The 57,671-nt window shown below is 61.4% G+C and carries 47 protein-coding genes, 2 tRNA genes and 3 rRNA genes (1 of these 52 running past the window's edge); 41 read left to right on the top strand and 11 right to left on the bottom strand.

The window, feature by feature from the left end:
* Window positions 1-244: 244 nt before the first annotated feature.
* Window positions 245-1,297, bottom strand: coding sequence for a PrsW family intramembrane metalloprotease (locus HZR14_RS02520; RefSeq protein WP_181691300.1), 1,053 nt, complete (start codon window positions 1,295-1,297; stop codon window positions 245-247).
* A gap of 176 nt (window positions 1,298-1,473) precedes the next feature.
* On the opposite strand from HZR14_RS02520, the gene HZR14_RS02525 reads away from it, so the two are divergent.
* The 6 genes from HZR14_RS02525 (at window position 1,474) to HZR14_RS02550 (ending at window position 6,562) form a co-directional block, all read left to right on the top strand.
* Entirely contained in the window at window positions 1,474-1,668 is a 195-nt protein-coding gene (locus HZR14_RS02525) for a hypothetical protein (protein ID WP_181691301.1), read from the top strand.
* On the top strand, window positions 1,665-3,068 hold the full coding sequence (locus HZR14_RS02530; RefSeq protein WP_181691302.1) for a ribonuclease FAU-1 family protein: 1,404 nt from the start codon (window positions 1,665-1,667) through the stop codon (window positions 3,066-3,068). The genes HZR14_RS02525 and HZR14_RS02530 overlap by 4 nt, the downstream gene beginning before the upstream one ends.
* Before the next feature lie 104 nt (window positions 3,069-3,172).
* Entirely contained in the window at window positions 3,173-4,180 is a 1,008-nt protein-coding gene (locus tag HZR14_RS02535) for an ABC transporter substrate-binding protein (RefSeq protein ID WP_181691303.1), read from the top strand.
* 77 nt (window positions 4,181-4,257) lie between these two features.
* The gene (locus HZR14_RS02540) at window positions 4,258-5,082 is read left to right on the top strand and encodes an ABC transporter permease (protein ID WP_181691304.1); all 825 of its coding nucleotides are present in this window, start codon (window positions 4,258-4,260) and stop codon (window positions 5,080-5,082) included.
* The gene (locus tag HZR14_RS02545) at window positions 5,079-5,828 is read left to right on the top strand and encodes an ABC transporter ATP-binding protein (RefSeq protein ID WP_181691305.1); all 750 of its coding nucleotides are present in this window, start codon (window positions 5,079-5,081) and stop codon (window positions 5,826-5,828) included. The genes HZR14_RS02540 and HZR14_RS02545 overlap by 4 nt, the downstream gene beginning before the upstream one ends.
* Entirely contained in the window at window positions 5,825-6,562 is a 738-nt protein-coding gene (locus HZR14_RS02550; RefSeq protein WP_181691306.1) for an ABC transporter permease, read from the top strand. Before HZR14_RS02545 ends, HZR14_RS02550 begins: the two co-directional genes overlap by 4 nt.
* Before the next feature lie 25 nt (window positions 6,563-6,587).
* On the opposite strand, the gene larB is transcribed toward HZR14_RS02550, so the two are convergent.
* From larB to HZR14_RS02565, 3 genes are all read right to left on the bottom strand, one after another.
* A complete protein-coding gene (larB, locus tag HZR14_RS02555) occupies window positions 6,588-7,370 on the bottom strand; it encodes a nickel pincer cofactor biosynthesis protein LarB (RefSeq protein ID WP_181691307.1) in 783 nt (260 codons plus the stop codon).
* A gap of 31 nt (window positions 7,371-7,401) precedes the next feature.
* Complete coding sequence (locus HZR14_RS02560; RefSeq protein WP_181691308.1) at window positions 7,402-8,541, bottom strand: nicotinate phosphoribosyltransferase; 1,140 nt, start codon at window positions 8,539-8,541, stop codon at window positions 7,402-7,404.
* A gap of 80 nt (window positions 8,542-8,621) precedes the next feature.
* Complete coding sequence (locus tag HZR14_RS02565; protein ID WP_181691309.1) at window positions 8,622-9,758, bottom strand: SPFH domain-containing protein; 1,137 nt, start codon at window positions 9,756-9,758, stop codon at window positions 8,622-8,624.
* A 135-nt stretch (window positions 9,759-9,893) separates the two neighbouring features.
* Between HZR14_RS02565 and HZR14_RS02570 the strand changes: the two genes are divergently transcribed.
* Window positions 9,894-10,091: a DUF7333 family protein gene (locus HZR14_RS02570; RefSeq protein WP_181691310.1), complete on the top strand. Its 198-nt coding sequence runs from the start codon at window positions 9,894-9,896 to the stop codon at window positions 10,089-10,091.
* Between the two features lie 55 nt (window positions 10,092-10,146).
* Here the strand turns inward: HZR14_RS02570 and HZR14_RS02575 are convergent, their stop codons facing one another.
* The 3 genes from HZR14_RS02575 to HZR14_RS02585 all read right to left on the bottom strand — a co-directional run bounded on the left by HZR14_RS02575 (window position 10,147) and on the right by HZR14_RS02585 (window position 12,897).
* Window positions 10,147-11,511: an MFS transporter gene (locus HZR14_RS02575; protein ID WP_181691311.1), complete on the bottom strand. Its 1,365-nt coding sequence runs from the start codon at window positions 11,509-11,511 to the stop codon at window positions 10,147-10,149.
* Between the two features lie 69 nt (window positions 11,512-11,580).
* A complete protein-coding gene (locus HZR14_RS02580) occupies window positions 11,581-12,630 on the bottom strand; it encodes a quinone-dependent dihydroorotate dehydrogenase (protein ID WP_181691312.1) in 1,050 nt (349 codons plus the stop codon).
* A gap of 69 nt (window positions 12,631-12,699) precedes the next feature.
* Window positions 12,700-12,897 (bottom strand): hypothetical protein, encoded by a 198-nt coding sequence (locus HZR14_RS02585; RefSeq protein ID WP_181691313.1) that lies wholly within the window; start codon window positions 12,895-12,897, stop codon window positions 12,700-12,702.
* Window positions 12,898-13,290: 393 nt separating this feature from the next.
* Between HZR14_RS02585 and HZR14_RS02590 the strand changes: the two genes are divergently transcribed.
* From HZR14_RS02590 to HZR14_RS02640, 11 genes are all read left to right on the top strand, one after another.
* Window positions 13,291-13,599, top strand: coding sequence for a non-histone chromosomal MC1 family protein (locus HZR14_RS02590; protein WP_181691314.1), 309 nt, complete (start codon window positions 13,291-13,293; stop codon window positions 13,597-13,599).
* 1,074 nt (window positions 13,600-14,673) lie between these two features.
* A 16S ribosomal RNA gene (locus tag HZR14_RS02595) occupies window positions 14,674-16,140 on the top strand.
* A gap of 104 nt (window positions 16,141-16,244) precedes the next feature.
* A tRNA-Ala gene (locus tag HZR14_RS02600) sits at window positions 16,245-16,316 on the top strand.
* Window positions 16,317-16,522: 206 nt separating this feature from the next.
* Window positions 16,523-19,439: ribosomal RNA gene (locus HZR14_RS02605) — 23S ribosomal RNA — on the top strand.
* A gap of 125 nt (window positions 19,440-19,564) precedes the next feature.
* Window positions 19,565-19,686: ribosomal RNA gene (rrf, locus tag HZR14_RS02610) — 5S ribosomal RNA — on the top strand.
* Together the 16S, 23S and 5S rRNA genes with 2 tRNA genes alongside form the textbook arrangement of a ribosomal RNA operon.
* Before the next feature lie 182 nt (window positions 19,687-19,868).
* Window positions 19,869-19,944: transfer RNA gene (locus HZR14_RS02615), tRNA-Cys, on the top strand.
* A gap of 99 nt (window positions 19,945-20,043) precedes the next feature.
* Window positions 20,044-20,187, top strand: coding sequence for a hypothetical protein (locus HZR14_RS02620; RefSeq protein ID WP_181691315.1), 144 nt, complete (start codon window positions 20,044-20,046; stop codon window positions 20,185-20,187).
* A complete protein-coding gene (locus tag HZR14_RS02625; protein ID WP_181691316.1) occupies window positions 20,180-20,500 on the top strand; it encodes a hypothetical protein in 321 nt (106 codons plus the stop codon). The genes HZR14_RS02620 and HZR14_RS02625 overlap by 8 nt, the downstream gene beginning before the upstream one ends.
* Entirely contained in the window at window positions 20,490-20,969 is a 480-nt protein-coding gene (locus HZR14_RS02630; protein ID WP_181691317.1) for a hypothetical protein, read from the top strand. The genes HZR14_RS02625 and HZR14_RS02630 overlap by 11 nt, the downstream gene beginning before the upstream one ends.
* 186 nt (window positions 20,970-21,155) lie before the next feature.
* Window positions 21,156-23,291, top strand: a complete 2,136-nt coding sequence (locus HZR14_RS02635) for a minichromosome maintenance protein MCM (RefSeq protein ID WP_181691318.1) — start codon at window positions 21,156-21,158, stop codon at window positions 23,289-23,291.
* 1 nt (window position 23,292) lies between these two features.
* Window positions 23,293-23,721: a hypothetical protein gene (locus tag HZR14_RS02640; RefSeq protein ID WP_181691319.1), complete on the top strand. Its 429-nt coding sequence runs from the start codon at window positions 23,293-23,295 to the stop codon at window positions 23,719-23,721.
* Window positions 23,722-23,862: 141 nt separating this feature from the next.
* On the opposite strand, the gene cobT is transcribed toward HZR14_RS02640, so the two are convergent.
* Window positions 23,863-24,894: a nicotinate mononucleotide-dependent phosphoribosyltransferase CobT gene (gene cobT / locus HZR14_RS02645; protein WP_181691320.1), complete on the bottom strand. Its 1,032-nt coding sequence runs from the start codon at window positions 24,892-24,894 to the stop codon at window positions 23,863-23,865.
* Window positions 24,895-25,258: 364 nt separating this feature from the next.
* Here cobT and HZR14_RS02650 point away from each other — a divergent pair, with 364 nt between their 5' ends.
* The gene (locus HZR14_RS02650; RefSeq protein ID WP_181691321.1) at window positions 25,259-28,882 is read left to right on the top strand and encodes an Eco57I restriction-modification methylase domain-containing protein; all 3,624 of its coding nucleotides are present in this window, start codon (window positions 25,259-25,261) and stop codon (window positions 28,880-28,882) included.
* Window positions 28,883-29,250: 368 nt separating this feature from the next.
* On the top strand, window positions 29,251-30,051 hold the full coding sequence (locus HZR14_RS02655; protein ID WP_181691322.1) for a DUF7847 domain-containing protein: 801 nt from the start codon (window positions 29,251-29,253) through the stop codon (window positions 30,049-30,051).
* A gap of 202 nt (window positions 30,052-30,253) precedes the next feature.
* Here the strand turns inward: HZR14_RS02655 and HZR14_RS02660 are convergent, their stop codons facing one another.
* Together HZR14_RS02660 and HZR14_RS02665 are read right to left on the bottom strand one after the other, a co-directional pair.
* The gene (locus HZR14_RS02660; protein WP_181691323.1) at window positions 30,254-31,069 is read right to left on the bottom strand and encodes an IS5 family transposase; all 816 of its coding nucleotides are present in this window, start codon (window positions 31,067-31,069) and stop codon (window positions 30,254-30,256) included.
* Between the two features lie 113 nt (window positions 31,070-31,182).
* Window positions 31,183-31,464, bottom strand: a complete 282-nt coding sequence (locus HZR14_RS02665; protein WP_181691324.1) for an ArsR family transcriptional regulator — start codon at window positions 31,462-31,464, stop codon at window positions 31,183-31,185.
* A gap of 296 nt (window positions 31,465-31,760) precedes the next feature.
* Between HZR14_RS02665 and HZR14_RS02670 the strand changes: the two genes are divergently transcribed.
* The 5 genes from HZR14_RS02670 (at window position 31,761) to HZR14_RS14715 (ending at window position 38,590) form a co-directional block, all read left to right on the top strand.
* The gene (locus HZR14_RS02670; RefSeq protein ID WP_181691325.1) at window positions 31,761-34,250 is read left to right on the top strand and encodes an ATP-binding protein; all 2,490 of its coding nucleotides are present in this window, start codon (window positions 31,761-31,763) and stop codon (window positions 34,248-34,250) included.
* Between the two features lie 57 nt (window positions 34,251-34,307).
* Window positions 34,308-35,621: a TRM11 family methyltransferase gene (locus HZR14_RS02675; RefSeq protein ID WP_181691326.1), complete on the top strand. Its 1,314-nt coding sequence runs from the start codon at window positions 34,308-34,310 to the stop codon at window positions 35,619-35,621.
* A gap of 734 nt (window positions 35,622-36,355) precedes the next feature.
* Complete coding sequence (locus HZR14_RS02685; protein WP_181691328.1) at window positions 36,356-37,414, top strand: tyrosine-type recombinase/integrase; 1,059 nt, start codon at window positions 36,356-36,358, stop codon at window positions 37,412-37,414.
* Window positions 37,415-37,487: 73 nt separating this feature from the next.
* Window positions 37,488-38,078, top strand: a complete 591-nt coding sequence (locus HZR14_RS02690; RefSeq protein WP_181691329.1) for a winged helix-turn-helix domain-containing protein — start codon at window positions 37,488-37,490, stop codon at window positions 38,076-38,078.
* Between the two features lie 8 nt (window positions 38,079-38,086).
* On the top strand, window positions 38,087-38,590 hold the full coding sequence (locus HZR14_RS14715; protein ID WP_489675074.1) for a toxin-antitoxin system TumE family protein: 504 nt from the start codon (window positions 38,087-38,089) through the stop codon (window positions 38,588-38,590).
* A 337-nt stretch (window positions 38,591-38,927) separates the two neighbouring features.
* Here HZR14_RS14715 and HZR14_RS02700 read toward each other — a convergent pair whose 3' ends face one another.
* The gene (locus HZR14_RS02700) at window positions 38,928-39,242 is read right to left on the bottom strand and encodes a hypothetical protein (protein WP_181691331.1); all 315 of its coding nucleotides are present in this window, start codon (window positions 39,240-39,242) and stop codon (window positions 38,928-38,930) included.
* Between the two features lie 362 nt (window positions 39,243-39,604).
* On the opposite strand from HZR14_RS02700, the gene HZR14_RS02705 reads away from it, so the two are divergent.
* From HZR14_RS02705 to HZR14_RS02780, 16 genes are all read left to right on the top strand, one after another.
* Window positions 39,605-41,440, top strand: a complete 1,836-nt coding sequence (locus tag HZR14_RS02705) for a hypothetical protein (RefSeq protein WP_181691332.1) — start codon at window positions 39,605-39,607, stop codon at window positions 41,438-41,440.
* Between the two features lie 6 nt (window positions 41,441-41,446).
* On the top strand, window positions 41,447-41,836 hold the full coding sequence (locus HZR14_RS02710; RefSeq protein ID WP_181691333.1) for a hypothetical protein: 390 nt from the start codon (window positions 41,447-41,449) through the stop codon (window positions 41,834-41,836).
* Window positions 41,837-41,977: 141 nt separating this feature from the next.
* Entirely contained in the window at window positions 41,978-42,397 is a 420-nt protein-coding gene (locus HZR14_RS02715; RefSeq protein ID WP_181691334.1) for a hypothetical protein, read from the top strand.
* Window positions 42,394-42,978: a hypothetical protein gene (locus HZR14_RS02720; RefSeq protein ID WP_181691335.1), complete on the top strand. Its 585-nt coding sequence runs from the start codon at window positions 42,394-42,396 to the stop codon at window positions 42,976-42,978. The genes HZR14_RS02715 and HZR14_RS02720 overlap by 4 nt, the downstream gene beginning before the upstream one ends.
* Window positions 42,978-43,250: a hypothetical protein gene (locus tag HZR14_RS02725; RefSeq protein WP_181691336.1), complete on the top strand. Its 273-nt coding sequence runs from the start codon at window positions 42,978-42,980 to the stop codon at window positions 43,248-43,250. Before HZR14_RS02720 ends, HZR14_RS02725 begins: the two co-directional genes overlap by 1 nt.
* Before the next feature lie 84 nt (window positions 43,251-43,334).
* On the top strand, window positions 43,335-44,162 hold the full coding sequence (locus HZR14_RS02730) for a hypothetical protein (RefSeq protein ID WP_181691337.1): 828 nt from the start codon (window positions 43,335-43,337) through the stop codon (window positions 44,160-44,162).
* Window positions 44,162-46,072, top strand: coding sequence for a hypothetical protein (locus tag HZR14_RS02735; protein ID WP_181691338.1), 1,911 nt, complete (start codon window positions 44,162-44,164; stop codon window positions 46,070-46,072). The genes HZR14_RS02730 and HZR14_RS02735 overlap by 1 nt, the downstream gene beginning before the upstream one ends.
* Complete coding sequence (locus HZR14_RS02740) at window positions 46,072-46,905, top strand: hypothetical protein (RefSeq protein WP_181691339.1); 834 nt, start codon at window positions 46,072-46,074, stop codon at window positions 46,903-46,905. The genes HZR14_RS02735 and HZR14_RS02740 overlap by 1 nt, the downstream gene beginning before the upstream one ends.
* A gap of 7 nt (window positions 46,906-46,912) precedes the next feature.
* Complete coding sequence (locus HZR14_RS02745; RefSeq protein WP_181691340.1) at window positions 46,913-48,817, top strand: ATP-binding protein; 1,905 nt, start codon at window positions 46,913-46,915, stop codon at window positions 48,815-48,817.
* 7 nt (window positions 48,818-48,824) lie between these two features.
* A complete protein-coding gene (locus HZR14_RS02750; protein WP_181691341.1) occupies window positions 48,825-50,498 on the top strand; it encodes a hypothetical protein in 1,674 nt (557 codons plus the stop codon).
* Entirely contained in the window at window positions 50,495-54,622 is a 4,128-nt protein-coding gene (locus HZR14_RS02755; protein ID WP_181691342.1) for a hypothetical protein, read from the top strand. Before HZR14_RS02750 ends, HZR14_RS02755 begins: the two co-directional genes overlap by 4 nt.
* The gene (locus HZR14_RS02760; protein WP_181691343.1) at window positions 54,619-55,935 is read left to right on the top strand and encodes a M50 family metallopeptidase; all 1,317 of its coding nucleotides are present in this window, start codon (window positions 54,619-54,621) and stop codon (window positions 55,933-55,935) included. Before HZR14_RS02755 ends, HZR14_RS02760 begins: the two co-directional genes overlap by 4 nt.
* Complete coding sequence (locus tag HZR14_RS02765; protein WP_181691344.1) at window positions 55,935-56,312, top strand: hypothetical protein; 378 nt, start codon at window positions 55,935-55,937, stop codon at window positions 56,310-56,312. Before HZR14_RS02760 ends, HZR14_RS02765 begins: the two co-directional genes overlap by 1 nt.
* Window positions 56,312-56,800, top strand: coding sequence for a helix-hairpin-helix domain-containing protein (locus HZR14_RS02770; RefSeq protein WP_181691345.1), 489 nt, complete (start codon window positions 56,312-56,314; stop codon window positions 56,798-56,800). The genes HZR14_RS02765 and HZR14_RS02770 overlap by 1 nt, the downstream gene beginning before the upstream one ends.
* Window positions 56,797-57,159, top strand: coding sequence for a hypothetical protein (locus HZR14_RS02775; protein WP_181691346.1), 363 nt, complete (start codon window positions 56,797-56,799; stop codon window positions 57,157-57,159). Before HZR14_RS02770 ends, HZR14_RS02775 begins: the two co-directional genes overlap by 4 nt.
* 255 nt (window positions 57,160-57,414) lie before the next feature.
* Window positions 57,415-57,671: the 5' portion of a winged helix-turn-helix domain-containing protein gene (locus HZR14_RS02780; protein WP_181691347.1), read on the top strand. Its footprint extends 694 nt past the window's final position; 257 of the gene's 951 nt are visible here — the first part of the coding sequence; the start codon lies at window positions 57,415-57,417; the stop codon falls past the right edge of the window.

A 57,671-nucleotide genomic window follows, 5' to 3' on the forward strand; every position in this document is an offset into this window, starting at 1 on the left:
CGTGCTTTTGAGACTCATATCGTGCTTTTGAGACTCATATCGTGCTTTTGAGACTCATATCGTGCTTTTGAGACTCATATCGTGCTTTTGAGACTCGTGGCCGGGGTCGTTCACACTCTTGATACTCATTTCGTGACTGTCCTTTCGACATAGCGCTGCCCCCGGCCACGTCGCCGGACATCCGTTCGGGGCGTACACCGCATCCACGGAGTGCGGAAATCCCGAGGGGGGACGTCCGACGGTATCACCCGTGTGTTTCGGGATCGAACTCCGTCAGCTCCGACTCGACGCTCTCGGCGGTCCTTCGGACGGCCGTGTTCCGCCGGAACGCGGCCTCGTATCGTTTGAGCTTCCGGTAGAGGATATAAAAGAAGACCCCCTGGTAGACGACGACGAACCCGAGGAACAACACGACGATCGGCACGCCGGGCACGAGCAGGCTGACGATTCCGGGAACGATCCCGACGAGAGTGTTGTACGTCGCGTGGATGAACGCTGCGATGAGCAGTCCCTTCGCGACGATCGGGCCGGCGTTCTCGCGGTTGAACTTCGCCAGCCCGAGATAGTAGCCTGCGAAGGCCGAGTAGACGACGTGGCCCGGCCCCGCCAGTCCGCGAACGGCGGTGATCTGCCCGCCGGCCTCCAGCGTGTCCGCGAACCCGTCGACGAAGCCGATCCCCGTCTGGATCAAAATCGAGGCGGGCGTCTGGAGGTTCTGGGTGATATAGAGGACGTTCTCGATGGCCGCAAAGCCGAGCCCCGCGATAGCCCCATAGACCGCGCCGTCGACGACCGAGTCGAACCGCGAATCACGGTAGGGATACAGCCAGACGGCGAGCAGTTTGACCGACTCCTCGACCGGCCCGACGACGAGATAAAAAAACAGGACGATCCCGAAGAACGGAAGCAACTGCAAAAACCCGAATACGCTGTTGATGACCGCGGCAAAGCCCGCAAACAGTACCGCGAGGATGAACGTCACGACGAGCAACGACGCCGGTTCCTTCGTCGTGATGTCCGTCCGATAGATGTACAACGCCAGGACGGCGGCGGGAATGATCGAGAGCACCGCCAGTGCGAGGATGAACGGATCATCGATGATGAGCCCCCCGGTACCGCCCGCCACGAAGATGACGAGAAATATCAAGACACCGAGACCGACTAGGAGCCGCCGTCCGGCCCGGACGACGCTGCGGTGGGTTCGGATCGCCAGCCGATCGAGCGCCGTTCGCGGCTCCCACGAGGCGATATCGTAGAGGTCCTCGTCGTCGGTCCGTGCATCCACCGGATCCTTCATGCAGGGCTTTCTCACGGCGTGACCCTAACTGTTTGGTCCGCCACATATTCCGCGGCCGGTCCGGGTTCCGGGGTGGCGACGGTTTCGGCTCCCGAGCGCCCCGATGCCGGGACGGTTTCGGCTCCCGAACGCCCCGATGCCGGGACGTTTTCGATCCCCCGCCCCATAGGCCACCCATGTACTTCGATCAACGGACGCGGGCGGCGATTCGAGCGCTCGGCCTCGATACCGCCGAAACCACCCAAACGTCCGAGCCGACCGCCGACGCGGTCGCTGCCGAGAGCACCCTTTCGGAGCCCGCCGTCGGATCGACGTTCGGCGCGATGGCCTACGATCGAGCCTGTCCCGCCCACGGCCGTGAGGAGCCATGAACGTCCGGGTTCGCGGGATTTACACGACGGCACTCACCGAACTGCTTCGCGAGGACCACGACGTCGTCTCGGCCTCGCCGCCGATACGCGAACGGTTCGGGGAGCCCTTCGACGTCGACGTCGCCGGCGCGACCGTCCGGACGACCGACGACCGCGAGGGGATCGCCGTCACCGGGGAGAACGAGGCTGTCTCCGACCTACGCGACCGGCTCGCGGCCATCGGTCGCGACACGCTCGCCTGGGACGCGACCGCACCCCCCGGATCGGTCTTCCTCGCCGAGGTGATCGATACTCTCGGCTCGGGGGCGATCGTGGACCTCGGCTCGGTCGACGGCACGTCGGTCTCGGGGTTTCTCCCCTACGACCGCGTCGACGGATACGTCGAGGAGGGCGACAGCTATCGGCTACAGGTCGCCGAAGCGGAACCGCCCTGGAGCGACGACCGCCCGACGCTCGCCCGTGACCTGCGGATCCCGGGCGGACTCGTCGAACTCCGGCGGGGCGACGGCGGACCGATGAGCGAGACCGCCCGACTGGCCGACATCCTCCCCGTCGACCCGATCGACGGGTGGACACCGCGATGGTCCCACGCCGCCGACGACGCCTCCCTCGACGCGATGGCCGCGGCCCTCGATCGAGCCAACGACCGCGCCGAACGCGTGATGTCGGCGATCGCCTCGGCCGAGGGGGAGGGTCCACGCAGGGTTGTCACCCCCGTCTCGGGCGCGTGGCTGTGGTTCGGCCGCGAGAGCCGCTTCGAACTGGACTCGATCCGCCGCCGGGTCTCGACGACGATGGCCGGCCACCATCGCACGAAGGCCGCGACGGACGCCGCGAGCTCGGCCGTCGACTTCGTCGAGGCGCTCTGTGGTCCCGCCGCCGAGGACGGCAACGACGAGACCGGCTTCCCCTTCGACGTCGTTACCCGCCAGTTTGGCCCACAGACGGGCGATTCGGTCGCCATCCGCCACGGTAAACCCGCCGGCCGAACGATCACCCTCGGACGCGGCGAGGTGACGGAGCGCGACCCCGGAGGCTCGATCACCGTCGAACGCGAGATGTCCGGCGGCGGGACCTACGACGCCATCGGCGTCGAACGAACCGCCGGGGACGTCGCGAGAACCACCTTCGTCGAGGGGCGGTGGTGGTACGCGACGGTTTATGAAAGTGCGGCGGGCGAGCGGCGTGGTACCTACGTCAACGTCTGCACGCCCGTCGAGATCTTTCCGCGGGCGGTCCGCTACGTCGACCTCCATGTCGACGTGGTCAAAGGCCCCGACGGCGACGTCCGACGCGTCGACGACGACGAACTCGATGCCGCCGTGGTCGCGGGGACGGTTCCCGAACCGCTTGCCGCCCGCGCCCGCGAGGTCGCCGCTTCGATCGAGAACGTGTTGTGATCTGGAACCGTTTCGGCCTTCGAAGCGGGGCTTCATAGAGCGTATTCTTTCAAACACCGCCACCGAAGAGATCTTAAGACAGACGGCGGTATACCCGACGTACTGTGCAGCGACGACATCTCCTCGGTACGGCAGGCGGGTTGGTCTGTGCCGGGTCCGCGGGCTGTCTCGGGCGGTTCGATACCGACGACGCGGCGACGTCGGTACGAACGATCGAAGTCGAAAGCAGCATCAGCGCCGCCGTTTTCAGGTGGGGGATTCGGGAGAACGTCTGGAGCGATCGCGGCATCGATCTGTCCTTCGAGACCGCCCCTTACGGGCGGTACAACCGACAGATCGTAGAAGGAGAGGCCGACGTCGGCGCGCCCTCGACGGTCGCACAGCTGCAGCTCATCGACCAGGGGGAGCCGCTGACGTTCGTCGCCCCTCAACAGAACATGTTCAACCGGATGTTCGCGCGGGCCGACGATCCGAGCATCGAGGGCCCGACGGATCTCGCGGAAAAAACGCTCGGGCTTCCGGCAGCGCTGAGTTCGACGACGAGCACCGTCCATCGCGTGCTCATCGAGGACGAGTACGGGTTCGACATCGTCGAGGACACCGCCGACACGCGGGCTGCGGAGCCGCCCGCACTCTGGGAGTTCCTCCAGGACGGTGAACTCGACGCCATCTCACAGTTCTCCGGGTTCACGATCAAGGGCATCGCCGACGACAGCGTCGAGACGATCTTCGACCCCTACGAGCTGTGGCGCCGCCGGACCGACAGCGGGATCCCGACGACTACGTTCACCGTCCGGCCCGAGTGGCTCTCGGCGCACCGGACCGTCGTCGACGATTTCCTCGCCGGCTGGGAGGCGGCTCTCGCATCGTTCGCGGCGAACACGCGAGCGGCGCTCGAGCGGTTCGGCGCCGACGCGGGTATCACGGCGGACGAAGACGCCGACGTCGTCGTCGAACTCATGAACGACGGGATCGTCTTCGGCCCCGCCTACTACGACGAGGAGCTAGCCGCCGCCCACTGGTCGTTCTTCGAGTTGCTCGCCGAGGCCGACGTCGTCGACCTCGGTGATCGAGACGAGACGTTCAGGACCGCCGGGGAACTACGGGAGTGAGATATCGGGACCGATGGGGCCACATCCTCCGACGGTCGGACGGGTAGGGACGACGACCACCGTTTTCGGGTACACACATGAGCACTGACGACGACCGTCGTTTCCGATCGCTGCGGACGATCACGGCCCCCCGGCCGGCGACGGTCGTCTCGGTCCTCACCGTCCTTGCCGGCTGGCAGCTGTTTTCGACGTTCTTTTCGCCCTATCGGTTTCCCGGACTGTGGACGCTCGCCGGAAACGTCACGACGGTCCTCTCGGGCGGGACCCGGTTCGATCCGTTCACCCAGTTCGGGGCGACTGTCGCCCGCGTCGCCGTCGGATTCGGCCTCTCTATGATGTTTTCGACCATCTGGGGCGTCGCGATGGGGGCTCGCTCGACCCTCGGGGAGTACCTGTCCGGACCGCTTTTCGTCCTCTTGACCGTTCCCTCCGTGGTGTGGGCGTTCGTCGGCGTCATCTGGTTCGGTCTGACGGAGTTTCTGGTCCCGGTGTTCGTCGTCACCCTCGTGGTGTTCCCGTATCTGACCGTCGTCGTCTGGGAGGGAATGGGGGACGTCGACGAGTCGCTGGTCGAGATGGCGGAGGCCTTCGGCGCGAGCACGGCCGCGACGTGGCGATACGTCTATCTTCCCCAACTGCGCCCGCACCTCTTCGGGGCCGCCCGCATCGGGCTCGCGGTCTCTTGGAAACTCGCGCTCGTCGCCGAGGTGTTCGGCTCCGCGACCGGCGTCGGCGTCGCGGTCAAACACCACTTCGAGACCTTCGAAAACGGGATGGTCCTCGCGTGGGCAGTCCCGATGATGGCCTTGATTTACGGAGCCGACCGCCTCCTCCGGCGGGTCGAACGCCGCGCGGCCCGCTGGAAGTCCGAGGCGACCGAACGGCAGGGGGCCTTGGAGTGACTCGCCTTCGGATCAACGGCGCAACGAAACGCTTCGAGGGGGTGGACGGACCCCTCACCGTCTTCGAGGGGTTGGATCTCGTCATCGGCGACGGCGAGTTCGTCACCGTCATGGGGCCCTCCGGCTGTGGGAAGACGACGCTTTTGAACGCGGTCGCGGGGGTCGTCGACCTCGACACTGGAACGATCGAGTTCGGCGGTGAGCCGGTCGAACCGGGCGCGTTCCCGTTCGGCTACGTCTTCCAGGAGCCGCGCCTGCTGGAGTGGCGCACCGCCGGACAGAACATCGCGTTCGCCCTCGAGGCAGCCGGCGTCGACGCGTCCGAGCACGACCGTCGGATCCGGACGTGGCTCGAGCGGGTCGGCCTCGCCGACGAACGGGACAGCTACCCCCGGCAGCTCTCGGGCGGCCAACGCCAGCGCGTCGGCCTCGCGCGCGCGCTCGCGGTCGGTCCGGAGCTTCTGTTGATGGACGAGCCGTTCTCCTCGCTGGACGCGGTGACCGCACGGAACGCCCGACGGAACCTGCTCGACCTCTGGGCGGACACCGGCGCGTCGGTGTTTTTCGTCACCCACGACGTCCACGAGGCCGTCGTCCTCTCGGATCGCATCGTGTTCATGAACGGGGACGGCGACGTCTTCGAGGCGGTGACCGTCCCACACGACCGCCCTCGGGAGTTCGATGACCCCGCCCTCCGGGAGACCGAGGCGGAACTGACGCGGACGTTCTTCGAGGAACTAGAATGACCCGCCGTGGCGCCGTCGCGGGCGGGGGATTCCTTCTCCTCTGGACGGTCGCTAGCGCGGCCGCCCCGGCGCTGTTCCCCGGCCCCCTCGCCGTGGCCGGACGGCTCCCCGACCTCATCGGCCCGGGCCCCGGCGGCGAGGTGTTCGGCCACCTGGGCGCGAGCCTCCTCCGGGTAGTGCTTGCGACGGCCGTCGGGCTCGCGACCGCGGTTCCGGTCGGCGTCGTCATGGCCGTCGACGACCGGATCGAGACCGGTGTCTCGCTGTGGCTTCCGTTTTTTATGACGGTTCCGACGCTGGTCGTCGTCCTAGTGGCGATGGTCCTGTTCGGATTCAGCGATCTCTCCGTCGTGGTCGCCGTCGTCGTGGCCGCGACCCCGTTTGCGACTGTCACGGTATACGAGGGCGCAGCGGACGTCGATCCGGCGCTGCTCACGATGGCCGACGCCTTCGGGGCCGACCGCCGTGCCGTCCTGCGGGAGATCTATCTGCCGGCCATCCTCCCGTCGGTGTTCGGGAGCGCCCGATACCTGTTGAGTATGGTCTGGAAAGTGGTGGTGCTCGCCGAGACGTTCGGCATGAATCGGGGGATGGGAGCGCTGTTCCGCTACTGGTTCAATCAGGGAGACCTGACCGCGTTGCTCGCGGCCCTCTCGTGTTTCGTCGCCGTGATGGTCGGCCTACAGACCGGGGTAAGCCGGCTGGAACACCGGCTATTCCACTGGCGGGCGTAGGGGCCGGACCGACCGGATCGACGCCCTACCGCGCGACCAGCGCCGCCTGCCCGCCCGCGACGAACCCCGCATCGACGTTAACCACGGTCAGGTACGTACACGACTGTAACATCCCCATCAGTGCGGCCTCGCCGTCGCCGCCGTACCCCGATCCCGTCCCGACCGGGAGGCCGATGACCGGCGACGACACCAGCCCGGCGACGACCGTCGCGAGCGCCCCCTCCCGCCCCGCGGCGACGACGACGCAGTCACACGCTTCGAGGGTCTCGCGCTCGCCGAGCAGCCGGTGGACGGCCGAGACCCCGACGTCGTAGACGGTTTCGACGGCACAGCCCATCTCACCGGCGATCGCGGCCGCCTGCTCGGCGACGGCAATATCGGACGTCCCCGCGGTGACGACGCCGACCCGTCCCCGCTGTTCGGGCGGTTCGTACCCGTCTGCACGGAGCACGAGCGTCCGGGAGCGCTCGTAAAAATCGTGATCGGCCGCTTCCGTCTCGGCTTCGAGGTCCTCGCGTACGGACGCCGGCACGCCGGTGAGAACGGCCACGCCGGCCGAGGACAACAGCTCGCGTCCGATCCCGAGTAACTCCTCGTCGGTCTTGCGCTCGGCTTCGACGACCTCCGGGATGCCGGTTCGCTCACCCTGTCTCGTGTCGACGCGGGCGAAGTCACCGATCCGATGTACACCACTAAGCCGCTCTTTGGCCTCCGAAACGGAGATCTCGCCGCGGTCGAGCGCCTTCAGGACGGCGTCCGTCCCCGCGTCGGCGTCGGCACGCGTTCTTTCGTTCGAATCGTCGCCCATGCCCCCTGTTCGTTCCCCCCGGGTCCTATGTCTACCGCTCGAAGACACCGCGGCCGGCCAACGGATCGATCGCCGTTCGTGCCCGCTCGCGGGCCGAATCGAGGTCGAACGTCCGGACCACCCGGCCGTTCTCGACGAGCGGCTCCAGTAGGTCGCTTCCCGCCGCCGTTTCCTCACGCGCGACGACCGTATCCTCGTACCCGTCGCGGTAGACCGTCTTCGCGCCCGGCTTGACCCCCCGTTTCGTTCGCGGCTCCCCGTCGACCTCGACGATGTTCAACGAGAAATCGACCGGATCGGCGTTGGCGATCGCTCCGCCGACCCCGAAGCCGTCGGCGACGTCCCGCAGGCGCTCGATCTCCGGGACGCCGATCCCGCCGCTGACCAACACGTCGACGTCCCCACGGCCGCGTTGTCGTAGCGCCCAGCGGACGTCCTCGACGATGGCTCGCATATCCCCCCGTCTGGACGACGTCGTATCGAGGCGGACACCCTCCAGTGCCTCCCCGAGACAGTCCGCGGCCCGGCCCGCCTCGTCGGCCTCGTCGCCGAAGGTATCACAGAGCATCACGCGAGGTACGTCCGGATCGAGCGCGTCGTCGAACGCGCTCCAGGCCGCTTCCGACGATCCCAACGCGATCGCCAGGGCGTGTGGCATCGTTCCGCCGGCCTCGACGCCGATCACCTCTCCCCCGGCCACGTTGCCGATCCCGTCGACGCCGCCGACCAGAGCGCTCTGCTCGATCATCGCGCCCAGTGCCGGATGCTGCCGGCGGGTCCCGAAACTCAACACGGTTCGATCGCGGGCGGCCGCCCGGACCCGCCACGCGGCCGACGCGATTCCGGAGGCGTGGGCGAGAAATCCCAGTATCGAGGACTCATACCGGCCGAACGCCCGATACGGTCCTTCGATGCGTAGGACAGGCCCGCCGGAGATCGCCTCCCCTTCCCGTGGTGCGTACACGTCGATCGGAATCCCTTCGAGGAGCCGTGCGAGATCCCCGAGACCCGCGAGCACGTTCCAGCCGTCGGGTGCCGACAGCTCCGCGACGACGTCCGGGTCGGTGCCGACGTCCTCGAGTACCTCCTCCGTACGGAGGAAGTACGCTGCCGTCGCCCGTCCCTCATCGATCTCGTCCGCAGTGAGTAGGTCGTACGTCCGGTCGGTCATCGGGTCATCGTTTCGGGGGGTCGAATAAGGGTGTTTGGCCCCGCTCTGTGCCCGCCCGCCGTCGGCGACGGTCCCCTCCGTCACTCGATGTCGTCTTCGAGTTCGATGTCGGCGCTGTCGACCTCTAGATCCACGTCGCCGTCCCCCGCCGCGAGCTCCTCGATGCTGTCGATGCCGAGCATCTCGCGGGTCTCTTCGTCGAAGCCCATCGACTCGAGGCTGCTTTCGGTCGATCCGACGTCGCTGCCGGTGAGATGCTTGCCGTAACGGCTCAAAAGCGAGGTCATCTCCTGGGGCAGCACGAACGTCGTCGAATCGCTCGTCCCGATCTCCTCGAGCGCCTCCATGCCGCGCTCGATGATCGCGCGTTCGCCCATCGACTCGGCCGACTTCGCACGCAACACAGTCGAGATGGACTCCCCCTGGGCTTCGAGGACGCTCGCTTGCTTTTCGCCCTGGGCTTCGAGGATGTTCGCCTGCTTGTCGCCTTCGGCCGTCTCGACGGCCGAACGTCGTTCACCCTGGGCTTCGAGGATCATCGCCCGGCGTCTCCGTTCTGCGGAACTCTGTTTTTCCATGGCGCGCTGGACGTCGGGACTCGGGTTGACCTCCCTGACCTCGACGGCCTCGACGCGAACCCCCCACTCGTCGGTCGGCCCCTCGAGCTCGCGTTGGATGCGGCGATTGATTTTCTCGCGCTTCGAGAGCGTTTCGTCCAGCTCCATATCGCCCAAGACGGCCCGAAGCGTCGTCTGAGCGAGGTTCGACGTCGCCCGACGGTAGTCGTCGACCTCCAGGAACGCTCGCTTTGCGTCCATGACTTTGATGTAGACGACCGCGTCGGCGGTCACCGGGGAGTTGTCCTCGGTGATCGCCTCCTGTTTCGGCACGTCGATCGTCTGGGTTCGCATGTCGAACGGATAGGTCTGGGAGACGAACGGCGGAACGAAATGGATCCCCGGCTCGAGGAGTTCACGGAACTCACCGAAGACCGTCAACGCCTCCTTCTCGTAGGCCTCGACGATCTCGACCGCGCTGGAGACGGCGGCAACGGCGACGAAAAGAAGCGCCAACCCGGCGACCACGAGCGGACTGAACTCGATCAGATCGAACGTGACCGCCGCGCCCACGGCGAAGAGCGCCAGGACGGTGACCGACGCGCGTGTGGAGAGCCCCGCGCTCTTTTTTCCGAGCTCGCGGGCAGCGCTGTCTGACATGCTCTACGTTTGTACCCGACGATACTTGAACCCACGCCGCGCGAAACGGGTTTTCATACCACATCCGTCGTCCGATGCCGTCAAGCATGTCGCCGATACCATCAATTATACCGTCGGAGCCCCACGTCAACGTGTATGCAATTTAGCCTCCCCGTCTCGCTCGGTGGGTTGCTCGCCATCGTCGCCGTCGGTACCGCCGCCCTCGTCGGTAGCGGTATGATGGCCCTCGAGACGACGCTGATGATGGTCACACCGTCGATGCTCGCCTTCGGGCTCATCGCCTTCGCCCTCGGGATGAAATACGGCGAGTTCCGCTCCGGCTCCGGGCGGTAGTGTAGGCCGCCCCCGGCGACTACGACCTCTCACGCCGTCGCCGCCTCGAACGGATTCACGACGCCGTCGCCGCCTCGAACTCCCGTCCGAAGACGAGAAACAGCCCGAAACCCACCAGACCGATGGCTGTCGCTCCCAGGAAGGCGGTCTCCGGGGAAACGGCGTATATCCCGCCGCCGATCGCGGCCGAGGGGACGACGACGGCGTTCCTGACGAGGTAGTACGATCCCGTCACCCGGCCCCCGGTTCCCGCCTCGGCCGGGCCGACGATGAGCGCCTTGTGGGCCGGCAGCCCCGCGAACCGAAGCCCCGAAAAAGCGAAAAGCAACGCCAGCGCGGCCGCGCTCTCGGGTGCGTGTATCAACAGCGCCGGAAAGACGGCGTAGACACCGAATCCGAGCGCGACGACCGGCTTCAGCCCGACGCGGCGCGACAGCCGCGAAACCGGGACCATCACGACCAGCGCGACGAGCATTTCGATGGCGAGCAACACGCCGAAGTACGCGTCCGGCGAGAGCCGGCCGACGGCGGGAAGCCGAGCGCCGACCGCGAGAAACTCCGTGACGACGATGACAACGAACACGTAGATCATCCCGTTTGCGAACCGGACGAGCGTATCGGCGGCGAGCAGCGGCCGCAACGCCGGTGGCATCGCCCGGAGGTCCGAAACCACCGTCGAGACGCCCTCGAAGGACGTTCCGAGACGGTCCTCGCCCACGTCATAGAGGACGTGCTGTGCGAGCGTCGCCCCGAGGCCGAACGCCGCTGCGACGGCAAGGAGCAGGCGAAACCCCGTCTCGAAGGCGAAGGCGCTCAACACGCCGGCGGCGAAGAGCGGCCCCAAGAGGAACGCCGTCCGACGGAACGTTTCGGTGCTCGCGAAGCCGATCGCAAGCCGTTCGGGGGCGAGGGCCTGTTTGACGACCGCGAACGTCGCCCCGAGGCCGAAGGACTTCCAGGCCTGTGCGAACACCACTCCGAGAAAGATCCCGACCGGGATCGAGGCGGGTTCGAGCCAGCCGAGGACGAGTTCGCGGCCGAGGAGTTCGACAGTCGTTCCGACGGGCGGGACGGTGACGACCCCGAACCGATCCGCGAACAGCCAGATCACGAACCCGAGCGTCGACGTGAGCCCAAAGAGCGTCAACGCGAGCCGCGATCCGATCCGATCCGAGACGGCACCGCCCGGATAGGGATAGACCGCGCCGATCAGGTTCCCGAACGTGCCGAACAGCCCGATCGCGACCGCCCCCGCGCCGAGGACCGACATGTATCGGGGAACGTATCGGCTCGTCATCTGGAAGCCGAGGCTGAACGCGAACATCGCGACCGAGAGGACCACGACGTCGCGTTCGAGCGCCAGGAACTCCCGGAGTAGCGCCCGAAGGCCGTTCGTACTGCCGTCCTCGCTACCCCTCATATTGGGCCTCCGGCGGCTCGAATAATAAATCTCGGCACTCGGGTGATTCCCGACGGGGGGCGGGCGCGCCTAGACGTCGACGCCGATCGCCTGCTCGATCGAATCGAACCCATCGCGTTCGAGCCGTTCGAGCAGGCCGCGGTTGATGTCCCGTGCGATCGAGGGACCCTCGTAGACGAGCCCCGTGTACAACTGGACGAGACTCGCCCCGGAACGGATCTTCTCGTAGGCACCCGCCGCGTCGGAAACGCCGCCGACCCCGACGATCGGTTTCTCGGTCCGTTCGGCGATAAACCGGATCCGACCGGTCGATTCGTCTTCGATCGGTTCCCCGGAGAGTCCACCCGCCTCGTCGGCGTGTGTTCCCCGAAGCCACGGGGGCCGATCCGTCGTCGTGTTCGTCGCGATGACGCCGGCCAGATCGAGGTCGTCCACGACGCCGAGGGCATCCTCGACGGCTGCCTCCGTGAGATCCGGCGAAAGCTTCACGAGAAGGGGGTCGGCTCCGGCCTCGGAGAGCGTCCGAAGGATCGACGCCAGCCGGTCCCGTTCTTGGAGCGCTCTGAGTCCGGGGGTGTTCGGCGAGGAGACGTTGACGGCGAAGTACTCGCCCGACCCGACGCGTTCGAACGTGTAGAGATAATCCTCCTCGGCGTCCTCGTTGGGGGTCGATTTCGACTTCCCGATGTTGACGCCGACGGGGACGGGACAGTCGGTCCGTTCGAGGCGCTCGCCGATGACGTCAGCACCGTCGTTGTTGAACCCGAGCCGATTTATCAGTGCGCCGTCCTCGGGGAGCCGAAACAGCCGCGGCCTGGGGTTTCCGGCCTGTGGCTCGGCGGTCACACCGCCGACCTCGACGTGTCCGAAGCCGAGTGCGGCGAGCGCGCTCGGAGCCGTCGCGTTCTTATCGAAGCCCGCCGCGACGCCGATCGGGTTCGGGAACGACTGTCCAAGCGTCTCCACGCGCAACCGCGAGTCGACGACGGTGTAGTGGTCGGCGACGACGCGCTCGAGCGGTGTCCCCTGTATAGCCTCGAGGAGTCGGTGTCCGAGTCCGTGGGCCGTCTCGGCGTCGAGCCGGAACGCGAACAGCTTGAGAAGATCGTACAGCGTCATTGTCCGATGGCGTCGGCCGACGTGCTTAAATATCGTGGTCCGCACCTCGATGGGGCGTCCGATTCGGCTCTAGAAGTCGTGTTCGACGTCGTCCGGGTCGGCCTTTTGAATGATGATCTTGCCGTCCCGGACGCGGACGAACACCTCGTCGCCGATACTCATGCCGGCGACGGCCAATTCGTCCTCGTGGATGTTTACGTGGACGTTGTGATACTTGCCGTCGTCGTCTTTTGCGCCACTGGGGCTGAGCTTCTTCTTTCGCACCATCGCGTTGTGTTGGGTCGTTCACCACACGAGATACATAAGTGTACCGTGCGAGCTACGCCCTCCGGCCTAATACTGACGGACAAAAGAATGTACACACGACGCACGAGGATCACGCCGTTCGACGGAGCGAACGGCGGATCACTCGTGAGTCGGTTTCATTCGATTTCGTCCACCAGTATAACGTACGTCGGCCAGCGTGATAGCCTCCGGTGCTCCGGGGTAGTGGCCCTGCCGTGTTCATCGCCGAGTCGAGATCCTGTGGACGACGGACATCACTCGGTGTCCGTCCCGACAATCCCGCCGTGACCTGGAGCGAAAATCGTCTGACGGGGGCGCTATCGGGGGTATATTTATATTGGCGTGTGTGCAGAAATCACACGGAGGAAACAACCCATGCCACGTGACGATGATACGCGGAATTTCGCGCTTCGAGAGAACGGCGGCGAAACCAGTGTCTTTTCCGGGCGGACCCCCAGACAAGCAGCCCTGAAAGCGGCCCGGAGACTCGATCCCGCACCGAGCGAGGACGCCGCCGAGGAGACGGAGCTCCGGCTCCGCGAGAAGGGAACGAAAAAAGTCCACATCTACGAGGGCTGGGCGTGGGAGGAGACGGCCCCCGACGACAGCCCCGACTGGATGCCCGAAGAAATAACCGAAGCAAACGTCTCGAAACAGGGGATACAACACCTCGAAGAGCTGTAATCGGAACGGCTATGACCTCGGCGCGGGTACGCAGACATGCGCGGCAACTCACACGGCCCGACCGCGTACGCACGCGCGTAGGATGACGGGTCCGACTTCTACCCGCGCAACATCCCCTGGGTACGTAGCATCGCCACCGCCCGTTGAACGGCTCTCGGATTTCGCTTCTTCGATCACCCCGCTTGTCACCCGACCGTTCGCCCCTCCGCTTTCCGGCCCGCCACCCCTTTGGCTCGTCCATCCCTTCGCCGTATAAATCATATATCTAACATATCCTCGACCGTCCGCCCCGGCGACCGCGCGCAAACACACGGGGGACAACGGGCGAGATACCTCCCGGCGGCCCCTGGCTGGCGGTTCGGGACACCCTCTCCACCGAGGGGAGGACTCACACGCCCCGAGCGGCATGAAATCGCGTGACGTAGCGGCTCTACTTCGACGGGCTTAATATGCCGACTCCCATCGAATGAAATGCGAAGAACGCGGGGCGCGACGCCCCAACGGGATGGCCCTTGGGGCCGTCTCGTTCCAGTGCTCACACGTGCGGTCGCATCCGAGCGGGACCCACCGACCCCGGAACGCCCGGGCCTTCGGCGGTCCGTTCCGATGCCCTTAAGTGTAACAGGGCATTTGGGTTGAAGTACGAAGGGCGATCCGGAACCGCATTCCGGCGTCGCCTTCACTCCGATGCCCTTAAGTGTAACAGGGCATTTGGGTTGAAGTACGAAGGGCGATCCGGACTCCGTTCGGTTCGCCTCCGATCCGATGCCCTTATACATACGAGGGCACTGGACAAAGACACGACGTGGTCGAAGTCGGCTCGAAACCGTCTTCGCTCACGGATCGACGTAATCCGATGGGTTTATGACCCATCGTGGGTTACTGTTAGATCCGAAGGAAATGAGGATTCCACCCCTGCGGTCCGCCGTATAGATGGGATCTGATGTTAGCCTTGGCAGTTCGGTGACACTCGGTCGGTCCGATGTCATCGATTGCCGATAGTATGGTACACACCTGTTTCAGGTGTGTCCCGCCAAACCCTCCCCGAGCTGGGAATTTAAGCTCGGGGAACGCACTCCGGTTGATCCTGCCGGAGGCCATTGCTATCGGTGTCCGATTTAGCCATGCGAGTTGCACGTTTAACGTAGCAAACTGCTCAGTAACACGTGGCCAAACTGCCCTATGGACTGGGATAACCTCGGGAAACTGAGGCTAATCCCGGATATCACATCCAGCCTGGAACTGGCGGATGTGTGAAACGCTCCGGCGCCATAGGATGTGGCTGCGGCCGATTAGGTAGACGGTGGGGTAACGGCCCACCGTGCCGATAATCGGTACGGGTCATGAGAGTGAGAACCCGGAGACGGACTCTGAGACACGAGTCCGGGCCCTACGGGGCGCAGCAGGCGCGAAACCTTTACACTGCACGACAGTGCGATAGGGGGACACCGAGTGCGAGGGCATAGAGCCCTCGCTTTTGTAGACCGTAAGGAGGTCTACGAATAAGGGCTGGGCAAGACCGGTGCCAGCCGCCGCGGTAACACCGGCAGCCCAAGTGATGGCCGATATTATTGGGCCTAAAGCGTCCGTAGCTGGCCGCGCAAGTTCGTCGGGAAATCCACTCGCTTAACGAGTGGGCGTCCGGCGAAAACTGTGCGGCTTGGGACCGGAAGATCCAAGGGGTACGTCCGGGGTAGGAGTGAAATCCTGTAATCCTGGACGGACCACCGATGGCGAAAGCACCTTGGAAGGACGGATCCGACAGTGAGGGACGAAAGCTAGGGTCTCGAACCGGATTAGATACCCGGGTAGTCCTAGCCGTAAACGATGCTCGCTAGGTGTGGCGCAGGCTACGAGCCTGCGCTGTGCCGTAGGGAAGCCGTGAAGCGAGCCGCCTGGGAAGTACGTCTGCAAGGATGAAACTTAAAGGAATTGGCGGGGGAGCACTACAACCGGAGGAGCCTGCGGTTTAATTGGACTCAACGCCGGACATCTCACCAGCTCCGACAGCAGTAATGACAGTCAGGTTGATGACCTTACTCGACGCTGCTGAGAGGAGGTGCATGGCCGCCGTCAGCTCGTACCGTGAGGCGTCCTGTTAAGTCAGGCAACGAGCGAGACCCGCACCTCTAGTTGCCAGCAGCATCTCGCGATGGCTGGGTACACTAGGGGGACTGCCGTCGCCAAGACGGAGGAAGGAACGGGCAACGGTAGGTCAGTATGCCCCGAATGAGCTGGGCGACACGCGGGCTACAATGGTCGAGACAGTGGGATGCGACACCGAGAGGTGAAGCTAATCTCCTAAACTCGATCGTAGTTCGGATTGCGGGCTGAAACCCGCCCGCATGAAGCTGGATTCGGTAGTAATCGCGTGTCAGAAGCGCGCGGTGAATACGTCCCTGCTCCTTGCACACACCGCCCGTCAAAGCACCCGAGTGGGGTCCGGATGAGGCCTGGTCACCAGGTCGAATCTGGGCTCCGCAAGGGGGCTTAAGTCGTAACAAGGTAGCCGTAGGGGAATCTGCGGCTGGATCACCTCCTAACGTCCGGGACTGAGGCTTCGGCCTCAGCCCACCTTTGGCGATATCTATCGGCGTCGATGCGTGACCGACCGAGCACCTTTGAACTGCCAAGGCTAAATGGTAGGGCCCATAGCTCAGCGGTAGAGTGCCTCCTTTGCAAGGAGGATGCCCTGGGTTCGAATCCCAGTGGGTCCATCTCACGTAGCCGGATCGAACCGTGTCCCTTAAGTGGGAAACACGGTACGGTTCGGGTACGAAGAACCAATGCACCACTCCGTGCAAGCGCGAGTGGGAAGGGTGGACACAGATCCGCAGTCAACGGATGTGTGTATGAGACCGTGTGTACATGCGATCCAGACGCTCACTGGACCCGTTTCATCGGGTTTATGAGCGATCTATCATTACCGTGGCTACTGTGCCACCTGGTGAATAGCTCGGCTCAGGCGCCGACGAAGGACGTGCCAAGCTGCGATAAGCCTAGGGGAGCCGCACGGAGGCAAAGAACCTAGGATCTCCTAATGGGAATCCCCACCGCAATTGCTTCGCGCAATGGGGAACGCCCCGGATTGAAACATCTTAGTAGGGGCAGGAAAAGAAAGCGAATGCGATGTCGTTAGTAACCGCGAGTGAACGCGACACAGTCCAAACCGAAGCCTTCGGGCAATGTGGTGTTCGGACTGGCTATCATCGGGCGAACGGTTTCGAGAAGTCTCCTGGAACGGAGCGCGATACAGGGTGAAAGCCCCGTACCGGAACCAACTAACCCGTGCGTCAGCTCCAGAGTATCGGGGATTGGAAATTCCTCGTGAATCCGGCAGACATCGTCTGCCAAGACTAAATACGTCCTGAGACCGATAGCGAACAAGTAGCGTGAGCGAACGCTGAAAAGCACCCCGAGAAGGGAGGTGCAATAGGGCTTGAAATCAGGTGGTGATAGAGCGACGGAGCGCAAAAGGTCCGCAGCTAAACGACCGAGACGCGAGTCTCCAGTAGAACGCTGTGGAAGCCGGTGTTCCGTCGTACGTTTTGAAAAACGAACCAGGGAGTGTACTTGTCTGGCGAGTCTAACCCGTTCATCGGGGAAGGCATAGGGAAACCGACATGGCCGCAGTCTTACGACCAGGGCCGCCGTGTTCAAGCGCGGGGAGTCAGACGGGTACGACCCGAAACCGGGTGATCTATGCGTAGACAGGACGAAGCGTGGCGAAAGCTACGTGGAGGTCCGCTAGAGTTGGTGTCCTACAATACCCTCTCGTGATCTACGTATAGGGGTGAAAGGCCCATCGAACCCGGAAACAGCTGGTTCCGACCGAAACATGTCGAAGCATGACCTCCGTTGAGGTAGTCCGTGGGGTAGAGAGACTGATTGGGGGCGTGGACTTCGAGAGAAGTTCACCCTCCTGTCAAACTCCGAACTCACGGACGCCGTTGACGCGGGGAGTCCGCTGTGCGGGGTAAGCCTGTGCAGCGTGAGGGAGACAACCCAGAGCTGGGTTAAGGTCCCCAAGTGTAGACTAAGTGCGATTGAAGGTAGTCTCGAGCCCAAGACAGCCGGGAGGTGAGCTTAGAAGCAGCTACCCTCTAAGAATAGCGTAACAGCTTACCGGCCGAGGTTCGAGGCGCCCAAAATAATCGGGGCTCAAGTCTACCACCGAGACCCGGCGGCACGCCTTACAGCGTGCTTCCGTAGGTCGGCACTCCGGTTGGGTGGAAGCTCGGGCGAGAGTTCGAGTGGACCAATTGGTGAAGAAAATCCTGGTTGCAGTAGCAGCGATAGTCGGGTGTGAATCCTGACGGCCAAATGAGCAAGGGTTCCTCGGCAATGTTTGTCAGCCGAGGGTTAGCCGGTCCTAAGACTCACCGCAATTCGAATGAGTCAAATTGGGAAGCTGGTTAATATTCCAGCGCCGTTGTACAATCAACGCCGACGCCTTAGGGTCGACCGAACCGGGCTTTCGCCCGGTCGAACTGTCAAAATCCGTGGAAGCCGTAATGGCACGAAGCGGATGAACGGCAGGACAGCGTAAGTCGGTTCAACCTGGGGCCCGTGAAAAGGCAAGTACAACGTCCGTACCGAGATCCGACACAGGTGCTCATGCCGGCGAAAGGCAAGGCCTGTCGGGAACAACCGACGTTAGGGAATTCGGCAATCTGGCCCCGTAAGTTCGCGATAAGGGGTGCCTGCCTCGGAAAGAGGCAGGTCTCAGTGACTCGGACGCTCCGACTGTCTAGTAACAACATAGGTGACCGCAAATCCGCAAGGACTCGTACGGTCACTGAATCCTGCCCAGTGCGGGTATCTGAACACCTCGTACAAGAGGACGAAGGACCCGTCAACGGCGGGGGTAACTATGACCCTCTTAAGGTAGCGTAGTACCTTGCCGCTTCAGTAGCGGCTTGCATGAATGGATTAACGAGAGCGTCGCTGTCCCAACGTTGGGCCCGGTGAACCATACGTTCCAGTGCGGAGTCTGGAGACACCCAGGGGGAAGCGAAGACCCTATGGAGCTTTACTGCAAGCTGTCGCTGGGACATGGTCGCTGATGTGCAGGATAGGTAGGAGACGTTACACAGGTGCGTGCGCCAGCACGTCGCCGAGTCAACACTGAAATACTACCCGTCAGTGACTGTGACCCTCACTCCGGGAGGAGGACACCGATAGCTGGGCAGTTTGACTGGGGCGGTACGCGCTCGAAAAGATATCGAGCGCGCCCTAAGTCCATCTCAGTCGGGACGGAGACCCGACGGAGAGTGTAAGAGCAAAAGATGGATTGACAGTGATCTTCCCAACGAGGATCGCTGACGCGAAAGCGTGGTCTAGCGAACCAATGAGCCTGCCCGATGCGGGCCATTGATGACAGAAAAGCTACCCTAGGGATAACAGAGTCGTCACCCGCAAGAGCACATATCGACCGGGTGGCTTGCTACCTCGATGTCGGTTCCCTCCATCCTGCCCGTGCAGAAGCGGGCAAGGGTGAGGTTGTTCGCCTATTAAAGGAGGTCGTGAGCTGGGTTTAGACCGTCGTGAGACAGGTCGGCTGCTATCTACTGGGTGTGTTTGACGCTTGACAGGAACGACCGTATAGTACGAGAGGAACTACGGTTGGGTGCCACTGGTTTACCAGTTGTCCGAGAGGGCATTGCTGGGCAGCTACGCACCAAGGGGTAACGGCTGAATGCATCTAAGCCGGAAACCCGCCTGGAAAAGAAGCGTCGCCGAGGTCTCTCCTAGAAGAGGAGTTCGATAGACTCGGGGTGTACGCGTCGAGGCAACGAGACGTTCAGCCCGCGAGCACTAACTGACCGAAGCCACTAATCATTGCTCCGCCCGATGAAGCGGGTCCGGGCGTAAACTGGATCGCATGTACAAACGAAGTCCACCGGCGTTGGACGACACGAGAGGACTGCCTCTCGTACCGTGGTTCGATTCCACGAGCCGGCATTAAGGCGGCCAAAGCGGCGGGGCGACTCCCGTACCCATCCCGAACACGGAAGATAAGCCCGCCAGCGTTCCAACGAGTACTGGAGTGCGAGAGCCTCTGGGAAAGCTGGTTCGCCGCCTACCATTCATTAACCCTCACACAGCACCTGCTGTGTGGGGGTTTTTTTCGTATTTTCAACGGTGAGTGACAACCACTGCCCGACCGGGGGCCTCTCTCGTCCCCCGGACCGACCCCAAGCACTGGAGCGAACCGCTGCGGGCAGTACCGCTACCCTTAAATCGCCGTCGCCGTTACTGTGTGATGCGCCAAGGTGGCAGAGTCTGGCCTTACGCGGTTGCCTGCAGAGCAGCTACACGCCGGTTCAAATCCGGCCCTTGGCTTAATCCTTTAGGTTCAGAGCGTCTACCGGCTGGTTTCGGCAGTTCAGCCGTTCCAGAATCACCCGATATCGGGTTCGAAGCCACGGGGGGTGTTGCGGCATGAGTTCCTACAGCTTCGGGCCGCGGTGTGGCTGTATAGACTGTACGGAACCGAAGGTCGCCGAGGTCGAAATCCCTGGCAAAGGCACGCGGGCGGTCTGTGCAACGCACCGCGAGCAACTGGAGGTGAACGGCGGTGCTTGAAAGCGACGAGGAGCGCGTCCTCCCGAAGGTCGCTGTTCGGAGTGCCTTCACCGAATCATCACTGTCCAGCGGGGCGACGCGACTCGTCTACGACATCGAGTACGCCGAGAAGAGCATCTCGGGGGGCGACAGCTACACCCGAGAGATTATCGGCTACGTCGAGACGGAACCCTACACACTGTTCGATCGGTGTGAGAACTTCCGCGAGTTCGTTGCCCAGGTCGAGGCGAAGAGCCGGTATCACTCGTGGATCCCAGAGCGGCTCACAGATCGGGAGGAGACTGCTGTCGGGGGTGACGCCGATGGGGAGTGATGAGGACCTCCCGGACGTCACACCGCGGGACGCGATCCAGATCGCCCAACGGGCGCTCGCAAAAGCGAACCGTGTCGATGACCTCCAGGAACGCGTCGACGAGCTCGAGGACCAAGTGACCGAGCTCGAACTGCGACAGTCTGGCCGTGACCAAGATCGCGAGTACGCCTCACTGTCGCTTGACGAGAAGATCGGGATGGTGCGGGAACACGCCTTCAGGAAGGCCACCTCGACCAACGGCTACGCGAAAGTCGACTACAACGGCGTCAGATGGGAGGTCTTCGACAGCGACCCCAGCACGAAGCACTGCTACAAGCTGCTGCGACTCGCCGCCGAGGGCGTCGACGGGTTCGAGTACTGTGACCCGGACGGGGAGTCGAAGCACCTGCGGGTCGACGCCACGGCGGCAAAACGGAACGCGGCGTTTTTCCAGGAAAACAAAACCCGAGAGGAGGCACGGGGGCGATGAACCGTCATATAGCCCGCTGGATCCCACCGCCGGTTGTACTCTAGACAAGTGCAGTTGTGTTAGTGCAGTCCGTTAGTGCAGAGTACGCCGAACGAGACGCCGCCGGACGCCTTGTTTGCCCGGGGGAAACGTGAATTTCGGTTTTGTTTCCCGGAAAAAACGGTCCGGCACTTACGACCCCACGAGATGGCCACCACGACTTCCCACGACCCGACCGAATCGAGTCACGCCGAGTTGAGCAAAGACGAGTTCGACGAACTGATCGCGTTCGTCCGGGACTACTACCGCGAGGAGCTGGGCACGTTCGTCCAGCAGTATCCGAAGGACACGACGCATTTCCCGATCGCCTTCGAGGACCTCCAGCGGGGCGTGTCGATCACGACACCTGGTCCCGGCAGTTTCGCCGAGACGTATCTCGAGCACCCGGACGCGTACGACGACCACCTCGTCGACGCGCTCGATCACGTTGACCTCCCCGTTGAGGTGGATCTCTCGCACGCGACCGTCCAGGTGATCGACCTCCCGGAGTGGCACACCTACTACCCCGGCGACTTCAGCCCGAAGGACGAGGCCGGCCACTACCGAGCAGTCACAGGCGAGATCGCGCGCGCCACGGACGTGTACGCGCGCCTCGAAGTAGCGGCCTTCGAGTGCCAGCGCTGCGGGACGCTCTCGAAGATCCCCCAGACCGACTCGTCCTTCCAGGAGCCGCACGAGTGCCAGGGCTGTGAACGGCAGGGCCCCTTCGACGTCAACCTCGACGAGTCCGAGCTGGTCGACGCCCAGATGCTGCGGCTCCAGACACCACCGGAGGTGGCCCAGGGCGCGGGCCAAGAGATCGACGTCTACCTCGAAGGCGAGGAGCTCGTCGACAGCGCCTCCGTTGGCGACCGCGTCACCGTCACCGGGACGGTCCACCTCGAACAGCTATCGTCGGGCAACCAGAAGACGCCGAAGTTCGAACCGTACGTCGATGCCCGCCACGTCGCCCTCGAGGAGTCCGATCACACCGAGATCGACATCTCGCCGGAGGAACGCGAGCGGATCCGAGCGCTCGCGAACGGTGCCGAGGGCGAGCCCCTGGAGGTGGCCGGCCAATCGCTCAAACCCGAGGTGTACGGCCACGAGACGGTCAAGCAGATGCTCGTGCTCGCGATGGTCGGCGGGGCGGGGCCGGGCGACCTCCGCGGGGACTTTCATATTCTCTGTCTCGGCGATCCCGGTACGGCGAAGTCTGAACTGCTGGATCGCGTCGAAGAGATTGCCCCGCGCTCGGTCGGCGTCTCCGGGAAAGGTGCGACCGAAGCCGGTGTCACGGCGAGCGCCGTCCAGGACGACTTCGGCGACGGGAACGCGGCCACTCTCAAGGCGGGTGCGCTCGTGAAAGCCAATGGCGGGGTGGTGTGCATCGACGAACTCGATGACATGCCCACCGACGTCCGCGCCGCCATGCTCGGGCCGATGAGCAAACAGCGGATCCACGTCAACAAGTGGGGCATCAACGCCCGACTGTCGACGGAAACCGCGGTGATCGCCGCCGGCAACCCCAAACACGGGCGCTTCGATCAGTATGAGCCGATCGGTGATCAGTTCGACCTGGCGGCGAACCTCCTCTCACGGTTCGATCTCATCTTCACGTTTCATGACCAGCTCGACGAGGATCGCGACGCGAAGATCGCCGACCGAATTCTCCGAGCAAGGGATGCGAAGAAGCGCTCGGCCGCAGGTGACGACCTCGAGGGCGACGAGAAGACGGTCGAGGGGCCGATCGACGCCGATCTCTTACGGAAGTGGATTGCACTCGCGAAACAACAGCCCGATCCAGTGTTCGCAAACGATGAGGTCCGACAGGCTCTCCAGGAGCGTTTCACCGCACTCCGCGGGATGCACGATTACGCCAGCGACCAGCCGGTCCCAGTGACGTTCCGGAAGCTCCCCGCCACCGTCCGGATCGCCGAGGCCGCGGCAAAGTTCGAGTTCTCCGAGACGATCGAGCCGCGACACGCGAAGATCGCGACCGAGGCCGTTGGGGAATCCATGCAGGACTTTGGCGTCGACGAGGATGGGAACCTCGACGCAGATATCCAGGAGACTGGGGCGAGCATGACACAAAAAGACAAGATCCGCTTCATCGCCGACACGATCGCTGAGATCCAACAGGAGACAGAGAGCGGCCACTGCCTGATCGAGACGCTCGTTGAGCGGGCCACCGAGGAGGATCTCGGCCCGAACCAGGTCGATCATTACGTTGGAAAGCTCAAAGACCAGGGCGTCGTATACGAGCCCGCGACAGATGCTCTGAAATACGTGGGGGGTGCCTGAGATGGCTGGCGACGATCTCGCCGACGCCCTTCTCGCCGGCGTCGGGCTCACGAATACAACCAAAGAGGTCCTCATCCCGGCCGCTGACGCTGCCGGGGAGTGCTATCACGCAGTCGGAGGCTGTGGCGGCCACCTCGTGATACGCGTTGAGGCGACCGCCGCGACCCTCATTGACAATCGTGACCTCCGACCCTGCCAGGCCCGCGGTTGCACTGCAGCCGACATCCCACTTCTAGAGCGCTGCGACGGCTGTGGACTCCCCGTCTTCGAGCCGGAGGAGTTCAACGGCGCGGCCTGCTGCACCGAGTGTGCGATGTATCTGCATATACATCAAAGCGAGCAGGACCACGAGCAGTACACGCTTCGGGAAACTACCTCTGGACCTAATATATCATCTCCATTCTATCTCCAGTCTATCAGGTGGATCTGACTGGTCACTCGTTGTAGTGTATATGGAGGTTGTCGAAATCCTGCTAGTTCTGTAGGAGGTAGTTTTGCATCCGCCAGAATGAGTAGCCGCCTTCGAACTATACCTTTCTTTCCCCATCACTACCGGGTGGTAGCCATACACTCACCCTGAGGGCGAGAACTCCGCCTTATGACTGTCATCAGGTGCGTCCACCAGTAGGTCGTCGTACAGCTGGCTGATTTGGGTGCGAAGTACAGTCATGGAGACGCCAAATCGCTCAGCCAGGGCGAGTCCGCCGCCCATCCCGGCCCCTTCCTTGACTTCCCCTCGTATGTACGCATTCATCCCGGGGTGGTCGATGTGTTCGAACCCCGGGTCAGTAACCGTGAGAGTAAGATCTAAATCCGATGCTAGTCGCCGGACGCTCGCACTCTCGTCGCTTGCGACGAAAGACGTGGTTGCGTGCTCTAGTGATGCATCGATGCCCCAGTGACGAACGAGTGCGCCGACTGCACTCATCTGTGTCCCACCGGCGAGAGTAACATCGGTGCCAGTCCGAAGCGCACCAACGACTAAACCCGCGGCAGTAGCCTGCATTGGGTCGCCAACGGCGGAAACAGCTTCGAGTGGCTTACCAACCAGACTCCCCGGCGCAACGTCACTTGCGCTTAACCCTTCGTCTACGACAGTTCGTTTGAGGGTGATCGGATTATCGGGTAACGAAGACGATACCTGACTCCGTTCACCCAGGGCCGTTAGTACACCGAGCGCAGTCGTCGTACCACCCGGAACGACTTCTCCGACCACGAGCTCGTCATCTGGGAGCGCCTCTCCGAGTTCACGAGCGGCTTCGAACTTGGCAGTTGGCTCGGCGACAGCAGTTGGGGTACGTATATCGTCGCCGGTCGTCCCAGGCATTGTTACTGTCGGCGTAACGGTTCCCTTCGTTACACCAGCATCGACAACGAGGGTCTCAAATCCACATAGTTCCCGCACTGCACGCGTGACGATTGCGGGTGTCGGTGCTCCCGTGGGTGTAACGGGAACGACAGGTGCTCGAATCGGGTGCCCAAATTCAACGATTTCAGCGTCGCCTGCGGGCGTATGTAGCATTACCTGCGAATTCGAACCAGCTGCACTGATGCCATCTATCCGTGCCGTCTCTGTGGTCGCAATCACGAGTACAAATCTCATAGGCATACACTGCCTCCCACAACGCGATGGAGACAATTGGACTTGTATTTATGCAAGTATACCTTATCTTTTTTGATGAACATGTGACCACGCCAGACAGATCAGAGAGGAGACCGACCTATTAGCGGTCAAAGAGAAGTTACAAGCGTTCGATCTCTAGTTAGGGTTCCAGTGAAGTACCGGGGGTCATTTTGCGCCTCGCGGAAGACAATACAATAGATGAAATGATAGATGTCTAATAGTAAGGCCCATACTGAACAAACACCCTCTACTTAATAACCTACGCCAGGATACGTTAGCTGCCGAGGATTTCAACAGAGCCGATTTTAAATAACGGTGGTGGGTATGCAGTCACAACTGACGAATGAATGACCCTCCGACCACCCCTGCTGCTGGAAAAGACGAGTTCGTCGAGGACGTCATCATCGAGTACCTCGACCTCTACACAGAGATTCAAGAAGGAGAACGCGCTGAACACGATTTAATGCCTCGGCTCGTAGATCACCTCTTCATTAACGCCCTCGGCTGGGAGAAATCCGACTACACCCAAGAAGACGACTGGAACGATGTCCGATTTTACGATGACGACAGAAACCCAGCCATCATCGTCGAAGGGAAGCGCCGCGACGTGGATGTCGAAGAAGGAATTCAGCAAGTCTTCAGATATGCCTCAGAAACTCCCTACGCTCGCTATCTCATCTCTACCAACGTAGACAAATTCATCGTCTACAAGCGATGCGACGACACCTACGAAAACGCGGTCACCCACCACGGAGTATCCGCTCGCAAAGTCGCTGACGTGCCCTTCCAAGGGATCTGTAACCGCGCAAGCGGAAACGCCATCAGCAGCGACCTCACGCTCCAAGAACGACAAGCAATCAAGCAACTCTTCCAACTCCGTCGCGAAGAAGTCACAAACGCGGAACGCTACGGAGACTTCACTCTTACCAGTAGACAAGATGTCGATACCGACACTGGGTTCGACAACCTCATTGACTCTCTCAGGCTCTGCCTCGAAGACTATCTCTTACCGTACACGCTCTCCGCGTTCGACGAGTTCACCGAACGTTACAAAGAATTCGAGAGAGAACGCCGCGACCTCAAGAATCAAATCGAACAACTCGAAGAAATCGGACACGACGACTCCGAAATCGCGACCCTCCGTAACAAACTCAGCGAACTCGAAGACGAATACGAAGTCTACCAGCGCTTCCATTCTGACTACGGAACCTGGGTACAGCTCTCGAATCGCCAAGACAATGACGAAGAGGAGAACAAGGAGGTCTTTTGCCGGGAATCAGTGTATGTCCAACTCAACAAAATCCTCCTCATCCGCATCGCCGAAGACAAAGACCTCGTTAATACAATGGTCTCCAACGGCGGGGTGCATCGGTACTTCGACTTCTGGGAAGACTACACCCGTTATGTCTCTCGCGACTATATCGACCTATTCGAAACCGCGTCTGAGGAGCTCAGTGAGGTCTACGACTACCTGTACTCCCGGCGACTCTTCGACTGGGAGATCCAGCCCGATAGCGACCTGAACGATGTCCTACAACGCACACTCTGGCATCTAAACCACTTCGACTTTGAGAACGTTGATAGGGATGTTCTCGGCCACCTATACCAAGAACACCTCCCGCCAGAGGAACGCAAAGCCCTCGGTGAATTCTACACACCAACAGCCGTCGTAGACCTGATCCTCGACAGTGTTGGGTACACCTCAGACAAACAGCTCGAACGGCAAGAATACGACCTCATCGACCCTGCGTGCGGATCCGGTACATTCCTTGTCCGTGCGGCAGGGCGGCTCCTCGACAGACTCGACAAGAAGGGTGTACCGCCACGTGATGCCATCGAAATCGTTCAACAACGCATCCACGGGCTCGACCTGAACCCCTTTGCGTGCCACATCGCCGAACTCAACCTGCTGTTCCAGGTCATCGACCTGTACAAAAATGTCAAAGATGAAAATCCCGAGTACACGCTTGATAGGTTCCAAATCTATCGAACTGACAGTCTTCGGAATGAGGCGAAAGAGAGTTTAGCAACGCTCCAGAGCTCAGCGATACAGCGACAATACCGTGAAGAACGCCGGCGTGCCTCTCAAATCAAGGAACGCGAAGACTACGGTTTCGTAGTCGGGAACCCACCGTACGTCCGTATTCAAAACCTCGCGAAAGGTCAGGCACGAGAGGAATACGACGATTACGACACCGCGCACTACAACTACGACATTTACATCCTGTTCATCGAACGAGCCGCCAAATGGCTCGCAGAAGACGGCCAGCTTGGATACATAATTTCCAACAAGTTCACCGAAAACCGCTACGGAGAGAAAATCCAGGACTACATCTTACAACACTACCATCTGCAGGAAATCATCAACTTCGGCGACGTGAGTGTGTTCGAAGGCGTACAGTCCTATCCGATGATCATCACCGGTAAACGCATCAACAAAGACCAGGGCTCTAGCCTGAGGGGCGATTATCGACTTCCTGAGGACTACGCGTTCACGTACGCTGAGGTTACTGAACGTCTCCCGGAGATCACGCAAACTGCGCTCACAAGTGGTGACGAAGAACTAACTAGCGCTGAAGAGCGCGAACAGGAAGGTGGGAAGATTGCCGAGATTATTCGAGCCAGTGTTCCTAGCAAACATGGAGAGGAGCCACCGAGCGAAGAAAAGGTACTGAGCCGTCTCGAGGACATCGCCCCCAGCGTCGAACTGGAGAAACCTCCGCTCAAAACGTACCCGATGAACGCGTCCGGGCTGCTAGACGCGGATGAATGGCAGTTCGTTCCGAAAGACGAATATGACGTGCTTGAAGCCATGGAGGCCGGCGGGCGTGAGTTCGACGAGTACGAGGGATCTATCGCTAAGAACGGGATACAGACGGGGTCAAACGATGTATTCGTCCTCGACCAAGCAACGATCAATGAGTACGATATCGAGGGCGAGGTCGTGTTTCCCACAATTGGTGGACGCGACATCACTCGCTGGTACACCCCTCGGCAGGACAAGTACATCTTGTATATGACTCCAGATGCTGACCTCGACGAAACTCTTGGAGCGAAAGCATATCTCGAAGCAAACCGCGAAGAGCTGGAGTCTCGTTACTGCGTTGAGCAGGGGAAACACTGGTACCAACTAGCGCGCCATCGCCCAGGAATCTTCGCACGGGAAAAAGTGATTACGCCCGACATCTGCTACTACAACAACTTCTTCCACGACAAGGATACAGAGTTCCACGCTCTCAACAGCGCCTACGTCCTCTATGCCGATAATCTCGCGAACAACTACCTCGTAGGTGTTCTGAACAGCGACGCCGTTCAATTCTACATGAGGAGAACGGCACCGCAGTACGGAAACGACTACCTCCGCTACGTGACGAGCTACCTCTTCGAGATCCCGATCCCCGACCCAGAAAACAACGAGGGGGATCTCGTTGAAACGGTCAAAGAGGCTTCGGACTCGCTGAGAGAATTGGCGAAGGACTACCGGGAAGCCAAAGGCCTCCTCGAAGCACCCGAAAAAGTGTACGAGCGAACTTCAGGCGTCGAGATATCGACCCTCTCCTTCGCAGGATACATCGATGCGATGAATATCAGTGGTGAAGGTGGGGACGTGTCCGCCACGGTCGATGGGGACACCGTTCGACTGAACGTACAGGATGAGATCTCGTTCGTGTCTGAACGTGAAGCGGCGGCGTTTGAGTCACTTCTTCAAGCGTTCGAGGTTGACTCGGTTGATGTGCTTGAGGATCTTGAGGTTCCGAAGTCTACTGAGGGGTTGTTACAGGTTGTAGATGCGTTTGAGGAGGCGGACCGACTGCGTAAAGAAGCGGTGAGCGACGCCGCAGAACTCGAAAAGACACTGAACGATGCGGTATACAAGCTCTATGGGTTCGACGACGAGCACCGAGAGTTGATTGAGGAACGCATTGATAAGCCAGAAGATCTACTGGAGGCAAAGGTAAGGACGTAGATGCGGCAGTACTCCCTCGGTGAGTCGGTACGTATCGATATTCCGGATCCGACGACTGCTGGATCCCCGTCTCTGAACCCCTTCGTTTCCCCTCGAACGAGCGCTTCAAACTCCGCAGATTCGTACTGCTCGCGATGAGCCAGCACTCGCTGCCCTGACACGAGCCTGTCATAGAAAGCGTCGCGTACGAAGCAGCAGGGTGCGGGAACTGTTGCATGACACTCTCATAGAACACATCCAGTAAAATCAAAGAGCAATCAGTAGAGATGAGATGAATCACGTTAATATTGAATAACCTGGCGGAACACACGAGCTGCGAAGGCCATAGTATATCAATACTTATCGGCGTCCTCTATGACCACATCAACATGGCTGCCCTGAACTCCCTCCACCCAGCCGTCCGTGCCCTCATCCGTAATCCGATCCTCATCGTCATTGTCGGCCTCTACGGCCTTGTACAACTCCCACAACTAGCCCTGCAACCGACACAGCCAATTGTGGCCGCGATCATCTCACTCGGGATAACCGGCCTCATGCTCGTCGTCATGCCGTTCTTCCAAGGTGGCTTACTCGGGATGGCTGATGAAGCACTCAACGGACAAACCAGCCTCGGAACACTTGTTTCCGAAGGAAAAACGAACTACATCCGTCTGCTCCTCGCATATCTCGCACTCTTCGCAGTAAATCTCATCTTCGGATTCATTGCATTTATCGTGGTGCTACTCGGTGGGGTCGGGTTATTCGCAGGCGATAGTCGCCCCGGCCTTGCGGCTCTTGGTGCCATTGCAGTAGTCGGGATTCTGTTTGCGCTTGCGTATCTGCTTGTCATTTTCTTCATCCAGTTTTACGCCCACGCAATCGTCTTGACCGATACCACTCTCGTTGACGGGTTCAAACGGAGTGTCAGCCTGGTTCGGCAAAATATAGTGAGTACGCTTGGATATACGCTGATCCTCTTGGTAGGCAGTCTCGTCTTCGGCGGTATCGGTAGTATCGCCTCATTGCTACTGTCACCCCAAGCAACAGAATTGCCGCTGCCCGATGTCTCAATGCCCGTGTTGGCTGGAGCAGCAATCGTCTACGTGGTTGCGCTTGCCATTCTTGGAGCCTTCTATGCGACGTACTCCGTCGCGTTCTACCGATCAATTGAACAGAAGATGCCTTGTTGAACGCAAGACAGCGTCGGGGTAGGGTCGATAACTAACGGCTTTACGGCGTCAAAGAGCGGTTCTTGCGCTCAGAAGATGCAGTAGCTGCCACTATCGGTGTTCATCAAAGGGGCAAAACTATGGTATCTTACTCCCTTGGTCAGGTGACGACGGCGATGCCTCTCCTGGATACGTCCAGAGAAGGGGGAGCAGGCGGCGAGCCTTAACTCGCCGCCTGCGTCAGGTTATGGATGATGCACTTCCGCGTGAGCTCCCGGAACTGGCCGTGCCAGCTCCGGGAGCGAAGCTTCTCGCCGTCGTCTTCCTTCAACTGCGAGAAACCTGTTTCACTCATCCACTGCTGGTTGTAATCCTCGTTCATCCGTGCGTTGTGCGCCTTCTGCAACGGCGTTTGCTCCCTGTGCTTGATCAGCGGTCTCGTTGATTCGGAGCGACACTCCTCACGGAGCTCACCCCACGAGTAGTTCGCATCAGCGGAGAGGACACGCAGGTCTTCCGCGTTCCGGCGGAAGACCTGCATCCCGATGTGCCCGTCCCACGCCTTCTGCGTCGTGAAATGAACATCTTTGATCGCCAGCGAGTTCACGTCGATCAAGATCGTTGTCTTCATCGACTGGAACGAGTAGTTCGCGCGGTCGCGGTAGTGGTAGCTGGTTTGATCGCGTTGAAAGCCGCTTGCGTCAATTGCAGCTTCACCACTCCAGCCCGCCTGCTCCGCGCTTCGGCGGAGCAGGCGGCGGAGTTCACGCATCCGGTATTCGCTTTCCCACCGACAAAACGAACTGTAGTGCGGTGCCTCGTTGAGATCAAACACAGCGAGAATGCCGGGCATCTCGTTAAGATAGTCTTCCGTCTCGCGGAGACTCTTTTCGAGCTCAACGCGGTACAGAATCAACGCGATCTGCGTCCACTCGGCGTACCCGTCCGCGCCGTCCGGCGCGGCGGGTACGTCGGGGTCGTCAACGTGCTGTTTGGCAAGGTCTCGACACATCCAGGCAAGCCGTCTGAGCGATGCCATATCGCCAGACGGCGTCCAATTCCCGGTTAGCTTGACGGAATCCTTCCGTGAGAGCGTCTGAGATAGCCGTCAGTCGGCGGCAAAACAAGGCAACAGAAGACCTACTGAGACGGTTACCACTCCGTTTCCCCTCGAACGAGCGCTTCGAACTCCGCGGATCCGTACTGTTCGCGATGAGCCAGCGCTCGTTCCCCCGAGGCAGTAATCTCGTAGAGTCCGGACCTGTCGCCCGGCCCGATTCGTACGACGAGCCCATAGTCCAGCAGCGCCGGCAGCCGCGTATTGATATAGGCACGATCGCGATCGAGACGCTCGGCGATGTTCACCGCCACGTCACGTTTTCCACCGGAGAGTGCAGCTAGGATATCGAAGTCGGTCGGCCGTGTGAGTCGCATACGCGTCCGTATTCACCGATAGTATATGTTGGCTTGCCGACTTTCAAACGATGAACCACAGCGACAGCGGGGTATCGCGCCTTCCTCTTTGGGCCGTCCCGTCCAGTAGTTCCGAACGACAGAATCTGTGCATGGTTTGGGGTAGTCGTAAGAATGACTGATTGAAAACTGGATATCCTCTTCAACTATCCCCTGTTACGTCGGCCAGCTTCGATTAATCTGGATACCTTTCAGTGGGGATGATTTATTAATCAGCGGAATACTATCCATTCTAAGGCAAACCACTATGACCCAATATGTCTACCGATAATACAACTCAAAAGGTTCTTGACGCCTTCCAAGCTGAAGCACGAGATGATACAGAGATCACGATCGAAATAAACGGAAATATTCTGAGGGAGGTCTCTTCACAATTATACGACAATCCTCGAAGGGCCATAGAAGAACTCGTTTGTAATAGCTACGATGCCTACGCTACCGAATGTTATGTCTCTACTCCGAATGATGAAGACGATGTTCTGCAGGTCCTTGATAACGGGAAATCGATGGACGAAGATGAGCTGGGTGATATGTGGGAGGTTGCTGGAGGTCCGAAACAAAAGCTTGCAGAGAAGGGTGTGGAACGAGAGATAGAGGGTAGGAAGCAGATTGGCCGTTTCGGTGTAGGAAAATTAGCTGCTTTCGCTATCGGCAGTGAATTAACTCACGTAGCCACTGTTGATGGTACAACGAGAATTATTTCAGTTTCTCAGGGAGCTATCCGGAATCAGAGCTTTACTGACCCACCAACTACGAAAATATGGGAGGTAGAGGAAGATCGGGCACGTGAGCTCCTTGGCTCATATTTAGATGGGATTCCCGACCCTTGGGAAAAAGATTGGGAGAGCTGGACTCTTGCTGTCGTTGACGACGTTGATGAAGAGAATACAGGACGGAGGCTGAAGCCGGAGCATCTAAATCGTATGATTCGGACGGCTATTCCGTTAGAAGCGGATTTTGAGGTGGCAAGGAATGGAGATAAAATCCAGCCCAGAAACCTCACAGAGTCCGTTGACGTTAAATTGGACATTTCCCAGGATGAAGAGTACCAAACGAAATTAAAGAAAGAGCTTCAGAAATTTTGGTCTGAGTACCGGGAGGATATTGATGATGAAGATGATGTTCCGGATAGGTTACTAAATCTTGACCCCGTATATGATGATTCTCACTACGCTGTGGACTCGGAAGAGTTGGAGGACTCAAACGGGACTCCCGAGCCGAATGCTCTTAAGATTCCTAAACTAGGCGTTGTACATGGCGAAGCTGCAATATATTCGGAAACTCTCACCCCAAGAAAATTGGCAAGTAGAGACATATACGACCACGGTCACAAGGTGCGCGTACGTGGGAAGTTACTCAACCGGACTGACCCTCTCTTTGGAACTTCCCCAAAATCACACAAGTTCTGGAATAGGTTCCGATCTGAGTTCGAAATGCCGGTTCTGGACGATGATCTTCTTGTTCAGAGAGATACACTCCAAGATGGTGTCCACAAAGAGGTTAGCAAGAAAGTTCTAGATAGCGTATTTAATATTCTTCGCACCCGCGCAGATGAAGAAGAAGAAACGGATCCTGGGCGGTTTGGACACCATCTACATACCTTATCACCTGGGAAAGCAGGAGAGGCCCTCGCAGGACTCACAGGAGAAGATGCTGAATTCCCTGAAGGCGGATGGGATGACGTCGACGTAGAGTTAGCAGAGTTCGAAAAAACTGATAGTGCAGTAGAATACGATGACTCAGACCACGCAATCTACATCAATGATAACCATCCTCTATTCACCGCGCTTGAGGAACGAAACGCACCTACGAAACTTCGGAAAGTTGTGGGTGAGGCATTAGCTGGTAACGAGATTGCGTTTGGGTATTTAACATTCTCTGGCGTCCGTAAGGATTTGATTCAGGATGGGAAAGATATCTCAGAGACAGCCTTAGAAATTGCTTCCCGATATATCGAGGACCCCTTTGACTACCACAAAGAGCAGGTGAAGAAAATGTCGCACGAGACTGATGACCCATTCGAAGAATCAATTGTTGACGCTTTGAACGAACTGGGCGTTACGACGGACCATATGGGCGGATCAGGGGATTCTGACGCTGTCGCTAAGTTCGCTACGCCCGATAATGAAGAAGATATCGTCATCTCAATCGAGGCAAAGGGTGCAGAGGAGGGGAGTGTTTCACACTCTGAGGCTAATATTGCAACCATCCGGGAACACATGCAGCAAGATGAGTGCAACCATGCTCTCCTCGTTGCTCGAGAATTCACTAAACGAGGCACGGAGAAGAATGAAGACGGTGAATACGTAGATAGTAAACTCATTAACCAATTAGGGATGTATGAAGATGTATCAGCCATTAATATTGAGGCGTTCCAGCATCTCTTAGAAACTCATAGAGATACGCCACTTGATCATCGGCAACTCCAGAAGATCCTCACCAATCAAAAACACCCTGAGGAGCTTGTTGGCTTTATTGATGAGTGTGCTCAGGCAATGCCTGCAGAACCTGAAGTTATGTACCGCGTTCTGGAGGTGGCGTGGGAGATTCAAAAACAGGACGACCGTTCTCAGAGAATTGGTCTAATAATGGGAGAGGTGGATATAGATGACAACCACGTAATTAGCATACTTGATGCGGCGCAAGTAAGCACCGGGATGGTTGTACTAAGAGAAAATGAAAGCAAGTTTTCCATTTTCCAAACACCGAACCAGGTGATGCGAGCGATGGGGGCCAATCGAAGCTAAGAAAAAACATCGGATTTCTTATCGAAAGCTTGACGTCGACGAACGCTAAGTAAGAATATGAGCAGCCAAAGTGGGGACGAACTAAAGCCACTAGATTTACCGAATCGGCAAGAGTACACACATCGGGCACACCGTTTCCCAGGTAAGTTTCACCCACCGCTTATCGCAAAGATAATCGAAGATCACCCTGAATACGATGTTATAGCGGATCCTATGTGTGGATCCGGAACCGTCGCTGTGGAAAGTGCGGTCGCTGGTCGAGAAGCCCTCTGTATCGATATTGACCCCCTCAGCGAGCTGATGACACGTGCGAAGTCGCAGCCGATCCCAACCGACGAACTCCTTGACGTCGGTGAAGAGATTCTGTCGGCGTCAGGGCCTGTACCTGAAGAGGGGGAACTGAGTGAGGATGAAGCTCGAGAAGAGGTCAAGTCAAACCTCTCTGGGACACGGTACTGTGTTCCGTACAACCTTCTCCACTGGTTCGATCCATATGTTGCCGTCGGATTTTCTCGCCTTCTCTCAACCGCTAATGCGGTGCTGGAGGACGAGAGTGATGAGATTGCCGATGCAATCCACCTATGCTTTGCAGCATCTGTTCGCCGTATTTCTAGGGCAGATCCACAGCCGGTAAGCGGCTTAGAGGTTACAAAAGTCCGACGACAGGAGCTAGAGAAAGGCATTGACTTTGACGTCACTGGTACGTTTGAACAGGTACTCAACCGCCTTGGAGCAGGTTACGACGAGCTCCATGATATTGACGAACTCGGTGATGTGACTACGGTCCACGGTAATGCGAAAAACTTCGAAGGGGTCTGTGAGGAACACAATAAACAACCAGAACTCGTCATCACGTCACCGCCATATTGCATGGCCATCGAGTACCACCGACGTCACCGTCTCGAGTATGAATGGCTTGGTCTATTCAATGACGAGGATGTCGAAGACCAGCGAAATGAACGGATAGAAACGTCTAGAGATTTCTTTGGCAGCACCTCAGCAAAACAAGATACGTTACGGAATCTTCCAGAAATCAAGCATGAGGAGATCTCTACCCTTATGAACAACATTGAGGAAGACGGGAAAGAACGGAAAGCGAACCTTCTGCGAAAGTACTTTCTTGACGCTTATGACTGGATTGAACAGGTCAAAAAAGCACTGCCAGAGGGGGGGCTGTTCTGTATGACTGTTGGACCTAGCACCTCATACGGCCATTCAATCGATACACCGAAGTTCCTTACTGATATTGCAAAGGAGGTCGGTTTTGAGGTAGTGTCTGAACAAGCATACAAGTTAACAAATAATAAGATGCAGTACCCCACTGACGGCGAGACTACTGAGATGGAGTCATTGATCAAACTTCGCGTATAGCGAGCGTGTCATAGAAGAGTTCTCATGGTTTGTTGAATCAGCTCTAACGAATTGAAAGCGCCGTGCACTTGGTGCACGCTGTTCTTAGATTGTCGTAGCTATGGCGAAAGAGAAGTTCGGAGTCGCTGTTGACGAGGAAATCGTGCGAGAAGTGGATGAACTAGTCGCTGAGTGTGACGATCTCGGAGTCAGCCGCTCCGAGATCGTCGAAGCGATCCTCACAGCATCCGTTCAATCCTAGACAAACCACGTTGAACGGGTGCGAGAAATCATTATTCGGAAACGAAAAGGCACTCTTTGACCGGTTCTAAACGTCGTGCACCCAGTGCACGCAACTCTAAGTCAGTAACCCGCTATAATAGTAATCAAACTGACTGTAGTATGCGAACTGTTCTATGACACCCTCATTGACATCTTAGCGCTTTCGTAACCTTGCAGAATCCGTCCTCAGAATAGAACTACGTGCCTCCATTTCGTATAGCACTATATACTGTATAATAGGCCAAAACACCGCCAAATAGGCCCGAAACAGCCGATATCGGGCGTTTCAGCTGTTTCGGTAATCACTTTGTTAAACAATAGTTTGACCAAGTGTTTTTATCCACCCGCCCGCCGTACCACAAACACGAATGCCTCCAGCACCGAGCAGCCGCCCTGCATCCGGGGATGTGCCTATCGATGCGGCGATCGATCGGTATCTCGACTCGCTGAATTCGGATGGCTCCCGCACGACAATGGCTCCGCCACTTCGGGGCTTCGCACAACATGCTCGCGAGCAGGGGACCAACCGCGTCGATGACCTCGAGCCCGCCACGCTCCGCGAGTACGGGCTCACACTTCGGGATCGGCATACAGCGGGCGAGTTGCAGGCCTCGACGGCGAATACCTACTTCAAATACGTCCGGGCCTTCCTCTCGTTTTGCGTTCGCGACGAGCTCCTTGATCGCAACCCTGCCGCCACAACCCGCGCGACAGAGTTCCTCCCCGAAGACCGGGGCGACCCCGACCGCCAGTTCTGGACGCCCGAGCAGCGAGCCCAACTTATCGAGTACGCGAACACGCGCGTCGACGCGGCCCTCGAGGCGACCGGTAGGGACGTCAACACTGTCTCCAACGCCGATTCCGATCTCGACACCGCCCCCAGCGACAACGAGATCGACCGCCAGCGTGCCTTCCGCGACCGCGCGATCGTCATCTTGCTCGCCGATGCCGGCGTCAGAGGGGCTGAACTCTTCCGGGATCCTCGCGATGCCGACCGCGATGGGGTGACGTGGGCGGATCTGGATCTCGAACACAAATTACTGCGCGTCTTCGGGAAGTCCAGACAGTACGAGGACGTCGCCCTTCCAGAGGCCGCCCGTACGGCTCTAAAACAACTTCGGCGCGTCCAGGAGCCACCGACGGATGATTGGCCGATCTTCCCGACCGGGCACGCACCCTCGAAGTTCGCTGCCTATCGCGAGCATACTGGTGAGGACCCGCCCGACGATGCCGATATCAACGTCTGCCTCCGGGACGAAGCGATCGCCCCGCCCGCACTCACGAAAGCCGGCGGCCGAGCGATCTGCAAACGCCTCACTGTCGACGCCGGGATTGACGTCGACGACGGCTACCTGAAGCCCCACGGAGCCCGCCGGGCGCTCGGGGCCGATCTCTACGCGGCGGGGCATTCCGAACTAGCCCAATCGGCGCTTCGACACAAATCGATCGAGACGACCCACGACGCCTACGCCGACATCCAGGCTGCCGACGTCGCCGACGATATCGATGCCGCCTGGAATGACCAAGAATAGTTACTGGCGACTTCGAATAGCTACGCTTACTCCAAAGATTATTACGCCAGAGAACATACTATCCGCTCAGGCTATGGACGACTCGGAGCCAATCCCACCGGACGTGATCGAGATTTCAGACCAGGATAGCGATCACATCGATGATTGGAAAGCGCACACCCAATCCATCGATCGCGTGATTTCGGTTGCATTAACGCTGGACCAGCCGCAGACAGCTGATCAGATAAGTGACCGTGCACACGTCTCACCAAGCACGGCACGGGGGCACCTCGACCGACTCGTCGACTTGCATATCCTCACGGCTATCGAGCAGCGAGGAACCAAGACCTACCAGCCGGATGCAGCATACCAGCACTTCACGGAGATCTCCGAACTCGTCGCAGCACACAGTCGCGAGGAACTCGAAGAGATGACGATCGGTGCAAAGGAAGATATCGAAGCGCTACAGGAGGAATACGGATGCGAGGAACCTGCCGAACTGCGGTCACGGGCAACCGATCCGGATACCAGCGCTGCCGATGCGAAGGAGTATTTCAAACGAGCCTCGGAGTGGGATCACCATCTGAAGATGCTCTCACTGACCGATGAGGCCCTTGAGCGATACGCCGAATTCAGTGATTCGGCAGGTCCGACCGATGGATCGCAGTCTCCACTGTCCGCTTGATAGACCCCATGGAAGCACCTGTCTTGGTATCGGATGGTGGGTCGACATCGATCGAACTTTCCGGGCGACGGGACCGGATACTGCACCGACTACAGGTCAATCTCAGGCAACACCCTGCGATTAAGCGAACCCAGTTTCAGCTCACCCGACTCGGCAACGATCACGAACTGGTCGGGCAGTTTGATACCCGCATCCTTGCAGACGGGTGCGTTCAGGTGGAGTCTGCGAAGTTGGTTATCAACTGGTGGACACACCCGGATGGCATCGACGATCAATTCGTGTTCCACTACTCGGAACCTGCTGGATTTGACTGTGGATGGCATCGGCAACCGCATCCCAACGAGCCAGACATCCCGTTCGACCACTTTCAATACCGGTTTGGGGCCGATGACGAATACCGGTACCAAGGTGTCGATTTCATCGAAGACGACCCCATCGGCCTCTTTTGGGAGGTTTCTCGAACACGCCTCCCAAAGGTACTCCAGTGGCGGTGGAGGGAACATGAGGATTGAGGTCCTCGCTCACCCAAGATATTACCCACCGACAACGATTTATTCTGGACTTGCTAACGTATGGCTAGCGCCATACGGCGCATACCTGAGTTCGCATTGAGGTGGCGTCCCGATACCCCTACCCACCTTTCGACAATGTACGATAATAGACGACGACTCCCGAGTGGGGTGGGGATGGTGTGGGGATGCCGTACCAATCGAGAGTCTATCGTCCGATCTGTAGATCGATGTCTTCCATGATAAAACGGGCGAAGTCGCTTGCGCTACGGAGCTATAGTTCCTCGGTGAAGCTCTCTTTCGGATAAAAGGTGCGACGAACGTCGCCGCCCTCGGTTGACTACAACCTGAGTCGGAGTGAATCGTCCACACACGAGACGACAACGACGTCGTCCGCGGTGAGATCGCGATCGAAGCAGACGGCCGCCGGCATCGTGATCCCGCTACACCTGCCGAAGCGCACGATCTGGATCTCAAACGCATCGTACCCCGGCCCGAGCCGAATCTCGCCACAGTCGGGGAGATACTTGCCCCCGACAGAGTCCCCTGGCTCGATGCCGAGCCGAGCTAAGGCTTGAGGCGGCAACGTGAGCCGTTTCGAGTAGCTCCCGTTGCACTGAATCCGCCGCTTCGATAGGGTCGTGGCTGAGGCCACACCGGGACTTCCGTCCACGCGAGAAAAAACATACCGGATTTTCAATAAGCAATCTGGTAAATGGTGGTTGAATCGTGATTGATCCGTGATTGAATCGTGGTTGATAATCCGATTTTTATATCCAATTCTGGGCATCGGTGTGACAGCCCCCATTGAGAACGCACCCGCGGGGTCATGACCTATGGCGACCCGAAATCCCCCCGACGGCACGGGGACTGGCGACTGTATCGATCCGGCGTTCGTTGAAGCGCGCCCCGACGCGGATCGCGCGGCCCTCGGCGGTGCCACACGAGCGCCGACGCCGCGTCCGCAACGCGTTGAAACGCATCTGACGATCCCACCGCGCCTATGATGGGGGCACCGTGACGTCCCCAGAGCCGTGGACGCCGGTCGGGATCGACACGACCGAGCGGTTCCGCGCCTACGTTGACCGGCTGCGGGCGACGGCCAGCGCTGCGCCCGCCCACTCGAAGCACGGCCCGTCGACCGAGACTCGACGCTCTTTCCACGATACGATGTCCACCACCACGACAGCGACGGCCTCAGACAGCGACCGACACACCACTACGCCGGCCCCGGAGTATGGGCTCGCACTCGCCCGCCTCGACGGGGCGGCATTTTACTGGCTCGATGCAGCTGCTCTCGCCCTACCGGAGGCGACCACCGGAGCCCTCGGCCGCCGGGCGTTCATGCTCGCGGCCGCGGCCGCAGCCGCCTCAACGGTCGGGGTTGGAACGGTGGCGGCCAACGACGCCCACGGGCTCAACTACGACTCGGAGCTCATTCCGAATCCCACGATTCCGGCGACGGCGACGATTGCTGAGTCGCGCCCGGAAATGGAGGCGCTCGAGTACATCGGCGACGGCGGTGATGACGAAATCATTTCCTTGGCCGACCAGGGCGCGACCGTCGCGCCCGGACCCGAGGACGACCCACACAACCCGGTCAGCTTCCGGGCGGACTACATCGCTGCCAGCGTCTACGAGCGCTTCCCGAACGACGTCACCTACGAGGATACCGACGGCAACGAGCAGGCATTGTCGGCACTCGAGGCCCAACACTGGAGTACTGATTCGGCGGTCACCGTCTCGGATACCGAAACCGAAGCGGGCGGCCCCGTACTCAAAATCTCCTCCTCGGGTGTCTCAACCGAAGCGACGGCGAACTTCACCGACTACACGCTCGATTCGGGTGTCGATCGGACGCAACTGCAGGTCGGCTTCACGGTCGACAACATCGCTGCCGGCGGGACCGTCGAGATCCGCCTCAAAGCTGATACCGGCAACTCTCGGGCTGTCGTCATCGATCCCAACGGCACCGAAGACGACACGAACGTTATCGGGACGGGCGATGAAACGGCAGCGATCCGGCAGGTCGAACTCGGAGAACTGTCGGCCACGCTCGATGCGATCGACGAAGTCGAGATTGCGATCGTCGGAGCGGATGCGACGATCGAGCTCTTCGCACTGGCGGTCGAACGCGCCGACCGGTGGTCGTTCGGGACTCGGCAGATCGTCGACCCCGATGACAGTGAGGAACTGACGACCGAGACCATCTACGAGCCGACAGGACGGTTCAGCCTTACCGATTACGGGTCGCTTCCGGCAACCTTCCGCGAGGAACCGATCGCCGATCACCAAATCGACGTCGAGTTCGAAGCCCGGAACCTCCCGTCCAGTGCCGTCGACAGCGGCTTCGAGGCCGCCGAGCGATACTCCCAGGATCAGCGCTTCCGCTATATCGCTAATCTCGAACTCCCAGCCGCCTACGATCTTGATCTCAACGTCGGCAACGCCTTCGACACCCAACGCCTCGGCAGTTCCGCGTATCTGGCTGTCGAGTTACTCGTCGGCGATCACGATATGGTACTGCTCGACGACGTCGGCGACTATGAGGACCAACTCACCGACCGGACGACCGCCTTCGACGCCGGCGTCGACGAGGAGATCGACCTCTCGGCGATGGCGGCCCAGGGCGACCGCGTCACCACCCACTACGAACTGCTCGTCTCCGACGGCCAGGCCGACGAAATCCAACAGGCCTCGGACGGTGGTATCTTCGGCGGCGGCGGGCGCGAGGGTAGCGGGGGCGTCATGGATATGCTGTTGTCGCTGCCGGGAATGATCGTCACGGCCGTCCTCGGCTACGGCGGCTTCGCACTGGCACGGGCCCGCGGCGTCATCGGCGGGGCGAGGTGATTGCCGATGCCGGGTAGCGGCGATGAGTATACGGGCCAATCGATCGTCGACGATGCCGACGGGACGTCACCGACGGAGGCCGTCCAACAGCTCATTTCGGCCCCGCTGTTGGCGGTTGCCGGCGGGCTGTCGTTTCTGATCGGGTCGGCCTTCGAGAGCCTCGCCGATATCGGCCGGGTCTTCGATGCGGCGTGGTCGTTCATGGGATCGCTGCTTACGTCGCCGGAGATCATCCTCGAGATCACCGCGGAAGCGACCGGCCTCTCGATCGCCGAGCAGTTCGGCACGTTCGCCTGGCCCGTCGGGGTCGGGATGATCATGCTGGGGTTCTTCCTGTGGGAACAAAGCGGGATCGGCCTCCCGATCGTCGATCAACTCTGGGGCCGGGGGGACTAACCTGATGGCAGACACCTGCTCGTCGGGTGTCGCGCCCCGCCGTGAGCCGCTGGTCTCCGTATACCGGCCGCCGCACACGCTTGCGCTTGCGCTTACGTCTGCGCCCGTACGCCCGACCACATCGATAGCGGGGTGGCCGCTGTGACGGGTCCACAAAATGAGTTGGAGACGATGGAGAACCCGGGGCCAGGCGGCGGCCGGCGGACGCTCTCGGAGATCGCCAAACGCATTGTTGACGGCAACCGGATCCGCTGGCAGGAGCTGTTTGCCCTCTTTATTTCGGGCGTGTTCCTGTGGGTGGCCGGCCTGCTGTCGGCGTTCATTTCGGGCGTCTACACCGCTCTCGCCCGTGGAGTCTCGTGGGCCATCGAATTCATCTACGACATCTGGGCGTTGGTGCCCGAGAGTCAGGCCTGGATCGTTCGTGAAGCGTTCGACGCAGCCAGCGAGAGCCTATCGGAGTTTGGCCCCCTCGCGTTCATCGTCGGCGTCGGGCTGGTCATCGCGTGGTTCGTCGCACTGGAATCGATCATTGCGTTCCTGCGGGGGTGGCTCGGATGAGCAACTCGCCGAATCCTAGTGGTGGAGACGATGACGAACCCGGCTGGTGGAGCGCCGCCGCCACGTTCTTCGGCCGACTGGCGGATTCGTCGGTCTCGCTCGGTGCGCTGGCCGGCGCGCTCGTGTTGCTGATGACGGAACCGGTCACGTTCATCCGCGAGCACCTCCTCAGTGGTTTCCTCGTCATCCTCGTCGAGACGGCTATCCGCGGGTTCTTTGGCCTGTTGGCACAGGCCGCCGCGGAGCTTCAGTTGGCCGCGACACAGTTGTGGGATGGGACGGTCGGAACGCTCCTCGGGGTCGGCTCCTCGGTGATGGGTCAGGCGATCGAGCCGGCAATCCTGGGCGTTCAGTCGGCGCTGTCAGCCGGCTTCGAAACGCTCGGGCTCGCCGCTCCGTTCGCCGCGGCGCTGTCGATCGCTGCGACAGCCATCCTCGTGGTCCTCGCGACGACGGTCGTCCTCGAGGTCCTGCGATGGGCGCTCCCGATCGGGGCGCTTACGCAACCGGCCGCGAACACGCTGTCGGGAGCCCGTGCGACTCTCTCACAACGACTGTTCGGCTCCGGAGGTGATCGATAATGGTTGAGACACTTCATGGCCTTGCAGCCTCGCTTCCGCTGTTCGACCTCGTATTCAACAGCGCGCAGTTCCTGACGATCGCGGCAGATCAATTGCTGACGCCGATGATCCTGTTCAGCTTCACGATCTTGCCGAACGTCGAGACCCCGTCGAATCTGGCGTGGCTCGAACAGGCGTTCGTCTTCGCCGTGGTCGTCCTCGGCGGCGTCGTGCTACTCGATGCCGTCATCAACACAATTCAAACATGGAGACAAACAGATGCCAGTACCTAATCGACCGCTGATGCACGCCTGCGGCCCTCTCGGTCGTCGACACACACCCTGCGGAGACACCCCCGGATGCGGGGGGTGGGCTCCATGAGCGCCTCCGATCCGAGCGGGACCGCGACACCCTCTGTCGGCAGTCGCATCTTCAAGGGCCTGCGTGGGATGTTGTTCAACCCATTACTGTTGGTCTTGGGCGTCATCCTCGCCGCCGCGTGGTACGTTTCGTCGGATCTCTCCCTCGGTGGGCTCCGCGAACTCGTCTTCAGCGGCGCGACGGTCGCGTTGCCCATCATCGGAACCGTCGCCGTCTGGCTGGTGGTCTTCGCCGTCGCGGCCGCCGGTGGGTACGTGATCGTCGTCTCGACTGTCGTCGAGGAGGGCCGCGCCGAAGATGCCGATGGCCCACGCTCCCCGGCGCTCCAAAACGTGGCGACGGTCGTCCAGGCACTCGCGGGTGGCGTCGCACTCATGACGCTGTGGTTCCTCCGGGAGACGATTCTCACGAACCGTTGGACGATCCTCGTGGGGCTTGGGATCCTCTTTGCGTCGTGGGTGACGTACGTCTACCTGAGCAATCGGCAGTCGGCCTCGCGTCGCTCGACAGCCATCCGGCGCACCCAACGAAACGTCGGCAACACCGTCGAGAACTGGGCCGAAGCCATCCTCGGGGCGGTATTCGTCATCGTCGCGATCGGCCTGTCGGTGCTGTCGGCCGGCTTTGAGGCGCTCGGCTCGCTCGATCAGTTCCTCACGCCGGTCCTCAACGAGCTGGCGTTTTGGGTGATCACGGCCCTTGGCTACGTCCAGTTGGGTGGTGAGCGACTCCCTGGCTCACAGTTCATCCCCTCGCTGAACGCCCTGCAGTGGGTTGGGATCGCAGCACTGCTGTTCGCGGCTGTGGTGGTGTTCCGAGACTGATGGCCCGGATACAGCCGCTGTCCCGGTACTGCTGGCTGGTTGCCGGGGTGATCGTGCTTCTCGGGTTTGCGGCCGCCCCGGCCGCGGCGACCGCTGCGGGACCATCGGGCACCGACACACCCGCGCCCGCGTCGACGCCCACGTCGACGCCCGCGAGCGACACACCCGAGACACCCGAGACCGACTCACCCGACGACACTGCGCCCCCGGGGAACGCAACCGAAAACGACACCCTGGCCGCGGAGCTGACGCTCTCGGAGCTGCAACGCGGCGGCGAGCAGTTCCCCGGCGATGATCCCTCGTTGCGCGTCACCGACGAACGGCCGTTTTCGGTTGTCCACTGGCCGGCCGATCGGGCCTTTTCGAGCCCGGGCAACGACGATAACTGGCGATGGCTCCGCCCCGGCGGGCTTGTCGACCGGAACGCGATCTGGCTGCGCCACTTCTCGACCGAGGGCAGTGAGCCGTTGACGCTGCATATCGCCTACTACGAGATCGGCGAGCAGCGACGCTCGATCGGTGACGGCGAGACGACCACCGAACAGGTCGCGACAAACGTCACCGTCGATTCCGTGAGCCTGGAGTTCGATCGGGGCTTCCCGGCCTGGCAGGAGATCGAACTGCGACAGTCCGATGAGCCACGGCAGGTGGCGATGTGGATCGATGGCACTGACGCCCGCTGGACCTTCGAGCACCACTCCGTCGCGACGACCCAAGAACTCCCGTTCAGTTCTTGGGGTGGGTTCATGCAGTGGGCCGCGGTCATCTGGGTGCTGCCCTTAGTCGGCGGCCTGGCTGGGGCGAACTACACGGCCAAGCGCGCAATCGAGCGCATGGGCGTGTTCACACAGTGGGGGTATGCTCCGTGGCTCGCTCTCTTCGGGCTCGTCGTCGCCGGCCTGGGGCTGTTCGCCTCGACGTGGTCGGCGCGGATCTTCGTCGACTACCCGTTCATCGTGCCCGCGGTGATCGTCGGCTTTACGCTGTTGTTGATCCTCGAGACGCTGACCGACGGCGTCCGCCGGGTCCGCTTTGTCCGCGACAACATCGAGAACCGCAAATCGCCGTCGGGGGATCACGCCGTCGAAGCGACGATGCAGGATGAGGTGGAGCTGACGCTGATCGATCGCCCGGACCAACCGATTCGGGCCGCCTCACCTGGGCTCCGACCGGCACTGTCGCGGCTGGTCGGTGGGGCCGCCCCCGTGAAGGCGGTGCATCCGGGCGCGGAGGCCGACGAGATGGGGGAAGTGCGCCTGCGGGATGCACCCTTACAGACGACGAAAAGCGTCGAAGACGGCCACGTCGACGAAGAGGTGTACGTCCATCCGGACTCGCCGCGAATCGTCGACTACACGCCCGAGGGGTGGACGTTTGCCCCGCCGACGCCGAGCAGCCGTGGCGGGGTCGTCCGCTGGCTGCTGGGCGCGGGCCTCATCGCAGCGCTGGCGTCGCTCATGTTCAACGCCGTCGGCCCGAACGCCGCGATCGTGACGGCCGGCCTGGCGGTCGGCGCAGCGGGCGTCGAACCGCAGTCGGGCCGCCTGCTGGTGTGGCCGGCGAACTACCACTATCGGTCGGCGCGGGCCTCCTCGAAGTATCTCGCCGAGGAGACGGACAAATACGAGACGATCGAGCAAGAGCGCGCCGAGAAAGAGAAGGCGAAGATCGAACGGCAAAAGCAGATCAAATCGGCCGTCGATGCGCGGGACTCGACGCTCATCGAGAACATGTTTACCGATCCCAGTGCCGCGGTGTCGGTCGAAGAGATGGTCGACCCGATGCACGAGGCGGAAACACCCGCCGAACGCTACGATCGTGAGGAACGGCGCAACGGTGGCCCATCGATGCCCTCGGATGAGACGACCGACAGCGCTACCGATCCCGACCACTCGGGTGGTGACGCCTAATGGCGACGAACGCTACCGACGCCGATGTCGACAGCCGAGATGGCACCGGCCACGCCGATCCGGCGGACGTCACCGACTCGGTCCGACCGGCGCTGATCAAGCTGACCGAGGACCTTCGCGACGAACGCGATCGCCTGCTGGCGGGCTTTGCCTCCCGGCGGGCCGTCCTGGAGTGGGCACAGCGACTGACCGTCCGGACGATGGGGCGGCTCCCCCAGCAGTGGTACGTCGATCTCGCCGACCAGTTCACCGGTGTCTCCCAGGACGCCCGCCAGCGGACGTTCCTCGCCGCGTTGCTCTCGGATGCGGCCCGCGATCGCGACCTCGATCCCGACGCCGCCGCCGAGTACCGCGAACAGCTCGCGGGGAATCTGTTGCGGCAGGCCCAACACGATGCCTTCCGGCATCTCCGCGTCTCGGCCAACGAGTACACCGACGTCGACGAGTCGGCGCAAAACCCCCTGAAACAGCGCTATATCGCCATGCGCCCGGCGCTGAACGAACTCGATCGCAACCAGACGCGGACGATCGACGCTGTGCTGTCGGGCTTCGATGATCGGGCGGCGATCCTCGCGTGGGGTGACGATCTCGAACTCGCCACCCACGGCCAGATCGAGGGGGCATTCATCCGGCGCTGCTACGCCGAGGACTCGACGGTCGCGAACCTGCTGTGTGCGGACGGGACGGCGGCCGCGCGCGGCCGGGAGTTGTTCGCCGCGACGTACCTGCTGCCCGTGTTCAACCAGGGCGTGCGGGATCTGTTGGGCTTCTCCGCGGAATCGGCCGACGAAGAGCACGACGCGATCACCCGGGATGAGCTCCCGATGGGATAACCAAACCATGCCAGACACACCCGACTACGAAGTCGACGCGCACGCGCTCTTCGAGCGGTGCTACGCCGACGCGATCGATCGCCTCGCCGCCGAGTACGTCGAGGCGCTGTACCCCGAGCACCTCCAGTTGCGCATCGCGTATGCTGACCTCCACGACAGCAGTGAGGCGCTCGCACAGTTGGCGCTGCGAAACCTTGCGGAGGCCCACGACGCCCTGGAGGCCGCGCTCGCGACATACGATGAGCGCCCGCTCGGGCAGGCGACCGTCCGCGTGATCGAGCTCCCCGAGGCGGCCACCCACACCGTCGGGGCGGCCCGCAAAGGCGACATCGAGCGGCTGATCGGGCTGTCGGGGCAGGTGACCAAACGCACGGAAGTACAGCCGAAACTCGCGGTTGGCGTCTTCCAGTGTTACGAGTGTGGCACCGAGACCCGGCTCGAACAGGGGTTTGGGGCGATCCGGGAACCCTTCTGTTGTCAGGGCTGTGGGAACAAAACTGCCTCCTTCCAGTTGTTGACGGGCCGCTCGGAGTGGGTTGATCACCAGTTGATCCAACTCCAACAGCCGCCCGAGGACGCCCGCGGCGGGCAGGCCGCCTCGATCACCGTCCACCTGACGGAGGGGCTGACCGACCGCGTCGAATCGGGCGATCGTGTCACTGTCAACGGCGAGTGGATCCCCTACTCGCCGACGGGCCGCACGCGTCATGAGACGCTCCTGGAGGGGCATTCGATCGAACTCGAAGAGACACTCTCGAACGATCTCGACGACGTCGCCGACGCCGATGTCGACGCCGAGATCCGCCGGCTGGCCGACAGCGACGACCCCTACGGCGAGTTGGTAGCCTCGATTGCGCCCTCGCACAAAGGCGACGTCCACCTCAAGGAGGCGATCGCGCTACAGCTGTTCGGTGGGTGGCGACGCACCGACGATACCGGGGCGTTCCATCGCGGCTCGGTTCATATGCTCTGGGTCGGCGATCCCGGCACGGGCAAGACCGGACTGATGGAGGCCGCCGAAGAGCTCGCGCCCCGGAGTGCGATGACCGACGGCACGGGAAGCAGCGAGGCCGGCCTCACCGCCTCGATGACGAAAGACGACTTCGGCGACGGCGACGAGTGGACCATCGCCGCGGGCACGATCGTCCGCGCCTCCGGTGGGCTCGCGGTGGTTGATGAGATCGACAAGGGCGACGTGTCCGACCTGGATGCCCTGCATACGGCTCTCGAAAGCCAACAGGTGTTGGTCTCGAAGGCCGGCCGCCACGCGCGCTTGGACGCGAACACGTCGCTGTTGGCTGCCGGAAACCCGACGGGTGGGCACTTCGATCCGACCGCACCCTTTGTCGAGCAGATCAAACTCAAGAGCCCGCTGCTCTCGCGGTTCGATCTGATCTTCACGGTACGCGAGAAGGTCGACGAAGAACTCGTCGCCGACGTCTCCCGGCACATGGTCGACTCCCGGACGGCCGCCGGGAAGAAAGCGCTCGGGCTGGAGTTGACGGCAGCCGAGCAGGCGACCGTCGACGGCGGCCACGATCCTGCGACGATCCGGCGGTGGATCGCCTACGCACGCGAGCACTGCCAGCCCATCCCGACCGAGGCGGCGAAGGATCGGATGGTCGAGTTCTATACCGACCTGAAGATCACGCTCCCCGAGCGCTATGACGGTGCGGAAGCCGACGGCTATGACGGCCCGCCACTGCCGGTTACGGCGCGCAAGCAGATGGCACTCTTCCGGCTCGCGGAAGCGTCGGCGCGGATCCGGCTGTCGGATACCATTACGGTCGCCGACGTCGAGCGCGTCATCCCGAAGATCGAACGCTCACTGGCGGATATCGGCATCGCCCCCGACGCAGCGGCGCTCGGCGAAACGAGTGCGGACCTCGATCTCTCAGAGATCGGCGTATAATTTAGTCATGTCACACACTGACGCAGATCCAGACGGATCCGAATCCAAGACGATCAATACCCCCGAGTCGAGCGATGGGACGAACCACATTGAGATTCCTGACAGCGGCACCGAACGGAAACTCGGCCGTGGCCCGCCGAACGGCCATGAATTCGGCGAGCGGACGAAACAAAGCGTCGACTTCCGCGCACCCAAATACTGGCTCTCGGATGCCGAAGAGATACGGCAGTGCCGGTGGCTGTGGGGCGACCAGGAGAATCCGGGTGGGCTCTCGAAGTTCACCGTCGACGGGTACTTGGAGACGTCGAAGTACGCCCGGATGTGCTATCCTGACGCGATCATCCACGAGCGCGACCCCGAGCTCACGTCCTCGACGAAGGGGACGGACGTCCTCTTCAAGGGCGACCGGGACTCGGGGAAGACGACCTATGCCCGACAGCTTGCGGTCCGGCTGATGGAACGCGGCGAGCGCGTCATCTGGCGGGGCCGCTACGACGGGTCGGGGTGGCTGCCCTTCCGCGAGTGGACGACGCTGTATCTGCCCGCCAACGCCGAGTGTACGCCCCAGTGGATGTACGAGGGCTCCGATCGGCCGGCCGATACCGACGCTGATCTGGACACGCTCGTCCGGGACGTCTACTACTACGAGGACGTCTTCGATCTCCTCGAGGAGCTGGGCGATCGCAAGGCTGGGACGTTCAACGTCGTCTACCCCGATCCCTCCTTCAGCGGGTGCGAAGCGGCCACCGAGGCGCTCGAAAACGTTGCTGGCCGGCTGCCGTTTGTCCCCGAGTGGGAGGCCGACGATCCGGCGGATGCGACGCCACTCATTCAGTGGTGGTTCGGCTTCTGGTTCGCCCGCAAGGAGCACGGCCCCTTCGTGTGGATGTCGCTCATTTTCGACGAGGTGGGCGATTGGCTCGAAGAGGGGGCTCGCCAGGACGCGAGTCGGCTGTACGATAAGATCAAATCCCTCCGGAAGGTGTGGGCCGCCTCCCGGAAGCGGTTGATGTCGATGTATTTCTTCGCCCACAAGGAGGCCAACGTCCACTGGATGGTCCGCGAGGAGTTCAAATGGCGGGTGCATATGCCCGATGGCTCGCCGAATCCCAACCAGAACCAACGGTCGACGATCCCGCAGGGCTTCGACACCGTCCAGATGTACGGCGACATCATGAGCGACAAAGACGTCGGCGTCGGGTTGATCTACACCCAAAACGAGTTCGCTTACTTCACGTGGATGGACTCGGGCGACCCCGAGATCGGCGATCGCTGGTTGAAGATCGACCTCACGCCACCCGCTGCCGTCGCCGAGGATCTCGATGGCGAGACGGTCGCCCTCGAAGACCCGGAGTACGACGAGGAGATCTTCACCCACTGGCACAACGGCGTCCAGGAACGGTTGGTGGTGAACGACCCCGGCTCTGGGTACGTCGATTGTCAGGCCGGCACCCTGAGTGAGGGGCTCGAATCGCCGATTGAGGCGCTCGAATTCAGCGGCCTTGAGACGAGTGGGGGTGTGGGCCAGGTGTTGATGGAGCCGGTGGAGGCTGACTCGGGCAGTGGGGTCGTCGCCGATGGCGGCGACTCTGACGCGGCGCCGTTCGGCGACGAGCCGATTTGCGTCGCGAAATTCCGACTCGACCCCGAGGGTGACAGCGGAGCAGGAGGGGCTGCATGACCGTCTCGTCGCGAAATCCCCCCGATTCCGAACAGCCCTTGTATACGCGAGCGGTTGGACACATACCACGACCTGGGGGCGCGACGCGCGAGGCCGGCTCACAGCGGCTCCGTGCGCTGTGTCTCGTCCTGTTGGTGGTGCTGTGGCTCCCTGCTGGGGGGCTCGCCGTTGGGGGTGTTGCCGCCCAAGGGCCGCCCGACGACGTGTCCGGCAACGGGAATGGGAACGGGAATTCGAACGGCAACGGGAACGCCGGGAACGGCAACGCCGGGAACGGACAGTCGGGCGGTGCCGATACACCCGCAGGCGGTGGCGATGGGAGCCCGAGTAACGGGTCGCCTGGCAACGGGAACGGCACCGGTAACGGTGGCGGGCCGCCTGATCACGCCGGCCAGCGTGGCCCACCCGATCATGCGGCGGTCTCGAACGTCCAGGTTCGGGGCACCGCTGCTCCGGGAGGCAACGCTGGTGGACCACCCGAGCACGCCGCGGCCTGGAACGTCTCGGCGTCCCATTCCAGTGAGACGATGGACATCGCGATCGCCCTCGGCGATGGGGAGACGCTCACCGCGCAGTTGACCGACGACCAGGTGCACGAGGGCCGAGAAGTGGCCTTCAACGCGTCGGCGATCGAGGCCGCCGTCGGCGAGCGCCCGCAGTCGGTGCTCGGCGAGCACGCCGCAACCGGTGATGGGTGGACCTCGAGCGTCCGCTATCAGGGCGGGAAGGCGATCATCGAGGTGCCGCACTTCTCGACGCAGAACGTGACGTTTTCCGGTGGGGTTTCGCTGTCGGGTACTGAGGCCGTTGATGGGACGACCTTCGAGTACGAGTTGGAGTCACTCGGCGGCGTGGACGATTTCGGGGTTTCGTTGACCGGCGATCGCGTGACCGAGCAGCGCTCCGTCGGGACGACGGCCGAAAGTGCGACGCTGGATGTCGATCCGGCTGGGACGTCTGCTCCGGAGAATGCGACGATGCGGTTGACGGGGATCGATAACGGGACGACGGAGACGCGGAGCGGATCGCTCTCCGATGGAGGGTCGGACTCAATCTCGGTCGATGGAGACGACAAACCGACAAACGCGGAGTTGACGATCGAGGGGGACTATTCAGAGACAACGCAAAGTTCTTCATTCAATATGTATTCCGGCTCGGGTTCTACAACTGTGTCCCCCGGCGGATCGCTTGAGCCACACGACGGGGAGATATCCATCGACAGCACCACAAGTTCGACAGATACGATTGACTCCTCGTCTACCGAGGAATACATATCGTATACAGAGGTGTGGTCGCAGTCCTTCGATACGTCTAACTATGATAATCTTAAATTAACTGCGACTGTCGAGCCATACAACGAACACTATGATGGGACATTCCGCGCCGAAATCGGAGGATCATACGGCGATTCAGTCTCATACACGGGTTCGGGTGCAGGTGACCCGGATCAATATAGCATAGACACAGGATGGGTTTCTGTGGATGGTGATTCTACATTTGTCACTATCGAAGATACAGAAAACAACAACGATGTGAATTGGAAAGTATTAGAATATACTATTAGTGGAGAAACAGAGCCGTCGAATATTCAGGTAAGCGGGGATGCAGGCTCGGCATCGCTTGGCTCCGGCGGATCGGCGTCTCTTAGTAGCCTCTCCTCGGGATCACAAACGATTGATCTAACGTGGGATGGATCGGGGACTGATGTCTCCGGAACCGTCTCGTGGACGGAGCGGAGCGGGGTCGAGGACCCCTCCGTCTCGGTCGGCTCCTCGACCGTCTCACACAACGGCGTTTTGGACGGTTCGACCACGGAGACGGTTGATCTCTCGACTGGGGGCGAGACGATCGACGCGAGTTATACCGGATCGGGGTTGTCCTATGATCTGGAGTGGGGGGAGCATCACTATCCGAGCGATCCAACGATCCAACTCGACGGCGGGTCTCGGACCCTCACCCACACTGGCACCCTCGAAGCGGGCCAAACAGCCACTAAAACGGTTGACCTCTCCCGCAGTGGCCACTCGGCTTCCGTCTCCTCGGATGGCCCCGTCGAAGCCGAAGTCGTGTGGACGGACGTCTCCGAAACCACGGACCCGGCCCTGACAATCAACGGCCACGCGACCTCCCATTCGGGCACGCTCACAGAGGGCGAGACCACCAGTCTCCAGACCGATCCCGACTGGATCCAGGCCGGCACGAACACCGTCACCGTCGAACTGGCCGACCCAGGGGGCGGCCCGACGCCACAGGTGGGCGTCGAGTACCAACACACCGCCGATTCGGCCTCCAAGACCGTCGACGTCAACGCCACGGCGTGGGGGGAATCGTATAACGTCTCGAACACCTTTGCGAGCGAGCAACAGTCGGCGACGGCCACGCTGCCCTTCTCGGGCAACGTCGTCGGGCTCAACGGCCTCGAGATCCGCGAAAACAACGGCGAGTGGTATACCCCCGTTGAGGACGACATCACCTTCGTCGGCGACGGCCCGCGGGCCGAACTCGCGCTTGGGGACGTAGCGGCCGACACGACGGTCGATATCCGCGCCGACGCCCGGAAAGTCTCGGTCCCGAGTGGGGCCGTCGACGTCACGAACCCCACCGTCGGCGGGAACACCCTCCAGACGACGTTCGAGGTCACGGATGCCGCCGGCACAGAGCCGGTCGTGATCGATATCTCGAATACATCGGTCGCAAACCCCGATCACGTCCGGTATCTCCAGTCGTCGTCGTGGGCCGACGCCGCGACGATGGAAACCAACGGTGCCACACAGCGACTCGTCCTGCCGGAGGCGAACACCGGCGGGACCGCGACCGTCGAAACGCTGCCCGTTGAAGTGCAGCCGGCCCGCGGCGTCGCCGAAATCGACATCCAGGAGGTGACCCTCGACGATGACAGCGAAGCGCAACTACAGTTCGAACTCGTCGGGTCGACGCGGACGGCCGAACACGAGGTGATCTGGCACGACACCACCGAGGGCCAAGAGTACGTCCTCTATTCACAAACCACCGATGTGGAACTCGATACGGCGACGCCCGCCTCGCCTGCGACGCTGGTGACCGATGGCTCCGAGCAGACCTATACCATCCTCGAACGGCCCGAACAGGCGGCCTTGGTGGGCGGCGGTGGTGGCCGCGAAGGCGGTGGCTTCTGGGCCTCGATCCCGCTCGTGGGGGCGACGCTGGGGCCGTTGCTCGGCGGCGGCTCGACGAGCGCGTTGGTGATCTTTCTCGTCGGGCTGGCCGGCATCGCGTTGATCGCCCGCTCGATCGGCGGCCCAACGCCGAGTCCGTCCAGCAGCGGGGGCCGGACGACCACGACCACCGGCCGCGGCGGGCTCCTACCGAGTCTCTCGTGGCCCTCACTCCCGTCGCTGCCCTCGCTGCCGCGGCCATCGCTGGGGTGGCTCTCACCACGGCGACTGCTCCCCGGCGGCTCCGGCCGAAGTCGATCGAGTCGCCGAGGGCCGGGCTCGGGCTCGTGGCTGTCACTTCCGTCGCTGCCCTCGCTCCCACGGCCGAGCCTCCCGTCGCTGCCGCGCCCCAGTCTCTCGTGGGTGCCCGGTCTCGGGACCGGCCGGTCCCAGTCCCGGTCCCGCTCCGGGTCGCAGTCGACACCGACGGGTTCGGGATCCGGATCCGGATCGATGCTCTCGCGGGGCCTGGGCCGCGGCCGTAGCCTCCTCGTCCGCTTGGCGGTGTTCGCCGTGGGCGTCGGGGGGCTGACGCTCGTGCTCTTGGAGCTGTCGACGCCGCGTTCCATCGCGGGGACGGCGATCCACTCGCTATCGACGGCCGGCGTCGTCCCGATCGTCGCTGCGGTCGCCATCCTACTCACGCTGTGGATGATCGACACATGGACCCAGGCGTCGATCCCGCTGTGGATGCAGGCATCGGTCTCTGTGATCCTCTCGGTGTGGGTGCTTGAAACGCTCGCGCCCGGTACGCTCGAGGAGACGATTTTCACTGCCCTCGCCTCCGGGCTCGAAGACGTGTCGGCGATTATCTGGATCGCCGTCGTCATCGGTGGTGGGTATCTTGTCTACCGGTGGCTGAACAACCGCGGCGGAAGCGGTGGTCAAGAGACCCACATAACGCTCATCCAGGATGGTGAGAACCGATGACCGGCGGATACGATCTTGACCCCGAGGGTGAGCCGACCGAAACGGCCTGTTCCCGCTGTGGCGAGCCGCTGCATACGACGCCCACCATCTCGCGGGATGTGCTCGCCTGCACTGCGTGTCCGTACCACGAACTCGTACCCGATCGCTATCCCATCTCGCGTCTCCAACGGACGGCTCGGTGGGTCAAGCGCCGCCTGTGGCCCCACACCACCGCCGCCGGCGTGGGCGTGTTCGTCCTCGGGAGTGTCCTCGCGAGCGTGTTGTTCACCCTCGGGGCACTTTCGACCGTCGGGGCGGGCGTCGGTGCCGGTGTCGCCGCCTACGTCGGGTATCTGTGCAGCCGTTGGTCGCCCACGTCGCGCTGTCGGTCCTGTGGAATCGCTCCGACCGACGCCGAGGCGGGGTTTTGTGCGAACTGTGGGGCGTCGCTGGCTGCCCCCTGGACCGATGTCGATCCCGATGCGGTCGGCGTCCTCGAGGCCCACCCCCTACGCGATCGATTCGCGCCCCCGGCGTGGCTCACACTCCCCGACGGCGTTGAACGGAACGGCATCGGTATCGAGGTGACCGCCACGCCGACGGCACTGGTTGATCGGCTGTTGGTCGGCCCGACGCGCTACTGGCGCGGGCTGTTCACGGTCGGTATCGTGGTTGCCGCCGTCGGGCAGGCGCTCCTCGTGGGGTTCCTCGCCTCGGTGGCCGTCGACGTCCTCGGTGCGCTTGCTGCACCCACGGCTGGGGCGTCGGCGTCCGGCGAGTCGGGTCCTGATCCGCTTGCGCTGCCGGCCCTGGACGCCGAGCTGCTCACGACCGTCGCCGCCGGCGTCGCGATCGGCGTCGCCGTCCTGTTCGTCTCGATCGCACTCCACGAGCTCGGGCACGCGATGGCGACCCGCGCCAACGGCGTCGAACTCTCGGAAGTCTCGATGTCCTTCATGGCCGGCCTGCTGCCGATGGGTGGTCACATGGAGGATTACGACGGCCGCGGGGACGTGACGGCGCTCGATCGAGCCCGAACGGCGGCCGCGGGGCCGCTGTTTTCGTTACTCGCCGGCCTCGTCGTTGCCGGCCCGTTGCTCGCGACGGGGATGCTCTCGCCCGGCCTGTCGGGGTCGTCGCTGTCGACGGCCGGGCTCGGTGGCGTGGTGTTCGTGTACCTCAACGTCGTGAGCTTCTTCGGGAATCTCCTGCCCGCCTTCGGGGCCGACGGCGACCACCTCGTCGACGCGCTCGGTGAGTGGCTGGCCGACAGTCGATCAACTGCGGCTGGAGACCACCCAGTGGCTACTGACCGCGTGGAGGGGTCGGATTAATGCCGTCACACCTGGGGTTCGTCGCCACGATTGACGCCTCCGCGGCCATCCAGCCGGCCTTCATCGGCCTACTCGGGGAGTTGAACCTCGGCTCACAGGTGATGGCCGCTGCGACCTTTTTTCTGTTGGCGTGGTATATCCTGCGGGCCGCCCGCATCGGCTCGACGATCGCTGCGGTGTCGGCGACCGCCGTGCAGGTGTCGGTGTCGCTGTTCGTCGTCGCCGCGATCGCGGTCGGGCTCGGCTGGGTTGCCCCGCATCCGGGGGCGTTCCTCAACGATGTTGTTGCCGCCGGCCGGTGGGCGCTCGGGATGCCCCTTAAGTGGGCGCTCGAGTGGCTCCGATCGGCGTTCGACCAGCTCGGTTGGGCTGTGTGATGGGTGGATCTGTGCGTATCGTCTCGACTGTGTTCACCGTCGGCGGGTCGATCGGTGGACTACTCCTCGTCGGCGGGCTGTTTTACGCGGCCGTGCGGGCTGCTGCCTCGATGTCCACGAGGGAGTCGACCGACCCGACCGAGGTGTATCTCGCCGAGCGTCGCCGGAATCTCCGGGAACAGTACGAGTTGGGAGAGTGCTCGCTCGCGACCTTCGAGGACCGACTCGTGGTGCTGGAGCTTCCCGGAACGGAGACGATTATGCGCGATGCCGTCGGCGTTGACGGGATCGGGCCGCGGACGGCGTTCAAGCTTGCCCGGCACGTCGAGGGCGACGTCGATCGCTATCGGGCGGCCGACCACGAAACGCTCCAGGCGGTCAACGGGATCGGCCCGAATCGTGCGAGCGCGATCGTCGCTCGACTGGATGGTATCGACCTGGAGACGGCCCGTGCGAGTACTGTCGAGAGTGGAGGTGTGCAGGGGTGAGCCAGCGCCGTCGGCCACTCTATGCCCCGCCCGGTCGGCTCGTTCGGGCCGGCTACGCGACGATGTGGATCGTGTGGGGTCTCACCGCGACTGGGCTTGTATACGTCGTTCCAGCGTGGGTTCGGACGGCTGCCCATGCCGCACTCTCCCCGGCGCACCGTTCGCTTTTCGTCGAGCCCGATCCGTGGGCCGAGCTCTATCTCGCCCATCTCGGAGATCCGGCGCTGTTCGCCTCGCTGTACGGTCTCGCCTGGTGGGTCTGGGCGGTGTATCTATCCAGCACGCTCGCCGGGCTAGTTGTGGTTGCGGTGGTGTGTGTGCGGTTCCGTCCGCCCGAGCCGCCGCAGCGTGTTGAGTAGTCGACGCCAGCATTCGTCTTTGATCGTCTCCAACAGTGCCGGGGTCGTGAACGCCTCGAACGCTGTGGTGTCGAGTTCGTCACGAGCAGTGTGGGGATGATAGGTGTCGCCATTCTTGGAATCCCGAAAGACAATTTACGGACTCAGAGATAGATACCTCATCAGTAATATATGAGAATCTATCTATTGGAAAATGAACTAATCCTCTCAAATCACGAAAGGGTTTTATATATCGTTTGCCTCTTTTGAGATGATATGGTCAAAAAGAGTCACTTCCGGGTTGTATCACACCTCATAGATGAGGATGAGTCGGAAGTGAGTATCAGCATGCTCGCTGATCAACTCGGATGGAGTCCTGGCCACGTCTCGCGTATCGTCTCCGAACTAGAAGCGTACGGATACGTCCAAACCAAACAAAGCGGTCGGCAAAAGCTGGTCTCGCTTACGGATATTGAACCGATCGAGCAACTCGAGGGACTCCTCACCGAATACAGCCATATGGATCTCTCCGG

Origin of the sequence: Natronomonas salinimetallica, assembly GCF_013839515.1 — an archaeon.
Lineage (GTDB): Archaea > Halobacteriota > Halobacteria > Halobacteriales > Haloarculaceae > Natronomonas.

Coding starts and splice junctions, on each gene's coding strand:
- HZR14_RS02720 (WP_181691335.1), top strand. CDS start 42,394: ATGAGCAACTCGCCGAATCCTAGTGGTGGAGACGATGACGAACCCGGC.
- HZR14_RS02725 (WP_181691336.1), top strand. CDS start 42,978: ATGGTTGAGACACTTCATGGCCTTGCAGCCTCGCTTCCGCTGTTCGAC.
- HZR14_RS02630 (WP_181691317.1), top strand. CDS start 20,490: ATGGGGAGTGATGAGGACCTCCCGGACGTCACACCGCGGGACGCGATC.
- HZR14_RS02655 (WP_181691322.1), top strand. CDS start 29,251: ATGGCTGCCCTGAACTCCCTCCACCCAGCCGTCCGTGCCCTCATCCGT.
- HZR14_RS02575 (WP_181691311.1), bottom strand. CDS start 11,511: ATGAGGGGTAGCGAGGACGGCAGTACGAACGGCCTTCGGGCGCTACTC.
- HZR14_RS02760 (WP_181691343.1), top strand. CDS start 54,619: ATGACCGGCGGATACGATCTTGACCCCGAGGGTGAGCCGACCGAAACG.
- HZR14_RS02525 (WP_181691301.1), top strand. CDS start 1,474: ATGTACTTCGATCAACGGACGCGGGCGGCGATTCGAGCGCTCGGCCTC.
- HZR14_RS02685 (WP_181691328.1), top strand. CDS start 36,356: ATGGCTCCGCCACTTCGGGGCTTCGCACAACATGCTCGCGAGCAGGGG.
- HZR14_RS02770 (WP_181691345.1), top strand. CDS start 56,312: ATGGGTGGATCTGTGCGTATCGTCTCGACTGTGTTCACCGTCGGCGGG.
- HZR14_RS02745 (WP_181691340.1), top strand. CDS start 46,913: ATGCCAGACACACCCGACTACGAAGTCGACGCGCACGCGCTCTTCGAG.
- HZR14_RS02550 (WP_181691306.1), top strand. CDS start 5,825: ATGACCCGCCGTGGCGCCGTCGCGGGCGGGGGATTCCTTCTCCTCTGG.
- HZR14_RS02675 (WP_181691326.1), top strand. CDS start 34,308: ATGAGCAGCCAAAGTGGGGACGAACTAAAGCCACTAGATTTACCGAAT.
- HZR14_RS02565 (WP_181691309.1), bottom strand. CDS start 9,758: ATGTCAGACAGCGCTGCCCGCGAGCTCGGAAAAAAGAGCGCGGGGCTC.
- HZR14_RS02540 (WP_181691304.1), top strand. CDS start 4,258: ATGAGCACTGACGACGACCGTCGTTTCCGATCGCTGCGGACGATCACG.
- HZR14_RS02520 (WP_181691300.1), bottom strand. CDS start 1,297: ATGAAGGATCCGGTGGATGCACGGACCGACGACGAGGACCTCTACGAT.
- HZR14_RS02580 (WP_181691312.1), bottom strand. CDS start 12,630: ATGACGCTGTACGATCTTCTCAAGCTGTTCGCGTTCCGGCTCGACGCC.
- HZR14_RS02740 (WP_181691339.1), top strand. CDS start 46,072: ATGGCGACGAACGCTACCGACGCCGATGTCGACAGCCGAGATGGCACC.
- HZR14_RS02765 (WP_181691344.1), top strand. CDS start 55,935: ATGCCGTCACACCTGGGGTTCGTCGCCACGATTGACGCCTCCGCGGCC.
- HZR14_RS02660 (WP_181691323.1), bottom strand. CDS start 31,069: ATGGCATCGCTCAGACGGCTTGCCTGGATGTGTCGAGACCTTGCCAAA.
- HZR14_RS02730 (WP_181691337.1), top strand. CDS start 43,335: ATGAGCGCCTCCGATCCGAGCGGGACCGCGACACCCTCTGTCGGCAGT.
- HZR14_RS02665 (WP_181691324.1), bottom strand. CDS start 31,464: ATGCGACTCACACGGCCGACCGACTTCGATATCCTAGCTGCACTCTCC.
- HZR14_RS14715 (WP_489675074.1), top strand. CDS start 38,087: ATGGAAGCACCTGTCTTGGTATCGGATGGTGGGTCGACATCGATCGAA.
- HZR14_RS02585 (WP_181691313.1), bottom strand. CDS start 12,897: ATGGTGCGAAAGAAGAAGCTCAGCCCCAGTGGCGCAAAAGACGACGAC.
- HZR14_RS02560 (WP_181691308.1), bottom strand. CDS start 8,541: ATGACCGACCGGACGTACGACCTACTCACTGCGGACGAGATCGATGAG.
- HZR14_RS02620 (WP_181691315.1), top strand. CDS start 20,044: ATGAGTTCCTACAGCTTCGGGCCGCGGTGTGGCTGTATAGACTGTACG.
- HZR14_RS02670 (WP_181691325.1), top strand. CDS start 31,761: ATGTCTACCGATAATACAACTCAAAAGGTTCTTGACGCCTTCCAAGCT.
- HZR14_RS02650 (WP_181691321.1), top strand. CDS start 25,259: ATGAATGACCCTCCGACCACCCCTGCTGCTGGAAAAGACGAGTTCGTC.
- cobT (WP_181691320.1), bottom strand. CDS start 24,894: ATGAGATTTGTACTCGTGATTGCGACCACAGAGACGGCACGGATAGAT.
- HZR14_RS02690 (WP_181691329.1), top strand. CDS start 37,488: ATGGACGACTCGGAGCCAATCCCACCGGACGTGATCGAGATTTCAGAC.
- HZR14_RS02530 (WP_181691302.1), top strand. CDS start 1,665: ATGAACGTCCGGGTTCGCGGGATTTACACGACGGCACTCACCGAACTG.
- HZR14_RS02590 (WP_181691314.1), top strand. CDS start 13,291: ATGCCACGTGACGATGATACGCGGAATTTCGCGCTTCGAGAGAACGGC.
- HZR14_RS02640 (WP_181691319.1), top strand. CDS start 23,293: ATGGCTGGCGACGATCTCGCCGACGCCCTTCTCGCCGGCGTCGGGCTC.
- HZR14_RS02570 (WP_181691310.1), top strand. CDS start 9,894: ATGCAATTTAGCCTCCCCGTCTCGCTCGGTGGGTTGCTCGCCATCGTC.
- HZR14_RS02750 (WP_181691341.1), top strand. CDS start 48,825: ATGTCACACACTGACGCAGATCCAGACGGATCCGAATCCAAGACGATC.
- HZR14_RS02735 (WP_181691338.1), top strand. CDS start 44,162: ATGGCCCGGATACAGCCGCTGTCCCGGTACTGCTGGCTGGTTGCCGGG.
- HZR14_RS02635 (WP_181691318.1), top strand. CDS start 21,156: ATGGCCACCACGACTTCCCACGACCCGACCGAATCGAGTCACGCCGAG.
- HZR14_RS02755 (WP_181691342.1), top strand. CDS start 50,495: ATGACCGTCTCGTCGCGAAATCCCCCCGATTCCGAACAGCCCTTGTAT.
- larB (WP_181691307.1), bottom strand. CDS start 7,370: ATGGGCGACGATTCGAACGAAAGAACGCGTGCCGACGCCGACGCGGGG.
- HZR14_RS02710 (WP_181691333.1), top strand. CDS start 41,447: ATGCCGGGTAGCGGCGATGAGTATACGGGCCAATCGATCGTCGACGAT.